The sequence below is a fragment of the Steroidobacter cummioxidans genome (assembly GCF_003104955.1).
On the sequence record NZ_LSRW01000017.1, the window covers coordinates 1 to 57671 of the forward strand.

Below are 57671 nucleotides of genomic sequence, written 5' to 3' on the forward strand. Positions count from 1 at the left end.
AGCATCTAAGCGCGAAGCCCCCCCCAAGATTAGGTTTCCCTGGGAACTTGATTCCCCTAAAGGGCCGTCGCAGACTACGACGTTGATAGGCTGGGTGTGTAAGTGCAGTAATGCATTGAGCTAACCAGTACTAATTGCCCGTGAGGCTTGACCATATAACACCCAATCAGCTTGGGTGCTTTATGAAGCAATCATGTTGATACTCAATGTGACATCGATTCATAAGAATCGGTCGCTGAGTCGAAATGTTGTCAAAACAACTTACCGAATTCACTGCAGGCGAGCGCTTGAAACACAGCAATCGACTGCGACGTGAGCCAGTTTGCCTGGCGGCAATAGCGAGCAGGAACCACCCGATCCCATATCGAACTCGGAAGTGAAAATGCTTTGCGCCGATGGTAGTGTGCCCTTCGGGCATGCAAGAGTAGGTCACTGCCAGGCTCTTAAATGAAGCGGAAGCCCCGCCGGAGTAATCCGGCGGGGCTTTTTGCTCATGAATTTTTGCTTTTGTAATCGCTACAACAACCGACCAATTGCTGCTCAGTAATCAGGGGTTGAACATGAACACAATCGCTCGCCGTCGGCTCGTCAAAGCTCAGGTCATCGATGTGAAGGTGGCCAAGACCGCCGTGAATGCATCCAAGCGCCAGCGTGCCGAAGCCGTCAAAGTCCTCCGCAAGGACATGGCCGCCGAGCATTTCAATCAGCTGCGCGCCGCCAGCTAAATTTCCTCGGTTAGCTTTTTCTTAGTGGAAGTCGCGCGACTTGCGCGGCAACGTTCTCACCCAGTGGGAATAGTCTTCCACTTCGGTCGCCACCACGTGCACGACCGATTCCGCGCTCTGCAGCTCCCCGGTCACGACCATGAAGTTCGACTGCAGGATGCGTTGTCGATACAGCTCGAAGATCGACGGCCAGATGATGATGTTGTTGATGCCGGTCTCGTCTTCCAGCGAGGCGAAGATCACACCATTCGCGGTTTGCGGATGTTGGAGATGAGTGACCAAGCCCCCCACGCGCACCGTTCGCCCGTTGCGCATCGAGTCGAGCTCGCGACGGGTCGCAATTCCTGACGCGCGCAGCTTCGGCCGCAGTACCGCCATCGGATGCCGTCCTGTGCTCAGCCCCATCTGTCGATAATCGCGCTGAATCTCTTCCCACTCCGTGGGGATCGGCAACTGCGGCGATGTTTCCGCAGCCGCATGTCCTGCCAACGCTCCCGGCAGATTCTCGATTCCCAATGCACTCCAGAACGCTTGATTGCGATGCTCGCTCAAACTTCGGAACGCGCCGCTCGTGGCGAGCGCCTTGGCAGCGCGCGATTTCAATTCAGCGCGATGAGCCACATCTTCTATTGAAGTGAAAGGCGCGACTGTGCGCGCGGCGACGATATTCATCGCGTCGTCCATGCGCAGGCCCTTGATCAGTCGCATGCCCAGGCGAATCGCAAACCAGGGACCGTTGCTGCCATCGGCAAGCACGCGCGTGCCATCGGGCTCGAGCGTGCAGTCGTAGTCGCTCTCGGTGACATCGACGGGCAGGACTTTCACTTGCTGCCGCTTGGCCTGTTCGAGCAGCTGCGCCGGCTGGTAGAAGCCCATCGGCTGACTATTGATCAGTCCGGCGATGAATGCCGCCGGTCGATGACACTTCAGCCAGCTCGAGAAGTACGTCAGCAGCGCGAAGGAGGCGGAGTGCGATTCGGGGAAGCCATATTCGCCGAAGCCTTCGATCTGCTTGTAGATCTGCTCGGCGAAGTCGGGCGTGTAGCCGTTCTTGAGCATGCCGCTCATCAGTTTCTCGCGGTACATGCTCATCTTGCCGCTGCGCTGCCAGGCCCCCATCGCACGCCGCAATTGATCGGCCTCGCCGGGCGTGAAGTTCGCGGCGACGATGGCGATCTGCATCACTTGCTCCTGGAAGATCGGCACGCCGCGCGTCTTGGCCAGCACCGGTCGCAATTTCTCGCTGGCGTATGGGATGTCCTCATCTTTCATGGAGCGCCGTTGCAGATACGGATGCACCATCCCTCCTTTGATCGGGCCGGGGCGCACGATGGCGATCTCGATCACCAGGTCGTAATAGGTCCTCGGCTTCAGCCGCGGCAACATGCTCATCTGCGCGCGCGATTCGATCTGGAATACACCGACCGTGTCGGCGCGGCAGATCATGTCGTAAGTCGGTTCATCGTCGCGCTCGATCTGATTCATCGAGACAGGTCCGGTTTTGGCCGTTGCGAGCAGCTCGAACGTCTTGCGCATAGCCGTCAGCATGCCGAGCGCCAGCACGTCGACTTTCAACAGCCCGAGTTCCTCCAGATCGTTCTTGTCCCATTGAATGATGGTGCGCTCGGGCATGGCGGCGTTCTCGATCGGCACCAGCTCGCTGATGGGCTCCTCGGCGATCACGAAACCGCCGACGTGCTGCGACAGGTGTCGCGGGAAACTCACCAGCTCCCTCACCAGGATGCATAGACGTCGCATGACCATTTCGTCGACGTGCATGCCCTGCGCTTTGATGTTCGCGTACAGGCGCTCCCAGTTGTCCCACCAGGCATGCGATTTGGCGAGTCGCCCGACCACATCTTCGCTCAGGCCCAATGCCTTGCCCACATCGCGAATGGCACTGCGGGATTGATAAGTGATGACGGTGGCGGCGATGGCGGCGCGCGCGCGGCCGTATTTTCTGAAAACGTGCTGGATGACCTCCTCGCGGCGCTCGTGCTCGAAGTCCACGTCGATATCGGGCGGCTCGTCGCGCTCATCGCTCAGGAAGCGCTCGAACAACACACTGATGTCTTCCGGGTTGACCTCGGTGATGCCTAGCGCATAACAAACGATGGAGTTCGCTGCCGAGCCGCGGCCCTGGCACAGGATGGGCTTCTTCTGCGTGCCGTCATCGGCCAGATCCGAGCGTGCCCACTCGGTGATCTCGTGTACGGTCAGGAAGAAATGCTCGTAGCGCTTGCGCTGGATCAGCGCCAGCTCTTTTTCGATGATCGCTCGAACCGACTTGGGCTCGCCGCGAGGCCAGCGTCGCTGGATGCCGAGCTCGGTCAGGTTGCGCAAATGTTGAGTGGCGGTGAGCTGCGGCGGAACGATTTCGTTCGGGTAGTTGTATTGCAGGCTGCGTAACGAGAACTCACACCGTTCCGCAATTCTCAACGTTTCCTGAAGCAGTTCGGCTGGATAGAGCTCCGTCAGCACGTCGCGTGACCGCAGGTGACGTTCGCCGTTGGGAAACAGTCGATGCCCGGCATCGGCTATAGTGCAGCCATGGCGGATCGCGGCCATCGTGTCCTGCAAGGCGCGTCGGGATGCCACATGCATATGCACGTCACCGCTGGCCACCAACGGCAAACCGAACGACTCGCCCAATCGACGCATGGCTGCCAGGTGGTGCGCATCGTCCGGCCGACGCAACATCTCGACCGCGATCCAGCTGCGCTCAGGAAAGTATTCACGCAGCCAGCGCGCTTCGGAAGGCCGTGCGCCACGGGGCGCAATCCACAAGGCCAGGCACTCGCTCAAATCCTTTTCAAAATCGCCGCGACTCAGATCGTAGGTGCCCTTGGTCGATTCGATCCGGCCACGGGTGATGAGTCCGCAGATTTGGGCATAGGCCCGCTGTGACGGTGCGAGCAGCACCAGATGCAGATCGTTGTGACAACGAAACTCGGCGCCGACGATCAGTTTCAAGCCGCAGTCCTCGGCTGCTTCGAGCGCGCGCACCACGCCGGCCACCGAGCATTCATCCGTCAGAGCGAGCGCTGAATAGCCGAGGTTATGAGCTTCATGAACCAGCTCGCCCGGATGCGACGCCCCGCGCAGGAACGAGAAGTTGCTGACGCAATGAAGCTCCGCGTACGAGCTCATGACCAGAACCCATGCAGATGCCAGCTGCCGTCACGCAGGTCTTTGAAGACCCACAGCGCGGCGCCTTGCTGAGTGCGTGCGATGAAGTAATCGCGCCGGATATCGCCGCCATCCCACCAGCCGCTTTCGATGCGCTCCGCGCCAGTCAGTGCTGGCATGCCACTGAGTTGCAGAGGCTTGGGCTCGGGCAGCAGCCACAACGGCCGGTCGGGGAAATCCAGAGGTTGACGCCGGTCTTCGGGGGCTGCTGTGGCCCAGCTGTCCTCCGGACGATGCTCGGCGACTGCTTTGACGCCGTGAACCTGATTTTCTCCCAGACGGGCGACGATGCGGTCGATGGTGTAACCGAGCTCCTCGCTTTGCTCGGTCGCGCCGCTGAGCATGTCGACATTGAGCCCGGTGGGCATGACGAACTCTTCGGCCGACAGCTCCAGGGCTACCGATCCCGAAGGTAGCGCCGTATGTTCGAGCCGCTCCCGCGCCAAGGTGAGAAAACGTTCGCTGCTGCGATCGGGCATCGATAGGCCGATATTGATGCCGGTCGCGACGGCATCGCGATGCACGAAGCGCAATGTGAACTTCTGAACTCCCGTGTCGCGCGCACGCAGAAAACCGACGAACTCACGCAGCATGCGTCGCAAAGGAAACAGCAGCGCTTCGGTGCTGTGAACTTCTGCGTCGAATTCGCAACGCGCATGATATTTCGCCGGCAGTCGATAAGTGGGGCGAGGATCGGGTGCGGCACCGGTGAGGCGGTCCAGAGAGTTGCACACCTCGGGTCCGAAGCGTTTTGCTACGCCATCGCGAGGCAACGCCACCAGCAGGCCGACGGTGCGGATGCCGACGGTCTGCAACTGCTGAGGAATCCAGGGATCCAGATTCAGCCAGTTCACAGAAATATTCTCGATGCGGGTGCGGAGGGCAGTCACTGTCGTGATGGCGACGCGTACTCCCGTGCGAGCCAGCAGTGCTGCGCCTTCCAGGGTCGGTGCGATACCCAGTTGATAGCTATAGGACAGCTTGCCCAGCTCGGTTTCCAATTGTTCGATGAGTTTGCGGAAGCCGCCGAACAAACGCAGGCTCGCGCCGATTTCCAGCCACAAGGCCGTGGTTCGCGCGCGCTGCAGGTCGGCGAATAGCTCGCCGAGAATCACCGTGCCGCTGAATTGATAAGCCCACGTCGCCAGACGCTCCAGCGCGGCCTGCTCGGCAGTGAGCCGGCGTTCCATGGCGATCACCTCGGGCAGGATCGCCAGCGCAGTCGTGAAATTCATCGCCGGCTTCAAGCCGACCCGCTCGGCGGCTGGATTGCAGCAAACGACCGAGCGCACGTTGCCTTCCAAGACGGTGACTACCGTGGGGCGCTCGCCTTGCTCACATTGCAAAGCCTCGAGAGGCAACTGGGGTAGGGTGATACAAAGCCAGAGCATGGGAAGTCACACTCAAGCATTGGCCAGCGCAGGAGCGATGCCCACGGACATGCCGGCACGCGCGCCCCGACATTTGACGACATCGATACTCAATTGTCCGGTGACATCGGCTTGCAAGCGCAGCCGGACCGCGGCGGGTGAGGATTCACGAGCCGCACTGGGGTGTCGGTAAACAAACCCGATGCTGCTGCCAGCTTCCGCCGCGAGCTGCAGCCGCCGCACTTCACGATCGCGAATCGCCGAGGGCCACGCCAGCACCGCGCCAAAAGATTTACAGCGCAAGGTTTGTTCGGCAGACCACAGAATATCGGCGGCGCTCTGGGCGCGAATGATCCAAAAATGCTCCAGCCGCAGCCCATGGCGAAGCAGGGCTGGAGCGAACGGAATATAAGGCGGCGCGATCATGGCCACGTGGCGCTCACTCTGCGTGATCTTCGCCAGTGCCGGCATCAGCAAGCGCAGCTCACCGATGCCATCGCTCATCGGCATCAACTCGACGATGGTGCCCGATTGCCAGCCGCCGCCGGGCAGCACCGCATCGAGACTGGCCGCGCCGCTGGGCTCGACGCGCGGCGGCGAGCCTTCGCGGCCATTACGGCACAGGCGAGCCAGCTGCTCTAAAGTTTCAGCACGAGACGCACTCATGACGGATGCGCCACTTTAATTTCTCTTGGTCCATGTTTCGCTCCTCCAGTTCATCGAACACGAGACAGCGAGGTGCGAATCACCCCGACCGCCAGTCCTTCAATGGACAATTCCTGTTCACGCAAATCGATCTCGATGGGCCGGTACGCCGCGTTCGCGGGTTCCAGCCGCACGATGTGACCTTGTCGCTGGTAGTACTTCACCGTCGCCTCGTCCTCATCGACCAGGCGCGCGACCACGATCTGGCCGCTGCGGACTTGCGATGTTTGATGAACCGCAAGCAGGTCGTGATCGAGGATGTCGGCGTCCTTCATGCTGTCGCCGCGGACTCTCAGTAAGAAATCGGCGTGCGGCTTGAACAGCGAAGCATCGACGGTGACATGCTCTTCTATATGAGAGGTCGCCAGAATCGGCGCGCCGGCGGCGATTCGCCCCAACAGCGGCAAGCTCGATGGCGATCTGGAGAGCGATGGCGCCAGGTCCGCAGGCGCGGCGGCGAATTCCTCACGCACGCGAATGCCCCGTGAAATCCCCGGGACCAATTCGATCGCGCCCTTGCTTTCGAGCGCGCGCAAATGCTGGTCGATGCCCTGGCGATTCTTCAGCCCCAGCCCCTCGGCGATTTCCCCACGCGTCGGCGGCAATCCGTCGCTTTCCATGAAGCGGCGGATAAAAGCCAATACTTCCAATTGCTTGCGGGTGAGGTCGGACATAGCGGTCAGTGCGGGGAGCCCTGGCCAGGGCGATACCAGACAAACGTCTGGTAAAGAGTCTAGGATCCTTTCGGCGGCACTACAAGCTCAAATGACATCGCCCCAGCAGTCCGTCGAAACTGAACCTGCGCGCAAAAATGTGATCGAGTTGGCGGACGCGACGACCAATGAATCCTATCCAGACCGTGTTCGCGAATAAGCCGTTGCGAGTATCCCCGAACCATCTATTCACCTTTATTCATGGGCTGGCGAACTGAAGTGACAGTCTCCGCTATACTTCCGGCTCCTTACTCTTCGCTAATCGCACTAACGAATGACGATGCGACGCGAACCACATCAGCTCAGAGCCGCCCGCGAATGACGGACTCAGTACTCGCTCGAGTCGCACAAGGAGATGCGCGTGCCGTGCACGAGTGCATCGATCAGTTCGGCAGTCTCATCTGGTCTATCGCCCGACGCCTGACGCGTACACGCGCCGATGCTGAGGACGCCGTGCAGGAGATTTTCACGGATGTCTGGCGCAGCGCTGGCCGGTTCGATCCCAACCAGGGTTCGGAGAAAGTCTTCGTTGCCACCATCGCGCGGCGCCGTTTGATCGATCGCATGCGCCGGGCCGCGCATCAGGCGCGCACCGAATCCACCGACGACATCGATTCGCTGGGTTTTGCCGATCCAGGCAACAGCGCCGAGGTGTGCGCCGAGGCCTCGGCGGCGGCGCGCGCGGTGATGCAATTACGGCCGGAACAAAGGCAGGTGCTGGAACTTGGGATCCTGCAAGGGTTGAGTCATTCGGAAATTGCCGATGTGCTGCAAATGCCGCTGGGTACAGTGAAAACCATGATGCGGCGAGGATTGATTCAAGTGCGTGAGTTGATGGGTATTCAGAACGCTGCCTCCGATGGGGTGCGCTCATGAGCAACTCAGTCATGCAGAACCCGAGGCTGGTGGAGCTGCTGGTGCAGCGGGCCGTGGACGGCCTGAATTCTTCCGAGCGCGCCGAGCTGAAGCAGTTGCTCTCCGAAGAGAAATATGTGGACGCCGGTCGATTCGAGTACACCGCCGCTTCATTGTTGCTCGCCGGTGATGTGGAGAATCACGAGCACGAAGAAATGCCGTACAGCTTGCGCGAGCGCTTGATGGCGCAGGCGGATACAGTGGCAGCTTCGATGCCGCCGTCGACTCGTCAGAGTGCTTCGCAGCCGCGAGTCATCAGCATCGCAGGTCGTTCTCGTTCGACCACCGCGGCACCGGCCGCCAGCGCACCGCCGGTACAGAAGGCGCCGGCCTCGCGTAAGTCGTCTTCATTGGGTGGCAGGGTCGGTTGGTTCGCAGCTGCCGCCAGCGTGTTGATCGCTCTGGCGGGCTGGTGGCCCCGATTGCAGACGGGCGAAGGGGTTGAACCTCCGATTGCCAGCACGTTGGAACAGGAGCGTCAGGATCTGCTCGCTCAGGCAGGCGTGATGCAGCGGACCTGGCAGACCACGCAAGATCCCGTGGCGAGTGGCGTCACTGGCGATGTGGTGTGGGATCAGCGCACCCAAAATGGCTATCTGCGTTTTCGTGGCCTGCAGGCCAACAATTCCGATGAGATGCAATATCAGCTGTGGATCTTCGACGGCACGCGCGATGAGCGCTATCCGGTCGATGGCGGCGTGTTCGATGTGCCGCCGGGACAGTCGGAGGTGATCATTCCCATCACCGCCAAGCTGCAGATCAACAAGCCTGCGATGTTCGCCGTCACCATCGAGAAGCCGGGCGGTTCCGTCGTCTCCAGCCGCGACCGCATCGTCGTGCTCGCACCTGCCGCCGCCGGCTGATTACAAACTTACTCGATCGCGCATAAAACATCGGCCCTCTGTCGAGAGGGCCGATGGCGGTCTGCCAGGTGAGGATCTGGCGCTGGTCTCAACTCGAAAAGATCAATTTGCCACCATGGGCACGCTGGCGGCCACGCCTGGCATGTGACGGCTCAGGCTGCTCTGCTCGCTTTCGGCGCGCTCCCGTGCGTAGCTGTTCAACTTGTTGTAAAGCGTCTTGAGGCTGCAGCCGAGCACAGCGGCGGCGCGACGCTTGTCGCCTTCGCAGTAATCCAAAGTGACTTCGATCAGCGAGCGCTCGGCTTCATCCAGGCGGGAGCCGAGCGGAACGTGCACGCCTGCGGGACGCGCCGCTTCCATCGGCTCCGGAGCATGGGCGGGCATGGTGACGGACAGATCAACATCCAACACCTCGTCGGCGAGAATGAAGCTGCGCTCCACGGCGTTCTTCAATTCACGCACGTTGCCGGCCCAGCGGCGCGAGGCGAGCGCGTCCAGGAACGACGGTGAGAAAGATTTGCTCACTTCGCTGCCGCGATTCAGCGTGCTCAGGAAGTGCTTTGCCAGCAGCGGCACGTCGCCCGGGCGCTCCCGCAATGGCGGGATGTGCAACGGGAACACTGCCAGTCGATACATCAGATCTTCGCGCAGCTGACGATTGGCGACCGCTTCGGTGACGTTGCGGTTGGTTGCCGCGACGACGCGAATGTCGGTCTTGATCTCCTGCGTGCCGCCGACGCGATAGAAACGTCCAGTCTCCAGCACGCGTAACAGGCGCGTCTGCATGTCCAGCGGCATCTCCGTGACCTCGTCGAGGAACAAGGTGCCGCCGGTGGCGCGTTCGAACACGCCGGCGTGCGAGCGAGAGGCACCGGTGAAGCTGCCTTTCTCGTAACCAAACAATTCGGCTTCGATCAACGATGCGGGAATGGAACCGCAGTTGATCGCCACCAGCGGGCCCTGTGCGCGATTGCTCAAGTTGTGAATGCACTCGGCGACCAACTCTTTGCCGACGCCGCTTTCACCCATGATCATGACGGTGGCTTCGGTCGGCGCCACGCGCTTGATCAGACCGAAGACTTGATGCATGGCAGGCGAGCGCCCGAGGAGGTTGCCGAGGCCGTTCTCGTGCAGCGTGATCGGTGCGTCCACTTTGTAAACTCTCCCCAATGAAGGTCGACAACAATAAAGGTCGACAGGAGTTGTGATCGATTAGTGAGATGCAAATTCTTCAAGCGCCACCCGAGTTCCTTTGTAATAAGGTTTTTTCCGCGCTGTAAAAGTAGGAAATTTTCGGTGTCGATGCAGTTGACGCCGCAGATGCCGTAAAACCCAGGCTTTTCCGCGTTCGGAGCGTCATCGGGAGAGTCGCTGAAAATTCTCACTGCGATGCAGGGAACGGCGGCATAGAACTTGCCATTCTTCTGGGAACCGACCGACTCCGCTGAGCGTCGGTCGGTACTTTCAACACGGAGACGAATGATGGCGTTGCAGATCGATAGCGTGAGCGCAGACGCGCGTGCTCGCCGTGGTTGGCTACGGGAGAACGCTCAGGAGGAAGACGTCGCACCGGGCTCGCCGCGTCGAATCAGTATCTTTGGCCTGGGCTACGTCGGTGCCGTGTCGCTGGCGTGCCTGGCGCGCGATGGTCATGAAATGTTTGGTGTCGACATCGATCCGGGCAAGCTCGAGCTGCTGCGTCGGGGTCAGGCTCCCATTGTCGAGACGGGCATCCAGGAACTGACGCGCGCAGTGATGCGTGGCGGCACGGTGAGCGTGACCGACTCGGTACGCGACGCCATTCTCGCGACAGATATTTCATTCGTGTGTGTAGGCACGCCGGCACGCCAGAATGGCAATCAGGATCTGGCTGCGATCACACGCATCGCCGAACAGATCGGCGCAGTGCTGCCGGAGAAGAGCACACGGCACATCATCGTGATTCGCTCGACCGTCAAGCCTGGCACGCTCGATGAAGTAATCAAGCCCGCGATCGAAGCAGCCTCGGGCCTGCAGGCAGGACGCGATTTCAGCCTGTGCTTCCAGCCGGAGTTCCTGCGCGAAGGCACATCGATCAACGACTACGACAATCCGCCGTTGACGGTCGTAGGTGCGGAGGATCCGTACGCCGTGACAGCATTACGCGGCGTTTTCGGGCACCTGCCGTGCGAGTTCGTGCACACCACGGTGCGTACGGCGGAAATGCTCAAGTACGCATGCAATGCCTTCCATGCCTTGAAAGTGACGTTCGCCAACGAGATTGGCCGCGTCTCACAGTCGGCCGGCGTCGATCCGCATGAGGTGATGAAGCTGCTGTGCATGGATCGGCAGCTCAACATCTCCTCGGCGTATCTGCGGCCCGGCTTCGCTTTTGGCGGCTCGTGCCTGCCCAAGGATCTGAAAGCCTTGCTGTACCTGGCCAAGAACAACGACGTCGATCTGCCCATGTTGAACAGCTTGCTGCCGAGCAACGCCGCGCACATCGACCATGCGGTGGAGCGCGTGCTGGCGAGCGGGCGCCGCTCGGTCGGCATGATCGGCCTGAGCTTCAAGTCCGGCACCGACGACCTGCGTGAGAGTCCCATGGTGGTCATGGCCGAGCGTTTCATCGGCAAGGGCCTGCCGCTGTGTATTTTCGATCCGCAGGTCAACGTAGCCCGGCTGATCGGCGCGAACCGGCGTTTCATCGAAGAAAGCATTCCGCACATCGCCTCGCTGATGACCACCGATCTGGATGCGCTGGTGCGCGACTCCGACGTGCTGATCGTGGCAATGAAAACTCCCGAAGTGCTGGCAGCGTTGCGCGCCCATAACCGGCCCGAGCAGATGTTGCTGGATATCGCCCTGCTGCCGGATCGCGACAGCTATCAGGCGACCTATCAAGGCGTGTGCTGGTAGCGGGTCATGTCGAATGCCGAAGAACAGACCCGGGTCATGAGCGCCGACGTCGCCGTTGCCAGACGCCGCCGTGTATTGATCATCGTCGAGAACCTGCCGCTGCCGTTCGATCGGCGCGTATGGCAGGAGGCTCGCACGTTGCAGGCGCACGGCTATCAGGTGTCGATCATTTGCCCCAAGGGCAAGGGCTACGAGCAGAGCTTCGAGGAGCTCGATGGCGTGGCGATCTATCGACACTCCATGCCGTTCGAGGCCGATGGCGCGCTCGGTTATGCGCTGGAATACAGCTGGGCGCTGGCGGCCGAATTCCTGCTGTCGCTGAAGATCTGTTTCGGCCGCGGCTTCGATGTGATCCACGGCTGCAATCCGCCCGACATGATTTTTTTGATCGGCGCTTTCTACAAGCTGTTTGGCAAGAAGTTCCTGTTCGATCATCACGACATCAATCCCGAGCTGTACGAGGCGAAGTTCCAGCGGCGGGATGTGTTCTACAAGCTGATGCTGGCGCTGGAGCGCTGGACCTTTCGCACCGCCGACGTGTGCGTGGCCACCAACGAGTCGTACAAGAAGATCGCGATCGAGCGGGGCGGCCAGCAGCCGGGCAAGGTGTTCGTGGTGCGCAGTGGCCCGGACCTGCGGCGCCTGAAGGTATTGCCGCCGCAGCCGGCGCTGAAACGAGGCCGCAAGTATCTGGTAGGTTATGTGGGCGTGATGGGCCGTCAGGAAGGCATCGATGGCCTGCTGACCGCGGTACAGCACATCGTGCATGAGATGGGACGCACCGATATTCATTTCGGCCTGGTGGGCGGCGGCACCGAGCTGGACGCGATGCGCAAGCTCGCCGAGCAGCTGCAGATCGCCGATTACGTGACTTTCACCGGTCGGGTACCCGATGCCGAACTGCTCGCCATGCTCAACACGGCGGACGTGTGCGTGAATCCCGATGTCGCCAACGAGATGAACGACAAGTCCACCATGAACAAGATCATGGAGTACATGGCACTGGGCAAACCCATCGTTCAGTACGACCTGACCGAAGGGCGCGTGTCGGCGCAGCAGGCCTCGTTGTACGCCAAGCGCAACGATCCCATCGACATGGCGCAGCAGATCGTGACGTTGCTGGACGATGAGCCCCGCCGCAAACAGATGGGTGAGTGGGGCCGCGAGCGGGTCAAGAATGCGCTCGCCTGGGAGCATGAGGTGCCGCGGCTGCTCGCGGCCTATGAAACGCTGTTCACCTGAGACCATGGCGCCAGGGAACGGACAGTTCCGGGCGCCCGACAAAGACGAGACGCGATGCGATACGTGGTGCTAGCCGCAGGCTTTGATGGAACGCTGGCGCGCGATGGGCGTTGCGACGAGCGTTGCATCGACGCGTTGCGCGAGTTGTCGGCGACCGGCCGCAAATTGATTCTGGTGACCGGCCGCGAGTTGCGGCGCTTGCTGGAGATCTTTCCCGAAGCCCGCCTGTTCGATTACATCGTTGCCGAGAACGGCGGGGTGCTGCATCGAACGGCGACCCGACAATCCGAAATTCTCGGCCAGGCGCCGCCGGAGATCCTGCTGCAGGAGTTGCGCCGCCGCCAGGTCACGCCGCTTGCGGTCGGCAGCTCGATCATCAGCACGGCCGCGAAGTATTTCGATGCGGCACGTGAGGCCTTGCGCAAGCTCAAGCTGCACATGGACTACGAGCTGGTGACCAACGATGACACGCTGCTGATTCTGCCGCCGGGCATCGACAAAGCGTCGGGCATGAACGAAGCGCTGCGGCAGCTGGGGGTTTCACGTCACAATCTGGTCGCCATCGGCAACGCTCAGAACGATCTGCCGTTGCTGGCCTCAGCCGAGCATGCGGTGGTCGTGAACAATGCGGCCGAGTCGATCAAGCAGGCGGCGGATCGCGTCACTGAAGGCGAATACTGCGACGGCTTTCTCGAGCTGTCGCGTGAGCTGATCGCGACGGATCTGGCGTCCTCCGTGCCCAGGCGCAGGCTCGTGCTGGGTAAAGGCGAAGATCAACGCGATGTCCTGCTGTCGCCCTGTCAGGACTCGGTGCTGGTCAGCGGGCCGGATGAAACGGCCCGCACCTTGATCTGCAATCGCCTGCTGGAGCAACTGATGCAGCAGGACTACCAATGCTGTGTGATCGGCGCGGATCGGAATGTCCCCGTCGCATCGCCGCGCGCCACGTATGTCGACATGAGCAGTTGGGGTGATGCCCACGACGCGCCCAGGCTGACCGATGTGCTGAGGGCGCTCGAGGCGCCGACTCACAGCATCGAGATCAATCTCGCGGCTCTGCCGCCCGAGACGCGTCCGGTGTTCGTCGACGCATTGCTGTTACAACTGCAGGCCTTGCACGATCGCGCCGGCCGGCCCCACTGCATATTGATTCATCATGCCCAGCATTTCCTGACCGGGACGCAAGCCGCCAACGCGATTCGCCGCTTGTCGGAAGTGACGATGATCTACTCGACGGCCGAGGCCAGTCAGTTGCCGCCTGCAGTGTTGAACGACGTGCAGCTCACCATCGCTACGGGACTGCCCGCGGTCGACGCGCCGGAGCTTCCCGGCGCGTCCTCGCAAGCTCAAGCTGTCATTGCGGGTGGCGCGGTATGCCGGATTTCGCTGTTGCGACCTTCGCCCGGCTCCACGTCGGTGACTTCCACGGATGAAGTCACAGTGCCGGGATTCTGATCCGGGTACTGAATCACTTCCTGCACCCGATAGTCCTTCATGCCGCGTGCATGAGTGAAGATGATCAGCTCGCCCAGCAGGCCGAGCGCGAACACCTGCATGCCCAGCACGACCAGCAGCGCGCCCAGTAGCAGCGCCGGTCGGTCCGCGAGTTTCTCGCCAAAGAACAGACGTTCTACGCTCAGAAACGCGATGATTACCGCACCGATGCCGAACGTTGCGGCCCCCAGCATGCCGAAGAACCGCAGCGGCCGCTTGGTGAAGCGCACCAGGAAGAAAATGCTGAACAGATCGAGCACATGGTGTGCGTACTCCTTCGGCCGATACACGCGCTGCAGCCGGTCTTTCGGCGACTGGCGCATGCCAACTTCGCTGACGCGGAAGCCGAGGCGCGTCGCGAGGATGGCCATGAAGCGATGCTGATCGCCGTACAAATCCATTTCTTCGAACACCTGACGGCGCATGGCGCGGGCACCGCAGCCGAGATCCTGCAGCCGGGCGCCAGTGACAAAATTCACCAGCCCATGGAAAGCGCTGCGACGCATGCGATCGAACATGTTGCCGTAGCGGGGTGAGCGATAGCCAATCGCCATGTCCGAGGAGCCCAGCGCTGCGACCAGCTTGGGAATATCCTGCGGCTCGATCTGATGATAGGCCGGCAAGGTGACGATCACGCTGCCTTGGGCGCGCTCGAAGCCCGCCATCAACGCCGCGGCTTCGCCGAAGCTGCGCGTCAGGCTGACGACCGTGAGGTCCTCGCCATCGCTCAGCAGTTCGTCCAGCGCACGGCTGGCATCGGTGCGATTGCCGTCGATGACGAAGATGAATTCGAACGGCAGGCCGACGGCTTCGATGCCGGCTTTGTATTGCGCATACAGAGGCCGCAGCTCCGCGCGTCGCCCGCATACGGGCACGATGACAGAGATCGACGGCAGTGAAGGTGTCAGAGGCTGAGTGCTCATGAGATGGTCGTCACTGGTTGCGTGGGTCGCGCCTTGGAAACATCGCCACGATGGCGCTGCACGGTTTGTGTCAGTCTGAAAAACTCGTTGTCGCGGATGTCGCCGCGCGAATAGATCAGCTCAGCTAACGCGCCACTGCACAAAAGGATCGTGCCTGACGCCAAAAAAATAATTCCGGTGCCCGCCAGCGGTAGCGACAGTTGCGCACGATTGGTGATTAGCGTCATGAACGTGTGCGCCAACATTGCAAACGAGCCCAGGAACAGCGGTATTGAAAGCAATGCGAACCAACGCAACGGACGCGACGCGAACGTGGTGACGGTCTTGATGACCATCAGATCCAGCAGCACCTTGTAAATGCGCGACAGGCCGTATTTGGATTGGCCGTAGCGGCGCGCGTGATGCCGTACACGGATCTGCGCGACACGCGGTCCGGCGATCGATGCCATGGCCGGAATGAACCGATGCATCTCCGAGTACAGCGGAATGCTTTTGATCAGCTCGGCGCGAAACGCTTTCAGCGAGCAGCCATTGTCACGGATCGGCACGCCAGTGACTTTACCGATCAAAACATTGGCAATGCGCGAAGGAATCTTGCGTGTGATCAAGTGGTCTTGCCGGTGGTGCCGCCAGCCCACCACGATGTCGAAGCCGGCCTCGATCTGCTCGAGTAGATGCTTGATGTCGGCCGGATCGTTCTGCAGATCGCCATCCATGGTGACCAGGATTTCGCCGCGCGCATGCTCGATGCCCGCCGCCATCGCTGGCGTCTGGCCGTAGTTGCGCCGGAATTTCACCAGCCGCACGCGGGAATCGAAGCGGGCGATCTGGCGGGCGATCTCGGCCGTTTCATCGCGGCTGCCGTCATCGACGAATACCATTTCGAACGTGCAGCCGATATCGCCCAGCGCCTGCACGATAGCCGCGTAGAGCGGGCGAATGCTCTCCTGCTCGTTGTACAGGGGCACGATGACAGAAAGCCGCGGACGCGGCGTCTGCTGCGCCTCAGCGGCTAGCAACTTCGGCTCTAGTTCAGTTGTAACTTTTGCACCAGTCATCCTGTATTTCCCGACGTTCTTACAACCTTTCCCCGCCTCGGCGTGCCGCTCATCGCAAGCCGTATGTGCAGGAACTCCTCTCACATGCTCGCCATTCCATGGTCGTAGTGACAACGCGGCGCCAAACCTTTGTATCCACGCCGCGGTGCCGCCATCCAACGACACGTTGCTTCGTTGGCACGTGACCTGCAAAGGACAGGCCAACGTAACAAGCACGTAACTTATGAGCTCGGCTTTCGGGTTCGATAGGAGCAGATTCGATGACGAGAATGCGAGGGGTATGGGCGATGCTGGTGATGTGCGTGCTGGGCCTGCAGGCCGCGCACGCGCAACAGGCGTCATATGTCGTCAAGCCCGGCGACACCTTGGAAATTTCGGTGTGGAAGGAGCCGGACCTGCAACGTCAGGTGCTGGTGCGGCCGGACGGCGCTTTTTCGTTTCCGCTGGTAGGTGAGGTCGATGCGCGCGGCAAGTCGATCGCGGACCTCAACAAGCTGGTGGCCGAGCGTCTCACCAAATACATCTCCGGTGCGGTGGTGACCGTGTCGGTGCAGGAGATCCGAGGCAACAAGATCTTCGTGCTCGGGCAGGTGAACAAGCCGGGCGAGTTCATCGTCAATCCCAGCGTCAACATCATGCAGGCGCTGAGTATGGCCGGTGGCATGACGCCGTTTGCCGCCAGCAACGACATCATCGTGCTGCGTGGCCAGGGCGAGAAACAAACCGCGATGGCGTTCCGTTATCCCGAAGTCGTGCGCGGCAAGCGTCTGGAAACAAACATCGATCTGATCGCGGGAGATGTCGTTGTTGTGCCGTAATCGTTCGCTCAGGCGCTACTGGGTCGGTCTGCCGATGGCGCTGGCCGCGTGCACTGTCAGCGCAGCCAACTGGGAAATTGCGCCACGGGTGGCGGGCGGGTATCGATTCAGCGATAACTATCGCCTTTCCTTGCCAGGCGCTGAGATCGAGGTGTCGGGCGCGGAGGCCGATGTCGCTGCGACATTTCGCACCGTCGATCCGCGCACCAACTTCGAGATCACGCCACGGATCAATGCAACCTACTTCCCGAACGAAAGGACCGAGGACGCGACCAATTATTTCCTCACCGCCGGCTTTTCCGATGTGACTCCGCGCCGGCGTATCGAGGTGCCGCTGCTGTTCTCCGAAGAGGACGTGGTGCGCAGCGAGTTGCCGAACGCGGCCGAAGGCGGTGGGCTGGGTGAGCCGAACCAGGGCGACTCGGGTCGTGTAGTAACTCGCAACCGCCGCGAGTTCCTCCGCATCGAGCCGTCGTTTGCTTATGACTTGTCGCAGCGCTATCGCATGGAGCTGAGTGCGCACTACATGCAAGCAAATTTCAATAATGATGTGCCGAACGCGCAAGAGGATTTCAGCGAATTCGGCGCGGGCGCGGCCCTCGGCTTCAACACCTCGGAGCGCTCGACGCTGTACGTTCGCGCCCTTGGGTTTCAGTACGAAACAAGCATCAAAACCGATGCGTATGGCGGCGAGTTTGAATGGAATACACAGTCCTCTGAGAACACACGCGCCTACATTCGCCTCGGCGCGCAGCAAACCAGCCCGGAGAACGGTCCGAGCGACAGCAACATCATCGCTGGTGCGGGCGGTCAGTGGTCGACGCAACGCAATGACTGGTTCCTGGACCTCACTCGCTCGGTGGGGCCAATCTCTGCGGGAACTGTGGTGGAGCGTTATCAGTTGCGTCTGAGGTTGAAACACGACGTTTCGCCACGCTTTGCCATACGCGCGGGTGCCCGCCTGTCCCGGGATGAGGAAACTCAGGAAGGCTCTTACCCCACGCGCAAATATGCGACCGGCGAGTTGGGGTTCGAGTGGCGTTGGATGCGGCAGTGGTCGCTGGTGGGCACCTACAACTACCGGTGGCAGGAATACGCAGACGAACCTACGGACGCCGACTCCAACACCCTTTTGTTCGGCATCGTGTACGAACCGAAACGCGCTCAGTAAAGCAACGGCCAGTCATTACCTCGAAGCAGCGCCATGTCAGTAACCCCGAGCCATCTACAGACGCCTCCCTCTTCTTATCCCGGTTATCCCGGCCCCGAGCCGGAGAGCGCCGGCTTCGGCGATTACCTGGGCATTCTGCGTCGTCGTCGCAAGCTGCTGCTGCTGGTGGGCTTGCCCATCATCGCCATCGGCGCGGCGCTGGCGCTGGCCTTGCCCGATGTGTATCGCTCGGAAGGCCAGATCGAGATCGAGGGCGCACAGGCGGTCAGACAAAATCCGAACGCGCTGGCGCAGGATCCGGAAGAGTCGCCGTATGCCGACCAGTACGTTCGCAGCCTGAGTACGGTGGTGTTGAGCGATCGCACCCTGGCCAAGCTACTGGCCGAGCATCAGCTCTACGACGATCAGGCCGATGATCCGGCCGGCGCAATCAAGACGCTGCGAGGTGACATCAAGGTCGACATCGTGACCGTGCCGATTCTCGATCCCAACACGGGTCGCGAGCGCGACGTCGTGACGGCATTCAGCGTCGCCTACGACAACAAAGAGCCGCAGCGCGCACAGCAGGGCGCGGAATGGTTGGTCAACGCGTTCCTCGAGCAGAATCGCAACGATCGGCAGCGCCAGGCCGGCGGCCGAGCGAAGTTCTTTGCGAGCGAAGCCGAGCGCGTGCGTACGCATGTGGCGGGGCTGGAAGCCAAGCTGTCCGATTTCAAACAAAAGAATGCCGGCAAGCTGCCCGAGCTCAACGAGATGAATCTGAACGTCATGGATCGGACCGAAAACGAGATCCAGAACGTCGAGTCGCAAATGCAGGCATTGCGACGTGAGCGCGTGTTTCTCGTCTCACAGTTGGCGCAGGCACGCGCGGCCAGCCCCGATGGCGCGAACCTGAGCGCGCTCGAAGCCGACTATGCCCGCAGAAGCGTTCAATACGACCAGAGCCATCCCGATCTGATCATGCTGCGGCGGCAGATCGAATCAAATTGAAGGCGGGCGGCTCGGGCGCCGGCCAGTCGTTGAAAGTCGCAGTTTGCAGAACCCAGCGTTTCCAATTTCTTGGCCGAAAAAAACCCGTCAGCGCTATAGCGAAAAGATCAATCCCGGAACGTGCAGCGGATCCCAGCGCACGATCCAGTCGCTGGAGGCCCGCATCGCTTCCGGCGAGACCGCTGATGCCCCGGCCGCCGATTCGCCGATGGCAATGCAGTTGCAGACGCAATTGAATGCTACCGATACGCAGCTGGCGGCATTGCAGGCGCGGGCGATGGACCTTCGTACCAAGTTGAGCGGCCTGGAAGGTCGTGTCGTCGCGGCGCCGGAAGTCGAGCGCGATTATCAAGCCGTGACGCGCGATCTCGCGAGCGCGCGCGCCAAGTACGACGAGTTGCTGAAGCGCCAGATGGATGCGGAAGTGAGCGAAGCTGCCATTGCCGGCGGCACCGCCGATAAGTTCCAGGTGAAGTCATCGCCGAAGATGCCCGAGGAGCCGGCCAAGCCGGCGCGCATCGCCATCGCCATCATCGCGTTGGTGCTGGCGACGATTGCCTCGCTCACGTCGGTGATTCTGGCGCAGTTGCTCGATGCAACAGTGCGGGGCGCACGGGATATTCAGGACATTCTCGGCGTTGCGCCATTGACCGCGGTGCCCCTCATCAAACATCCCCATACCAAGAGGCACAAGAGCGGAGCGCCAGCGTATGCTGCTACGGCTGCGGCGACTGTCGCCATCCTCGCATTCGCGGTCATCGTTAGATTTGTTGCCTGATCCGAAGCATGGTTGAACTGAAAGTCACGAGAGCACGCAAATGAGCATTATCGAAGAGGCAGTGCGCAAGACCGCGGAACGCTATCAACGTCCTGCGCCGCCTGAGCAGGGGGCCACCGGCCGTCCCCGGCTGCGACGCGTGCCGCCTCCCGCCACGGAGACGGCGAACGTACGGCGCTTTCAGCCTGTGACGCTGGATCGCGGCGTGCTGGACGACAACAACGTCATCTCTGGGATGACCGACCCGGCAGCGCTGCGCGCCTACAAGATCCTGCGCACACGTGTGCTGCGCCGGCTGGAGGCCAATCAGTGGCAGTCGTTCGCCGTGACCGGTGCGACGCCGGGCGAAGGCAAGACGCTGACAGCCATCAATCTGGCAGCGGCGCTGGCGTACGATTCGAACACCTGGGTGTTCGTGGTCGATCTGGATCTGCAGCGGCCGAAGGTGGCCAGTTACCTGGGACTCACCAACAGCCACGGCGAACGCGGCCTGGCGGATTATCTGCTCGGCGACGCGACCTTCGAGCAGATCGTGTATTCGCCCACCGGGATGGAGCGACTGGCCGTCGTGCCGAACTTCCAGTCGATCGCGAATGCGTCGGACATGCTCACCTCGCCTCGTATGGACGAACTGGTCCAGTCGCTGGAAGCAGAGATGCCGCGCCGGATCGTGATATTCGACATGCCGCCGGTGCTCGCCTCGGACGACGTGCTGGCGTTTGCGCCGCAGGTCGATGGCATGCTGCTCGTGGTCGGCGAAGGCTTCACCAATCGCGATGCCTTGCGCAGCGCGAAGGCATTGCTGCAGGAAATGAATTTGCTGGGGGTGGTGTTGAATCGATCCGAGGCGCAAGACCAAGGCGCGTACTACTCGTACGCGCGCTGACTTTCGAATCCAAAGCGCTCAGGGGGAATCGGCCCCAGGCTGACCGGATCGGCCTGGGGCCTGCTGCTTTTGGGGCCGGTCGTTTTCAACCTTCCGGCTGCGCCTCGGCGGGGCTTACCGGCTGGTTGCCGGCATAGGAGATGATCTTGAAACCGGGGTCGAGCACGGCAATGGCGTTGTCCGGCAGATCTCTGTAAATCACCGCGTTCGCGCCGATCTTCACGTTGTCGCCAATGCTGATCCTGCCGAACAGGCGCGCGCCCGGCGCGATATAAACATTGTCGCCGATGGTCGGCGCGCCCCGTTTCGGTCCGGCACCGGAAACGCCGATCGTGATGTTCTGCGACAGATTGCAATCACGTCCGATGATCGCAAGCGACGACACGGTGATGCCGCCGTGATGGCCGATGTACAGACCCGGCCCCACTTTCGCGCCGCGCGGAATTTCGATGCCCCACAACGCCTGCACGAAAAAATCCAGAATCATGTAGAGCGGATCGAACAGGATGCGCAGCAGCCTGGGTCGGCTCTGGCTCCATTGCCCGAAACGCAATACCACCACGGCATGCACCCCTGGCGCACGCGCGCATGCCAGCACACGTTTTAGTGTGCTTCCCGACGTCATCGCATAACGCCGCCGTAGATCGGCGCGTAACGGACTCTCCGCGCCAGGCGGACGCTTGGCGGTCAATGCTGAGCTGTGTGCATTCATGTCGATGTTCTAATGTTCGAGGTCTCAGTCGCTGGCGCCACCGGTTCGACCGGCGGACGCACCCCCGTGCGGGCCGCGAGCATCAACCACCATGGAAACCAGACCACGATTTGCAAGGCGCGGGCCGCCAGCGAGATAGCGAGCGCATCCGCGGGCTTGACGCCACCCAAAGCCATGACAGCGATGAAAATGCCTTCATAGACGCCGATGCCATCCAGGGAGATGGGCAGGCGCGATACCAAAATGGCCAGCGGCACAGCCGCGAAAATAAACACAGGACTGAACGGGACTTCCAGCGCCCGCGCGACCAGGCCGTAACAAACGATCACGGCGATGTGCTCGACCAGGGTGAGCGCCGAGAACGCGGCGATTCGCGGCCGATCCGACGCGAGCGACGCGTAGGCTTCGTGCAGGCGCTCGAGCAGGCGCACCGCCTTGCTGTCCCGGAAGCGCAAGGGAATGAGTCGCAGCACCGAGTTCAACGCATGGTCGGTAAACGAAAATACCAGAATGGTGAGCGCGCCCAGCAGGCCAGCGACACCGAACGCGAGCGCATAGTCATAAACCACGTCATGCGGCAGCATCGAGCGGAGCAGGATCAGGCTCGCCACCGCGGTCAGCAGCGCGACGATGAAGCCAATACCGCGTTCGACCAGAATCGTCGCGAGCGTGTCATCGACGCGCACGCCGAAACGGCGCACGAGCATGACTCGAATGCCGTCGGCGCCGACCGTGCTGGGCAGCGCCAGTCCCCACATCATGGCGCTGCAGTAGACCATCAGTTTGTGTGCGAGCGAGATGGTGTAGCCGCGAATCGCCAGCAGCAGGCCCCACTTGTAGCTCATCAGCACGCGATCGATGAGAAAGGCGAGCAGTGCGATGCCGGTCCACATCGGGTCGCAATTGCGCAGCGTGGTGAGCACCGCGCCCAGATCCACGACATAGATCAATAGCAACGCGCACAACAGCAGCGTGACGATGATCCGTAGCCACGTTTTCATCGTTGTGAGATTGGCTCAGCTGGCGCGACGCGCACCATGCTCGTCGGCCGCCAGCTCGCGACGCAGGTCTTCGCGGGATTGGCCAAGGATGGACATGCGATACCAGATTTCCGCGTTGATCAGCAGCCACAGTCGATTGCCGTGATCCGCGCGCTTGGCGAGATGCTCGTCGACGAGTTGCGTGATCGCCTGGCGATCGAGCACGCGATCCTGTACCAGCTGCGATTGCCTCAGGCAGGACTGGTACAGGCGCGTGTATTCGGTTTGCAGCAGATAGGGCAGGGCGGAGGAGAAACCCTGCTTGGGACGATCCAGAATTTCCGCTGGCAGATACCGGGCCGCGAGCTTGCGCTGGATGTAACGCAACGTGCCGCCGCGTACCTTCAGGGAGGACGGTAGTCGTGCCGCGAAGCTCGCGAGCTCGTGATCCATGAACGGGCTGCGGGCTTCCAGCCCGTGCGCCATGCAGATCCGGTCGGTGATCATCACTGGATGATTTGGCAGCCGCACCAGACTGTCGGCATAAAGCATACGATCCAGATCGCCGCCTTCGGATTCCTCGAAGGGCCGACGAATGGCTGCTTCTGCATCCAGAGTCGACCAGTGATGTTGTACGTCGCGCGCATATAGCGGGCGTCGGCGCGCGGGATCGAAATAGAAATAATTCAGGCTCGCCGCGTAGCGCGCACTGCCGGAATGGAACGACAGATGATGCAGCCAGCGCAACTGATGGCCCAGGCTCTTGTACCAACCGGACTCGGGAATCATCGCCATCGCCGGCGCGAGCAGCTTGCGACGTAAGGTTTCCGGCAGCCGGCCATATCGCGCGGCGTACAGATTGCCGTAGTAACGATCGTAGCCGCCGAACAGTTCATCGCCGCCGTCGCCGCCAATGACGACCTTCACATGCTGTCGGGTGAACTTTGCCAGCAACCAGGTGCACAGAGACAGCGGATCCGAGGGCTCATCGAGCGCCCACACCAGATCGGGCAGATGCGCGGCAATCTCTGGTTGCACGCGTTCTTCGTGATGCTCGGTGCCAAATAAAGTGGCCACGGCGCGAGCGGCGGGGGCTTCATCGAAGCGCTGATATTTCAGGCCCATGGTGAAGGTGGGCAGATTCTTCACCTTCAGGTCGCGCGACAGCATCGCGACCAGCAGGCTGGAATCCATGCCGCCGCTCAGGAACGCGCCGACCGGCACATCGCTTTCCATGTGCAGTCGAAGCGTCTGTTGCAGCTTGGCCTGCAGTTCGTCGAGCAACTGCTCCTCGGAACCTGCGAGCTTGGGATTTTGCTGGAGGCGCCAATAGCGACGGATCTGCGGAGCGCGGCCGGGTTGGAACGTTAGCAAATGTCCGGGCGGCAGCTTGTTGATGCCCTCGTACATGGTCAGCGGCGCATCGATCAACCGCAGCGCCAGATATTGATCCAGCGCGGCGAGATTCATCCGCTGACGGCGCCGATCCAGCGCGCGCAGCGCTTTGATCTCGGAGGCAAACGCGAAGCCTTGGTCGCTGACGCTATAGAACAGGGGCTTCTGTCCCAGATGATCGCGCGCCATCAGCAATCGCTTGCGCCCGGTATCCCACAAGGCGAACGCGAACATGCCGCGCAAATGATCGAGCAGCTGTTCGCCATGACGCTCGTACAGCCCGAGAATGACTTCGCAGTCGCTGTTCGTCGCAAAGCGATGGCCGTCCTGTTCGAGGCGCGTGCGCAGCTCGCGATAGTTGTAGATCTCGCCATTGGCAACGAGCACCAGCGAGCGGTCCTCGTTGTACAGCGGCTGGCGTCCGCCGGCCAGGTCGATGATGGACAGCCGGCGATGCCCGAGCGTCACATCCGCATCGTGATGCATGCCTTCGCCGTCCGGGCCGCGATGCTCGAGTGCACCCAGCATGCGCTGGAGCGCCTGCTCACGCCGCGGGTCGGAATTGATGATGCCGGCTATTCCACACATGTGATTAGCGGTGAATGGTTGGAGGTTGATCCGAGGCGGCGTCGAGCGTGCTCACCGAGCCGCGCTGTTTCTTGCCGGCAGCACGGCGCGAGCCGTCGATCGCCCGTTCGAAGACGGCTTCGTAGCGCGCCGCGCAGGTGTCGATGAAATAATTCTCGACCAGCTGCCGGTTGTGCCGGCCCTGGCGCTCCCGGGTTTCACGATCCCGGTGTAGATCGAGCAGCGCGCGTACGAATGCCTCCCGATCGTTGAGCTTGACGACGTGGCCGGTTTCGCCCGTCGCCAGAAAGTCTGTCTGCCCGCCGCGGTCGTAGCACAGCACCGGCAGACCAAACGCCATGGCTTCCAGGAACACCAGACCAAAGCCTTCGTGCTGGCTGGCCGTGACGAACGCATCGGCGACGGAGAGCGCCGCATACTTCTCTGCGTCCGAAACCTGGCCGAGCATGTGCACGCGATTGCGGATACCGAGTTGGCTGGCGCGTTGCTCCACAGCCGGCGCATCGGGTCCATCGCCGACGATGACCAGATGCGCATTGGCAATATTGCTCGCGGCGAAATTGTCGATGAGTTGTGTCGTTGCCTTGCGCGCCACCAGCCGACCGATGGTAATCATGACAAAGGCATCGTGCGGCAGACCCAGGTCCTGGCGCGACGCGGCGCTCACCGGCGGCGGTCGATCGATACCGAGTGGAATCAGCTCGACCGGGCGGCGTACACCGTAAAGCTCTTTGACGTGACGGACCGTATCGTGCGATTGACCGACGACATCATCTGCTGCGCGCAGCATCCAGCGCACAGCGGTCCGCAATGGCGCATGCAAATGCGGCGAGCTGCTCTTGCTGGGGTCGTACAAATCGCCGCCGTGTACCGACAAAACATTCGGCACGTTGCGCCAGCGCGCCAGCGCATGGCCGAGCGGGCCGGTAGGGACGACGAAGTGGGTATTGATCACGTCGAAGTCACTCTTGCCGAAGCGCAGGCCGCGAAAAAATCCTGTCGGCAGATACGCAGCCATGGATGGGAAGTTCGCCACCGCCAGCTCGCGGCGAAAGAACACCGGGACCCGCAACACGCGCACGCCGCCATCGCGATCTTCGGAGAGTAGATCGCCAGCGCGCGAAGTGAGCACTGTCACTTCATGGCGACGCGCCAGGTGCCGCGCGAGCGAGGCCATGACCACTCCGCCGCCGCCGCCCAGAGGTGGATATTCGTAGTTACAAAAAAGGATGCGCATGGTGCGGTGAAAGGAGCAAATTCCATGCCGCTGGCGCACGCGCCAATCGGGTAAATCCGACGGAACTCCGGGCGTTCGCGCGGTATTTACCCGAATGACCTCACGGTCGGAATTTTCTGGGGATATCGGCTCATGAGTGCTCAGCCCACAATCGTTACCGAACGCACGGCGCCGCAACGCCGGGTCATGGCCGCGCGTCTGGAGCCATTCGATTCGTACTGGCAGGCGCCTGCCAACATCGAGGCGGGCTACAGCTCGTTTGCAGCCTACTATCGCGCCAATTACCTGCCGCATCTGCCGGCCGACAAGTCCGCCAGGATTCTGGTGGTGAGCTGCGGGCCGGGCTATCTGGTCAATGTGTTAGCTCAGGCGGGCTACCAGTCCGTCATCGGCATCGATTCCGATCCCGCCAAGGTCGAGCATGCGCGGCGTCGCAATCTGCCGTGTGAAGCGGCTGAAGCTTTTCCGTACCTGGAAAAATGTCACGGTGAGTTCGATGTCATCATTCCGGAGCAGGAGCTGAACCATCTCACTCATCAGGAGACCATCGAGTTTCTGCAGTTGTGTCACGCCGCGCTGCGCCCCAACGGTCGCGTGATCGTCTATGCGATGAATGGCGCCAATCCGTTTGTCGGCGCTGAAAACCTTGCGCACAACATTGACCATTTTTACATCGTCACGGAATACAGCCTGGGCCAGCTGTTGCAGCTCGGCGGCTTCCGTGACATCAAGCCGTTTGCGTTGAAGTTGTATGTGTTCTGGAAGAATCCGCTCAACTACGTGGGCCTGGCCGTCACCAGCGTGCTGGAGCTGGGCATGCGGATTCTGTTCAGGATGTATGGCAAGAAGGTGAGCGTACTGAGCAAGAAAGTCGCTGCGGTGGCGATCCGCAGCTGATTGCTATTAATCGTCGTCGCGGATGATGGCTTGGGCGCGACCGACCTTGCCGATCCGCGCCGATTTGGGTGCGAATAATTCGACGTAGAACGTCTCGTCGTCTTCCTTCAACAGATCGTTGCGTAACGGCACATAGATCGCGCGTTGTGCCTGGCCGTCCGCGAACGTCACTGTGCCTCCCGCGTCGGAGGCGAAATCGATGCCGGCGTCTGCCGTGCCGCTCAAGGCTTTCCAGCTCACGCTCACGCGGCCGGACAAAGGCTGCGAGCGCTTGATCAGGAATACCGCCGCAACCGAGCTCTCGCTGGTGACGACGCTCGACGATTCGAACGAGATCTCACTCAGCGGCGCCGCTGCTGGCCTCGGCTTGCTGGCTGCGATGGGAGCCGCAGCAGCGGTAGCTGCATCCTCTGTCGTCGCATCCATCGTCGTTTCGGGAGCAGCAGGCGTGGACGGCGCTGGTTCAGCCTCGGGCTCGGCAGCAACTGGTGGCGTCGATGCCGCTGGCAACGACGCAGCTGCTGGCGCGAGCGACGGCGCGGGACCATCGTCGTTCTGGCGCTGAAACGCGAAATACGTGACCAGCAATGCACAGGCGATGAAGGCGAAGAAGCCCCAGCTGCGTTGCTTCGGCATCAGGTCTGCGGGTAGCTCGGCAGGCACGACTTCCTCTGGATCGACATGAATGGGCGCCGGCGTTGCGGCCACCGGCTGCTCCGGATTCAGGCGCGTCAGCAGATCCTCGACGCTGTCGGGGCGCTGCTCGCGCTTCCATGACAAGGCCGAGAGCAAAGAGAGCCATTGCGAGGTCGAGAGGTTCCATGCGCGCGGCGGAATCTTGCCTTCGTCGCGTGCCTGCAACGAAGACTGCCGGCCAAACGGGTGCTGGCCAGTAAGCAGCTCGTACGCCACGCAGGCAAAGCTGAACACGTCGTCACGTCGATCCGGCGTGTCGCCGCTGAGCACTTCAGGGCTCGCGTAAGTAGGCGTGCCCGCCGGAATGCGCGAATCGTTGGCGGTCGGGCCGGCGGCAGTGCCGAAGTCAACGATGCGCACGCCCTCATCGGGCGTGATGAAAACATTGCCGGGCTTGAAATCGCCATGCACGACGTTCTGGCTGTGGGCGTACCGCAGCGCCTCGGCGCACTGGCGCAGAATCTTGTAAGCCAGCGACACGGGCACCATGGTCCAGTCACGCAGCAGCTGCGAGAGCAATTTGCCCTGGATCAGTTCCATGGTGATGAAGCTGCGGCCTTCGTCTTCGTGCAGATCGAGCACGCGCACGATGCTGGGATGGGACAGCAACCTGGCATGCTCGAACTCGTGCTTGAGGCGCCTGGCGGCGCGCTCGGGATTGCCCAGCTCGGGGCGCGGAGTCTTGATCGCGACTTGCAGGTTCGGCGCGGCGCCCTTGGCGGACAGCATGTCGCGCGCACGGAAGACGATGGCGGTGCCGCCGCAGCCGATGACTTGCTCGAGCAAGTAGCGATCGCAGAGCACTTTGCCGGGCGCCAGCGCAGGCCGCCGCGACTCGGCAGCTTTCGGGACGGCTTTGCGAGGAACCGTGGTCGTGACCAGCGGCACGTGCTCGCTTGCTACGTCGTCCGTCAGCTCGGCACTGTTCGTCGCCGGCTTGCTCTCGACGACAGCAGCCGCAGGCGCGACCGGCACATCGGCGGTGATCGGGCCAGAAGCTGCAGGCGCTGACACGAACGGCTCGCGGCGACCGAACGGTAAGGGCATGCGAGCAGTCGCATCGGGCGTGGTCGCCGGCTCGCGAGCAAAGATGGGGCCGGTGGAGTCCTGCGGCGCTTCGGCAGGGCTTGCTGCTTCGGCCAGGGCGGAGTCGCGAAGCTCGGAGTCATGAGCAACGTTGTCAGCGCGTGGCTCTGCGGCGGGCACGCGTGGCTGCGTGGAGCTCGCCAACGCCGGATGCGGCACTTCGCTGGGCACGATGTCGACCGTGGCCGGCTCCAGATCCGCAGTAAATTCGTCGTGCACGTCCGCAGTCGTGTCGAGATCCAAGGTTGCGGGCCGCTGCAAAGGTCGCCGGTGGCGCAAATGACGTGAACGAAAGGAGCTGTGAAAGTTCGCTGACATAGTTTCTTAAGCCGATTGCCGATCGGCGACCTCCGTGACGGCGGGACGGGGCAACAGGCCACGTGCCCGGTACCAGCTGGCGGTATCGGCCGCTCCGGTACGGAAATCGATCGCCGGTTGGAATCCTAGCAACGACTGTGCCCGGGTCGTAGAAAATACGAAAGACTTGCGAAAAAAATCCAGGCGTCGGCTGTGCAAGGGTGGCGCGATGTGCAACGGCGGCAACGTGGTCTCCATGACGCCGGCCGCCGCGATGAACGGCCACAGCGGCAATTTCAGCCGCGGCGGCTTGCGCTCCAGCACGCCGGCGATCTGCCTCACCATCTCGTGCGTGGTCATGATCTCGCTGCCGGCGAACACGAACTTCTCGCCGATCGCCTTGGGGTGCTGCGAGGCCATCAGCAGGCCGCGCGCCAGATCGTCGACGTGAATGCACTGGCGACGGTTGGTGCCGCTGCCGATCATGACGAAGTGGCCGCGCGCGATGCTCCGGAACAGCTTGAGCAGCCGTTGATCGCCGGGCCCATACGTCTCGGCGATGCGCACGATGCACGTTTCGAAGTGCTGGGCGAAGGACTGCACGATACCTTCGGCCTCGACCTTGGTACGAGTGTAGACGTTCTGCGGACGCAGCGGACTGTCTTCGTCCAGCAACGATTCGCTTGCCTCACCATAAACGCCTATGGTGCTGCCATAGACGAAGCGGCGGACATTGTGGTCGCGGCATGCGCTCAGCAAGGTACGCACGGCGTCGACGTTGATGGCGCGAAAATAGCTCTCGGGCATCTCCGCCTCGTGTTGAGCGGCGGCGAGATGAATCACTGTATCGCGCCCTTGCAGCAGCCGATCTACCAGCGCGAGATCCTGCAGCACGCCCGCTTCGACGCGGACGCCGGCAGCACGCAAGTCCTGCAGCCGTTCGTTTTCGATAGTTGATTCGGCACGGCCTGTCGCCAGTACGTCCATGCCGAGGTGATAAGCGCGTAACGCGAGTCTCGAGCCAATGAATCCTGAGGCTCCTGTTACGAGCAGTTTCTGGGGAGATGAAGTCATGCAGTCGCTCTTACCGTGGTTTCTGCAAGCATCGCGCCATGATTCGGTGATGCCGTCGCACTGGCGTCGCCAGCAGTCGCATGAGGTGCCGTTCGACCTGATGCAGGCGTCGAGCTGGAGTCGTGCGCTAAATGCCGTTGCAGAGTGTGTTCCGTCGTGGCGATCTCCTGATGCAAACGCTCGGCTGACCACGACAACAGCCGGCCCATCTCAGCCGCGGTGGCGAGCAATGCTGCCCGGCCTGGGTGCGAGCCGGCGGCAAGATCCGTCCGGCGCATGACCGCGTCTTCCAGGTGCACCGCCATTTCCTGGCTTACCGCGTAACGAATTTCGGCGGTGAGTGTGCTGGTGCCAGGAATGCTGGCCACCGTGGCATTGCTGCCTTCATCGAGCACGGCGCGATAGCTGCTGCCGTGATTGCGCAGCAACGCCTGCATGCTCTCGGTCGTGACGCCCGCCGGCAATGCGCGACAGGCCGCGCTCTGGAAGCTGGCGAAATTCTCGACATCGCCGCCCGGCAGCGGGATGCGGTCGCTGGCGGGGGCGGGGGGCGCGCGCTCGGCTTGTTTCAACAGTAGATCCAGCGCCCGAGCGGCGTCGACGCGCGCCATCGTGAAACGGATGCCGACCAGGCTCACGAGCCCTTGCACGTTGTGCGCATGACGATGATCGATCAGCCGCGACTCCTTGCCGAAGCTCAGCTCGGTGGCAGTCGCGGTTTCGCCGAAGGGCACCAGCCCACAGTGCGCAAAGCTCACTTCCTGAGGCCTCAGTTGCAGCATCGGATAGACAGAGTTGATCTCGGCCAGCCACTCCTCGATCTCCTCCGGCAGCACCTGGGCGCGATCCGGAAATTCGGGGAATAGCTTGTGCCACACGCCGATCAGGGTCTTGTCGCGCCAGGGCGCGGCGAACAAATGTCGGGTCTGACGGCCGAGCAGCGCGTCCTTGTCGCGGCTCAAGCCTTGTATGGCGATCCCATGCGACGATGTGGGCGCGCGCTCCACAATGAAATAAGCATCGCGGGAAAACGGCAGCCGCCGAGGGCTGCCGAAATGCTCGGCATCGTTCTGCAGGTAGTCGGCCCAGGGGCCCGCGGCATTCAACGTCAGGCGGGCGCGTACATCGAATTCATCGCCAGTGAGCTGGTCGCGGACGCGAACTCCGCGCACCCTGTTGCCCGACCACAGGAAGCGCACCGCTTCAGCGTAGTTGCAAACATCTGCGCCGGCGGCGACCGCGCCTTTGACGAAAGCAAGTACCAGGCGCGCGGCGTTGTACATCTGGCCGTCTTCGAACACCACGGCTCCGCTCAGGTCCGGTGTTTGCAAATGAGGAAACATTTGCAGCACCTCACTGCGCGAAAGCAGCCGCGTATTGCCGATTTTACGGTCGGCATCTCGAATGCCGCGATTGCGGTCGAACGTGAGCAGATCGTATATCCGGGCGCCAGTGCCGAGAAACGCTTTGCCACTGCGACCCCGCCCGTAGGTGGGGATGGCAATGGGCAGGGGATTCACCAGATGCGGAGCGATTCGCAACAACGCCGATCTTTCGCGGCAGGAGCCTCGCAGACGAGGCAGGTCTGCATGCTGCAGATAACGAATCCCGCCGTGGACCATCTTGAAACATTCGGCCGAGGCGCCGCCGCCGAAGTCATTTCGCTCCAACAACACAGTTCGCAGGCCGCGCAAGGCCGCATCGCGCGCAGCGGCGGCACCGAAGGCGCCGCCTCCGATGATCAGCAAGTCATATTCGCGCTGTGCCAGGGGGGCTGTTGTACGTTGCATCCGACGACTGCTCGAGGTGTTCAGGCCCAACGCTTGCGATGCACTTTCAGTGCCCATCGCGCAGGGATTTTTTGGGCACGTCTGACTTCCCGTTGCGACGAGCGCGCAGGGCGGGTTTGCGAGACTGGCTACTGTCGTAGATCGGCCGCAGGCAATCGCCCTACGTCAACCCAGTACAGCTGCGCCGGGCTTCAGGGCTTAGCCGATGTAATCGTTGCAAGCGGGCTTGTAACTTTTCTCCCGAGTTGCAAAGCGGCTCACCCATTTTTCACCTGCAAGAAATGCTTGGTGGTAGGCCCGGGCTGGCTCCTCGCGTCGCCGCTGAAACTCTCCATGGAGTAACGACGTTGTCTACTGCGAAGAATCCTGTCATGAAGCCAAAGATTCCCCGACTCGCGGCCGCCGTGGCTCTCGCCTGCGGAATGGCGCCGCTCGCCAATGCTGTACCGGTGATACCAGGTGCCATCGGTCACGGCATCTCCACGCCTGCCGGACGCGGCGGCACAGTCATTCGTGTCACCAACACGAATTATTCCGGCGCCGGCTCGCTCAAGGCTTGTGTCGACGCCAGCGGTCCGCGCGTATGCGTGTTCGAAGTCTCCGGCACGATCACTCTGCCCGATGACCTCACCATCCGTAATCGCTACATCACGATTGCGGGTCAAACCGCGCCGTCGCCTGGCATCACGCTGCGTGGCTCGGGTCTGCTGATCAGGGCTTCCGATGTGCTGGTCCAGCACATTCGCGTGCGCCCGGGCGACGCCACCGGCGGCGAGCCGCCCGACAATCGCGATGCGTTGAAGATCGAAGCACCGCGCGAGGCGCCGATCAGCAATGTGATCGTCGATCACTGCACCTTCACCTGGTCGCTGGACGAGGTCGCCAGTGCCTGGCAGTACTGGGACAACATCAGCCTGCTGAACAACATCTTTGCCGAGCCGCTGCACGACTCCATCCATCCCGACGGCAAGCACGGCTTCGGCGTGTTGATCGGGCCGGTGGATGGCAGTGCCACGCTGGCGGGCAATCTGTTCGCCAACATGGAGTCGCGCAATCCGATGACTGCCGCATCGCGTACCGTCATCGTGAACAATCTCATCTATAACTGGGCCAATACGGCCGTCGATCTGCAGAGCCGGGGTCTGGTGACCCAGAATTCGGTGGTCGGTAACGTGTTCGTGCGCGGTCCGGACACCTGGAGCAGGACAGCGCCCATTGGCCTTCGTGGCGACGCATCGACGCTGCGCTCGGGCGCCAAAGTGTTCCTTTCCGATAATGTGCTGCATGGCGCGTCGAGCACGTCGGATGCGTGGGCCTCGTCGTTGGCGGGCTCGATCTACGGCTCGCTGAACCTGACGAATTTCAAGTCGACCTCACCGCTCGCCTGGCCGGCCAGCATGACGACGTTGCCGACGTCGGAGAACGTGGTGCGCGACCATGTGCTGAAGTTTGCGGGGGCCCGTCCGGCCGATCGCGACGCCGTCGACACGCGCATCATCAATCAGACGCGCAACGGCACCGGCCGAATGATCAACTGCGTCGCACCGAACGGCACGACTCGCTGTCAGCTCAATGGTGGCGGTTACCCGGCGCTCGCCGAGAATCGTCGCGCGCTGACCTTGCCGGCGAATCCCAACGAAGTGACTGCGAGCGGTTACACCAACCTCGAGCTTTGGTTGCATCGCATGGCAGCGCAGGTCGAAGGGCGCTCGTCGAGCTCTCCGGAAGCGCCGACGTTGGATCGGTAACTTCTACAACCCTGAATTTGTAATTTCGGTGAGCCCGCTCGACCGTAGCGGGCGCCGCGGATAGCTTGGATCAGGAATGACGCGGGGGTGGCGAGCCACTCCCGCGTCTTGCGTTCGTGGTACGCATCTTGCTCTGGGATCTTGATAGGTCGCTGCGGCGACTCGTCGAATGTTCTCAAGAGTTCGTGGATCCACTGAATGAGCGCAGTTCCCGACAGCGCGGTCCGGAGCACAGTAAAGCTGGCCCGCGCGCCGCAGCCGCGGCTGTCACAAGTAAAGCTTTCCGACACTTCCGTTCCTCAGCAGACTGCGGCCTACGACATCACGCCACCGCTGCTGTTCAAACGTCAGTCGGCGCTGGCGGCTGTCTATTTCTCGCTGCGTGCGACTGCGCCGGCGGCAGTTTCGATTCTCACTCTATATGCGCTGGCCGAGGTGACCGGCACCGCATCCGCTGACTCTTTCAATGCGGTGACGATCATCGTCACCATTCTGTCGATCGCCTTGTTGCAATCGCCGCGTACCCCGGCAGCGGAATTGATCGCACCGCGCGTGATGGTATCCCGCGGGCTGCTGATTCGCTGGGCACTGCTGCTGCTGGCACTGCTGACGATCGGCTACATCGCCGGCTATCCGCGCGCGTATTCGACGCCCGTGATACTGATATGGGCAGTCGCCACGCCCGCACTACTGATTCCCAGCATGCTGTTGCTGGATGAAATTGCCCGCCGCGTGCTGTGCCGGCCGAGTAACGGCCGCAAGGTCGTATTCGCGGGTTATAACAAGACCAGCGAGCAGCTGGCCGAACGTTTCTCCAGGCACGCCGAGCTGTGCATGCGCGTGCAAGGTTTCTTCGACGATCGCAGCGCCCAGCGGCTCGAAGCGGCAGCCAGCCAGAAGCTGCTCGGCCCGTTGGCGCAGCTGCCCGAGTACATCAAACAGAACGACATCGATGTGATTTTCATCGCGCTGCCGCTGCGTCACATCCGGCGCGTGCAGGACTTGCTGGACAAGCTGGGCGACACCACCGCCTCGCTCTATTACTTGCCCGATGTGTTGGTTTCCGATCAGTTCCAGGCGCGCACTGGCGAGATCCTGGGCGTGCCTGTGATTGCCATGCGCGAGAGCCCGTTCTATGGCTACTGGGGCGTGGCCAAGCGACTGATGGATCTGATCATCGCCTCGACCGTGCTGGTCGCCACCGCGCCGCTGTTACTGACCCTCGCTGCCGCGATCAAACTGACCAGCAAGGGGCCCGTGCTGTTCCGGCAACGTCGTTATGGGCTGGATGGTCGCGAGATCGTGATCTATAAGTTTCGCACCATGACGGTGGCCGAGGATGCTGGCTGGCTAGATCAAGCCAGTGCCAACGACGAGCGCGTCACCGCGCTGGGACGCATCCTGCGGCGTTGCTCGCTCGATGAGTTGCCGCAACTCATAAATGTTCTGCAAGGTCGCATGAGCCTGGTCGGTCCGCGCCCACACGCGGTCGGACACAACGAAGCCTACCGACGCCTGATCAAGGGCTACATGGTGCGACACAAAGTGCCGCCCGGCATCACCGGCCTGGCGCAGATCAGCGGCTTCCGCGGCCCGACGCCGCGCCTGCAGGACATGCAGCAGCGAGTGCATTACGACCTGGAGTACCTGCGCAATTGGTCGCTGTGGCTGGATCTGAAAATCCTGGTGCTCACCGTGCCGAAACTATTCAAGACCGACAAGGCTTATTAGCACAATCGTAAGTTTATGGGGTCGTCCATGTTTCCGGATGCGGCCAATCGTGGGTTGTTGCCAGTGAGTCCGACGCTGACGGACCACGTGGGCGGCTTCCTGCGCTCGCTGTCAGAATTGTTTCGTACCACCGCGCCGCTGGAGCGCGATCAGCTCGCGCATCGGGTCATGTTGCTGGCGATCCTCGGTGTCGGCACGTGGCTACGCTTCTGGGGCCTGGGCAATGTCGGCCTGCATGGCGATGAAGAGACCATGGGCATGGCCGCGATGGCCATCGTGCGTGAAGGCGCGCCCATCCTGCCGAGTGGAATGTTTTATCCGCGCGGCATGACCGAGCTCTACCTCATGGCAGGCTCGGTGAGATTGTTCGGCGAATCCGAATGGGCGTTCCGATTTCCATCCGCGCTGTGCGGCGTGCTGACCATCTATTGGTCATGGCTCGCGGGCCGGCGTTTCCTGCGTCCGTATTGGAATCTGGCATTCGCCACTGCCGTCGCGCTGCTGCCCGCCATGATCGTGTATTCCCAGACGGCGCGGATGTATATTTTTTTGCTGGCGTCAGTCGCCGCTTGCATGGTGTGCGTGTTCGCGTGGGAACGCAGCGGGCGCACCGTCTGGCTGCTGGGAGGAGTGGTTGCCCTGGTCATTGGCATCGAGCTCCAGGCGCTCGCGGTGACCACCGCGCTGTTGTTTCTAATGCCCGGCATCCTGCAAGGCGATCTTCGCAAGCTGCTCTACGGCGCCGTGTCCGCCGCCATCGTCATGGCGTCGTACCTGCTGATCAATGCGTGGGTGGATTCACACTATCCGGTGCCGCCGCCGGAATACGCAGCGGATCTTGGGCCGCCCCTGTGGGATCGCAGTCGTGCGCCGGAGGCTTTCGCGCTGACGTTCGAGATCGCACTGTGGATCGCGGGGCTGGCGATCGCGTTCTTTGCAATTCATCTGTCACGAGTCGTGCCGCAGCGACTCGCGGCCATCAGTGTGGCGACGCTGTTGCTGGCCGGATTGCTGCTGCAGTTGAAGCTGTACTATCACGTGGCTTTTCTGCTGTTCGTCGCGGCGATTGTGATCGCGCGGCGGTTCGGCGGGCCGCGCATCTGGCGCAGATTCCGTATCTTTGCCCTGGGCAGCGGTCTGTTGGCCTTGATCCATGTCAGCCTGCTGGCATCGACGCCCGGCTCGCTGCAGAAAATCATCGGTGCGCTGGTCGGCCAGCCGAGCATCTGGCCCTATGCTCGTATCCTGCAGTTTTCGGAAGTGGCTGGCGTGCTCGCGTTGGCCGCGATCGTCTGGGGATTGTGGCAATTGATGAAGGGCCGTCGGGTCACCGATTACGTGCTGCTGGCCGTGCTCGCTGTCTGGATTCCCATGTTCACCATCGGCTTCTTTGTCTGGAGCATGCCGCCGCGTTATACCGTGGCGTCACTGCTGCCGATGATGGTGTGCGCATTTGCTTTCGCGCAGCGGGCGCTCGACTGGCTGCAGGCATGGGCAGCGTCGCGGAAGATATCGATGCTGAGAGCCCGGTCGGCGCAGCTCGCTGCCATTGTCGTGACGACAGCCCTGGTGGTCGATCCGATCCAGGTGGCGGCGGCGGTGAATTCCGGATATGAGTCGCACCCGGATCACAAAGGTGCGGCGGAGTTCATCAAAGCTCAGAACATCGTCGACGCCGATGTGATCGTCGCCGAGGATGTGTTGCAGCAGACGTATTATCTGGGCCACGTCGATTACTGGCTGATGGGTCGCAATCACGCGCGCCGCTATGTGGAGTTGAAGAACGGCCGGATCCAGGATTTTTATACCGGCGCCGGCGTCATCAGCAGCGCCGCCATGCTGGAAGATCTGCTGCGCGCGCAGCGCGGCCATCGCATTTTCGTCATCGGCAGCGGCGAGAATCAAAGCGACAAGCGCAGGGGCATGCGAGGCGACATGGATCCGGTGCTGCACTCGAAACAGTTCGAAGTCGTTTACCAGGGCAGGGATGGCCTGACGCAGGTGTGGCGCGCCACCGGTGCGCCGCCGCTGCAAGACGCCGTTCCGTCGCAGGAGTAGGGTCATCGCCGGGTTAGTCAGTCGGACCGCGATCATTTCGATCACGCGGTTCATGAATCAGGGGCTGCTGGTCATCAGCCCCATCCTGCTGGTACGGCTGCTGTCGGTCGAAGAGTTCGGCCGGTATCGCGAGTTCCTGCTGTACGCGGGCCTGCTCACGAGCATCTGCGCCTTCGGCATCAACAACAGTCTGTTGTATTTCATTCCGTCGCGGCCGAACAGCGTGCGGCAGATGGTGCGGCAGGCGTTGGCCATGACCTTCGGTACCAGCGTGCTGGTGCTCGGCATCACCCTGCTCGCAGACTTTCTGTCCAACGGCGCCATCCTCGGCGGCCTGCAACTGCCAGTTGCCTTGTATGTGCTGCTGTTCGTAAATCTGGATTTCTGGGAGTTCTATTGGCTGTCGCTGAAACGGCCGGTGCCGGTGTTCGCTTATACGACCGGTCGTCTGGTGGCGCGCATCGTGGTGGTGGTAACGGCTGCGTCGATCTGGCGCGATGTGATGCCCATCATCTGGGCGCTCATCGGCCTCGAAGCCGTGCGCATCGCGGTCTCGTTGATCGCGTGGCACCGCGCGTCGCGCAGCATCGATCGCGCGGATCAGCAAGCTGAGGAATCGTGCTGGCGCGAGCAGTTCCAATACTGTCTGCCGGTGGGATTGGCGCTGATCCTGGTGACGCTCAACAAATCCCTGGGCAATCTGTTCGTTACCAAGACCCTCGGCGTGGTCGCGCTGGCGCATTACTCGATCGGTACTCACATTCAGCCGGTCATCGGCGTACTGCGCAATTCGATATCGGATGCGGTATTGCCCGAACTGGCGGCGCTGAAGAGCGCGAAGGGCGAGGGCGCGCTGGCGTTGTGGCGCCGCTCGACCGTGGTGTCCATGATTCTGCTGACGGTGGCCGGCGTCGTGCTGTTCGAGTTCGCGCATACGTTCGTCGTGACGCTGTTCTCCCCGAGCTACGAGCCGGCGGTGCTGATCTTCCAGATCTATCTGCTGGTGCTGGTGCGCGAAGTGTTCGATTTCGGCGTCGCGTTGCGCGCTGTGAACAAGACTGCGCCCATCGTCACCAGCAGCTTGTTCGCCATTCTCCTGAATCTGTTGCTGCTCGTGACAGTGATGCCGATCTGGGGCTTGCCTGCCGCAGCGCTGGCGTTCGTCATTTCACGCTGGACCGAGGGGCTGGTACTCAGTCGCAGCACCATGCGTGCATATAACATCGGCATCAAAGATCTGGCGCGCTGGGGCGACCTGGGCAAAGTTGCACTGGCCGCGGCGCTCGCGTCAGTGGTCTTCATCGGCTCGTTCTGGATCGATTATTTCGGCCTGGCCGGCGTGATGCTCGGCTCGGCCGTGTTCATGGCGCTGTTCCTGATCCTGTTGGTACTGTTTCGCGTGCCTGAAGTCGCCGCCATGCTGGGTCGACTGCGCAAGACCGAGGCAGCGCCCGCCAAACCCTGAATCGCGTCGCCGAATAGCGACCCTTTGTCCGCGAACTTTGGGTTCGGACGAGGCATTGTTTCCAGTGGTTACATCCTGGTTACGTCGCCGCAGCGAGGCAGTTACCAATGACGCTGGAGCAAGCTCGCGGCGGTGCCGCGTGGGACAGTCCTTTATTCATCGTGGGCATGCCACGATCGGGCACGAAACTATTACGCGGCTTGCTGAGCAGGCATCCCCGCATCAGCATGCTCGAGCCCGAGACCGATTTCCTGCCGTTCATCCACGAGTGGATCGAGCGGCACGGCGAGCCGACGACGGCTGCGGCATTCGAGCAGTTGGCCGCTGCACTGAGCAGTGCGAACTATTTCAACTTCCGTCCCGCCGAGCGCGGGCCATTCCACTGGCAGGACTGGCGCAACGCCTGCAATGACCGCTTCGATGTGAATGGCTTGTTCGAAGGTTTCGCGCGTTACGAGCTGGGTGCCGAGCGCGAGTCGGGCACGATCTGGGCCGACAAGTCGCCCGCTTATATTCGACAGATCCCGCTCATCCTCAGGCATTTTCCCACGGGGCGAATCCTGCACATCGTGCGTGACGTGCGCGATCATTGCGTTTCCATGCGCAATGCGTGGGGCAAAGACATTCGTCGCTCGGCGTGGCGCTGGAGCAATGACGTGCTGGCCGCTCACCGCCAGTGCTCGAGCATGCCCGAGCGTTGCCTGGAGGTGAGATTCGAAGCGCTGTTACGAGATCCGGACACACAGATGCGTCGGATCTGTCGCTTTCTCGGACTGAATTTCTACTCGAGCCTGACCGAGCTGTCGCAACCGGTGGAGGAGCGGGGCGACGCCGCGGGACGCACGCAGATCATGCGCAACAACTGCCGCAAGTTCGAAAGCCGCCTGAATCCGGACGAGATCGCATCGGTGGAATCCTTCGCCTGGGACGGCATGCAGGCGCTTGGTTACGAGCCGGTTCGCGCCACCAGGCCGCGCACCATGTCAGCGCTGATGCAGTCCGCGTTGCAGTTGAAAGACGGTGTCCATTTGGTTGCTAGCGGCATGTCGCGTCGGGGAGTTGCCTCGGCCGTGCGCTTTCATGCAACTCACCGTCGCATGGCCGGATGAGAGCTGGCGCGGTTGCAATGTAAGTACTGAAGCGGTGCTTGCAATAATTACAACCAAACGGGGATTTGAGCAGGATGAAATGGCGCAATCACGCGCTCGCATCAAGGATCGGCGCTGGTATGCAACTTGCTCTGCTCGGCATTGACAGCGGATTTCACCGAGGCGGACGTGTACGTGCATTTTGGCCGGCGCATTCATACTGATCGAAGAGCCCACGGCGGAGGGCAGCGCTGATGCGTTTCGTGCTGGCCATACTCACGCTGTTTCTGACCCTCAGCAGCGTATTCCAGTGGGATCCGGGCCCGGCGCCCGGCGTCAAGATCAAGAACTTCCTGCTCTACATGCTGGTCATGGGGCTGGTGTTCAGCTACGCCAACGGGCGCAAGTTCAAGATCCAGCTGCAGTCGATGAACGTGACGTTCATCGTGCTGATTGCCTATTCCATCTTCACGTATCTGGCCATCGTGCTGTTCATCGATTATCCGCGCTACGACGTGCTGATCAGCGCGTTCGACCTGAAGAATCGCGCGGTCGACTACATGCTGTTCTTCCTCGTGTTCTTTTATGGCACGCGCTCGGAGAAAGATGCGACGTTCGTTTTGAAGTGTCTGCTGCTGTCGTGGATCGTATCGCACGCAGTCGCAGTGCTGGATGCGTTTGGCTATGTGCAAATCGGCGACATCGAGCGTCGCAGCGACGGGCGCGTCCAAGGTGCGGTGGGTGAGTCGAATCAATACGGCGCGTTCGTTGCGCTGACCCTGCCTGGCGCAGTTGCGATGGCGTTGGCCTCGAAGGGCTGGCGTCGATGGATCTGGGTGGCGGCTTCCGCGCTCACCGCAGGTACGCTGCTGATGACAGTCTCGCGCGGTGCGTTCGTCGCAGTCTTCGTGGCCACGGTGTTCGGTGCCTATCTGTTCCGTCGTTATTTGTCGTTAGGGAAGATTTTCACCTGGGGCCTGATGGCTGGCGGCGCGCTGCTGGTCATCCTGGTCATCGTCAGCCTGAGCTTCGGCGATCTGCTGTACGAGCGAGTGGTTGCCGACTTCAGCAGCAAGGACATGAGCAGCACCTCCTCGGGCCGCACCGAGATCTGGTCCACTGCGATCGCGATGATGTTCCAGCACCCCCAGACGCTGCTCACCGGCTTCGGCTGGAATGCCTACTGGATCATGCCGTTCCGGTATTCGCCGCATAACTACTACCTGGCGCAGTGGTTCAACCTGGGGCTGCCCGGCCTGATCTGCAGTGTGCTGTTGCTGGTCATTCCGGTGCGGACCGCACTGCGCTCGTTCGCGGTGGCACCGGATCGCCTGCGCATGCCGCTGGCCGGCTTCGTGGTCGCGACCATCACCTACGCGACTGCAACGTTCTTTGTGGATCTTTATGTGCCCTGGATCTATTTCTGGGCATACGCCGGCGTGAGCATGCGCCTCGCAATGATCGCCCGGGAGGCCGTACCGGAACCTGTGACCGCAAACCAACCCGTGCTGGCACCGCAACGAGGGGATCCGTATGGCTGGATCGGCGCTGTCCGTCATTGATTCGATCTGGAACCACCGATGAAGATTTGCATTGTCGGCCTCGAAGATTTTCCGCAACTGGCGCAGCTGAAGAGCGCGAAGTACGTAGGGGGCGAATCCGTGCAGCACGTGCTGCTGGCGCGGGCCTGGCGCGACCTGGGTCATGAAGTATCGATGGTCGTGCACGATCACGGTCAGGGCCGGGAGACGTACGTCGACGGAATTCGCGCAATCGCGCCCTATACGCGCGATGAAGGTATTCCGGTATTTCGCTTCGCCCATCCGCGGCTGACCGGGATGATCGCCGCGCTACGTGACATCGATGCCGATGTTTATTATCAGTCGCCGGCGGGTGCGGCGACCGGCATCACCGCCTGGTTCTGCCGCCGCCATGGCAAGCGGTTCATCTCGCGTATCGCCTCGGATCTGGCCTGCATTCCCGGCAAGCAGCTGATTCGCTACTGGCGGGATCGCAAGATTTACGAGTACGGCTTGCGCAATGCCGACCTCATCGTCGCGCAGAGCGAACAGCAGCGCACCTTGCTACAGCGGAATTATGGGCTGAAGAGCGAAGTGCTCGACATGGCCGTGGAGATGCCCAGCGGTCCGCAGCCGGAGAAAGATATCGATGTGCTGTGGGTGTCGAATCTCAGGCCGGTGAAGCGTCCTGAGATCGTACTCGAGCTGGCGCAACGGCTGCCGGAGGTGCGCTTTACGCTGGCGGGTGGCGCGCTGCCCGGAACGGACGAATATTTGCGTACCGTGACCGAGGCGGCGAAGTCGATACCGAACCTGACCTGTCCGGGCGCGGTGCCGTACACCGACGTGGGGACGATGTTCAGTCGCGCGAAAATATTCCTGAACACGTCGCAGATCGAAGGTTTCCCGAACACGTTCCTGCAGGCCTGGGTGCGTGGCGTGCCGGTGGTGGCGTTCTTCGATCCGGATTCGCAGATCAGGCAACGCCAGCTCGGACACACGGCGACCGACCTGGAAGACATGGTGCGTGCCATCGTCAGGTTGCTGCAGGATCACGATGAGCGTGAGCGCATCGGTGAGCGGGCACGTGCCTATGCGATCGCCCAGTTCGGGCCGACGCACATTGCCGGCCGTTATCTGGAAATGTTGGGTGCGCAGGATGCGTCCCAGGTCCTGCGCTACGGCACCAGCGGCTGAACATGGCGAGCGTGGAAGCCAAGCTCCAGCCTGAAATCGGTTCGCTCCGGTCCGCCGGGGGCGAGATGATGGATGTCTTGTTCGTGCTGAACAACCTCGGGGTCGGCGGCTCGGAAAAGAAGGTCGTGCGCCTGGCCAACGTGCTGAGTACGCGCGGCATGCGCGTCGGCATTGCGTACTTGAACGAGCCGGCGGAACTGTTGCAGGAGATCGGTGAGAGTGTGGCGACGTTCTTTCTGTCGCGGCAGGGCCGGTTCTCGCTCAAGGCCAATGCGGTGCTGAGAGATCTCATCGACGCGCACCGTCCCCGCAACGTAGTGTCCGTGAATCTGTATCCCGCGTTGTATGTCGTCATGGCTACGCGCTGGGCGCAGCACCGCCCGCGAACCATCGGATTGATGAATACGACGGAAATGCGCGTCAGATGGAGGCGCGACTTTTATCTGCGCGTGCTGCGGTATCTGGACTGGACCGTGTATGGCTGCGAGCTGCAGAGAGATGTCTGGCTGTCCGCCGACAGCCCGATGCGGCCGCGTTCCAGCGTGATCTACAACGGCGTCGATTTGAGCCGATTCGCGGCAGCGCGCGTTGGCGCCGCCGGGCAACGAGCCCAGTACGGAATCAGTGAGAATGCCTTCGTTGTCGGCAGCGTCGGCCGGCTCGTGGCCGAAAAGAATCAGCTGCCATTGCTCGACACCGTTGCAGAACTGCGGGCTTCGGGCGCCGACGTGCACCTGATGCTCGTCGGCGACGGGCCCATGCGATCGACATTGGAGCGGCGAGCCGCCGAGCGCGGAATCGCGGGAGCAGTGACGTTCACGGGCTCGTTGCCCGACGTGCGCGCCGCGTTGAGAGCATTCGACGTGTTCGTGCTGCCGTCGCTATCCGAAACCTTCTCGAACGCAGCGCTCGAAGCGATGGCTATGCAGCTTCCCGTGGTACTGACGCGCACCGGTGGCGCGTCGGAAATGATCGAGCACGGCAAGGAAGGTTATATCGTCGATGTGGCGGATCTGCCGCGACAGTTGCCCGGTCTATTGAATCAATTGCGACTGGACACCGTGTTGCGCACTCGAATGGCTACGGCCGCCGCCATGCGCGCGCAGCGAGAATTCTCGTGGGAAGGAATGCTAGCGGCCTATCAAAGCATGTTCGGTAAGCGTGAGGCAGTCAGGCATGCGTGAGTCCTCCAGCGTCGTGATGCTAGGCCCCGGACTGAATGTCCGCGGCGGTGTATCGGGCGTGGAGCGACTGCTTCTGGATGCGTTGCCCGAGGACGTGCGTGCCACTCACATCGCCACTATGGTCGAAGGGGGTAAGTGGACCAAAGCCGTGACCTTCGCGCAGTCGCTGGCCAAGCTGACTCTGGAGCTGCGGCAGCATCCCGATGTGGTCCACATCCACTTCGCCAGCGGCGCCAGCAACATTCGCAAGATCATTCTGGCGCGCGTCGCCCTGGCGCGGGGCGCGAGCGTCATCATGCACGCGCATGGCGGCGGGTATCAGAAGCATTGGGCGAGCATGTCGCCGAGAGCGCGCTCGATCACGTTGAACACGCTGCAGAGCGTGCAGCGTCTGGTCGTGCTCGGTGAAGGATGGAGGACGTTCTTCGAGTCCATCGGTGTGCCCAAGCATCGCATCGTGGTGTTACCCAACCCGGTGCGATTACCGGAGGCCGTGCCGGAGCGAGCTCGGGACGGCAAAGTCCGTTTTGTTTATTTCGGATTGATCACCGAACGCAAGGGCGTGTTCGACCTGCTCGAGGCCGTGCCCCGGCTGTCGCCGGCGTGTCGCGCCAAAGTCGAGTTCACCCTCGCCGGCAATGGCGACGTTCCGCAGCTGCGCGAGCAAGCGAGCCGGCTGGGTGTACAGGATGTAGTCGAGATTCGCGAGTGGGTCGATGTGGCCGAGCGCGACAGACTGCTGGCCGCGGCGCATGCATTCGTATTGCCGTCGCACACCGAAGGCTTGCCGATGTCGTTGCTCGAGGCGATGGCTTGGGGATTGCCGCCCATCTGCACCCCCGTCGGCAGCATTCCGGAATATGTGGTGAACGGCGCGAACGGATTGCTGATTCCGCCCGGCGATATATCTCAGCTCGCCGCGGCCATCGAGAGACTGGTGTCAAAGGAAGAGGATCGCGTCCACATGGGGCGCCTGGCTCGCGCCACTGTGGAACCGTTGTGCGTCAAACAGTATTCGAATCGCATGTGCGCCGTGTATCGCTCCGTCGCCAACGGCCATGGGCGAGTGACGGCGCGCTGAGCGCGTCTCATTTGGATCAGGCATGCAAGCGCTGGTAAAAAAACTCAAGCTGCTTCAGGTCGGCGATACCGCCGTACGTCGCAACCCTCTGTTCTACTCCGATGCACAACGTGAGCTCGAGCGCCTCGAGCGCGCCGGCTTCAACGAGCGCCGCAAATGGACGCGTGATCGCCTGAGCGAGGTGCTGTGGCCGGCGAGCCGCAGCGGCTATGGCTTGATCGTACGAGGCGGTGGCGACATCGCGAGCTGGCCATTGCTGACCAAGGCCGAAGTGCGGGCCGCGCCGAAAGCGTTCGCCGTCGGCTCGCAGCTGTTCACGATCAAGGCGAATACGGGCGGCACATCGGGTGCGCCCCTGGACATCATGCGCTCGCTGCCTTCGGTGGTGTTCGAGCAGGTCTGCATCGATCGTCTGATGCAAAAGGTCGGCGTCGAGGCGCGCTCTGCGAAGTGCGTGGTCCTGCGCACCGAAACCATCAAGGATCCGAACGATTTCAAGCCGCCGTACTGGGTTCACGCCGGTGGCGGCAATAAGCTGGTGCTGTCGTCGACGCACTTGAATGCAGCGACGCTCGAGGAGTACGCCCGCGCCATCGATGAATTTGCTCCGGAGTGTTTGCTCGGCTACCCGACATCGCTCGAAGCGCTGTGCTTCCTGTTGAAGCGCGCGAAGCGACGACTGCACATTCCTGCGGTGCTGTGTTCGTCCGAAGTGCTGCACCCCAGGGTCTGGCACGCGGCCCGACATACGCTGGGCTGCAGGCTGCTGGATTACTACGGTCAGGCCGAGCGCGTTGCCCTGGCTTATGCGACGGCGCAAAGCGAGTATCGATTCCTGCCTGGCTATGCGCATGTGGAGTTTGAGCCGGCGGGTGTGGATGGCGATTCCAGGTTGTACGAGGTCATTGGTACGCCGCTGTGGAATCGCTCGATGGCGCTGATCCGCTATCGCACCGGTGACTTGATTCGTCTGCCGGCTGCGTGGGGAGAGCACGAGCTCGAAGAGTTGGCGCTGGGCTTACGGACCTTCTCCGGCGTGCTGGGGCGTGACAGCGACATCCTGGTCACACCGGATGGCGTGAAAGTCACCGGCATCAGTCACTTCCAGCGTGATGTGGCCAACATCGTGCGCATCCAGGTGATTCAGGAGAGTCCCAGCAAGGTCGCGATTCTGGTCCTGCCGATGGACGAGTACAGCGAGCGCGATCGCGATCGCCTGATGCACAACGCCCGCGAGAAGCTGCCAAGGAATATGCACGTCGAGATTCGCAGCGTGACCGCGCTGGAGCGCACGGCCCGCGGCAAGACGCCTTTCGTCATTCATCGGCCGTCGGTGAAGGAGCTGCTGAACAATACGCGTGCCCACGGAAACATTGCGTGAGGCGCAAGCCATGAGTCTGAAGTGGAAGCTGCATCGTCTGTCGGCGATGAGCGGGTGGGAAGTCGGTTACCGGGTCAAGCAACGTGTCCAGGCCAGCGTCGAACAGTTTGGCCTGCACTCAGCTGCGCCTCCGCCGCCTGCGCAGGAGAGAACTGGCGCGCCGTGGGTTGCGACGCTCCCGACGGGATTCGACGTCGATAAGTATCGCCACGCCGCCGATGCCATTCTCGACGGTCGTTTTCCTGTGTTCGCGATGTCGGCCGCTGCGCTGGGCTTTCCGCCGCAGTGGAACCGCGATCCGAAGACGGGCCGACAGGCGCCGCTACAGTTCGGCAAGACGCTCAACTATCGCGATGAGTCACTGGTCGGCGATATCAAATATTTGTGGGAGCCGAGCCGCCACGCGCAGCTCGTGACATTGGCGCAAGCCTGGCACCTGACGCGAGCAGATGAGTACGCGGCAGGCTGCCGCACGTTGCTCACATCCTGGTTCGATCAATGTCCGTATCCGTCGGGCGTGCACTGGACCAGCAGCCTCGAACATTCGATCCGACTGGTGAACTGGTCGTTCGCGTGGCATTTGCTGGGCGGCGACGGCTCGCCGCTGTTTCGAGGCGCGGCGGGTGAAGCATTCAAGCAGCGCTGGCTGACCAGCGTGTATCAGCATTGCCAGTTCATCGCCGGTCATTTCTCGCGTTACTCATCCGCGAACAATCATCTGCTCGGCGAGTTGATGGGGCTGTTCGTCGCCTCGCTCACCTGGCCGCTGTGGAAGCGCAGCCGGCGCTGGAAGAGCATGGCGCAGCGGGAGCTCGAGGAGCAGATGCTGCTGCAGACCGCCGAGGACGGGGTCAATCGCGAGCAGGCGAACTGGTATCATCATGAAGTCGCCGACATGATGATTGTCAGCGGCCTGATTGCGCGCGCCAACGGCTGTGACTTCAGCACCGCTTACTGGCATCGGCTGCGCGGGATGCTGCAATACATCGCGAGCATCATGGATGCTGGCGGTCACGTGCCGAACTTCGGCGACGCCGACGATGCGATCATCGCCCGGCTCGATCCGGCGGCCGCCGACGTTTATCACTCGCTGCTGGCGACCGGCGCTGTGCTGTTCGATTCCGCCGAGCTCAAGTTCAAGGCGGGCTCGGGACGTACGGTTGCGCAGATCGATGACAAGACCCGCTGGCTGCTCGGCGATGAAGCAGCGGCCAGATTCGAGGCTATCGACATGGCGCGCGTGTCCCTGCCTGTGCGCAGGGATTTTCCGCAAGCCGGCTATTACATCCTCGGCGATCGGTTCGAGACGAATCGCGAAGTGCGCCTGGTCGCCGATGCCGGTCCGCTGGGCTATCTGTCGATCGCCGCGCACGGCCATGCGGATGCTTTGTCGTTCACGCTCAGCGTCGGCGGCAAGGAAATACTGATCGATCCGGGCACCTACGCGTATCACACGCAACGAGTGTGGCGCGATTACTTCAAGGGCACGTCGGCGCACAACACCGTGCGGATCGACGGGGTCGATCAATCGGTCAGCGGCGGCAACTTTCTTTGGGTCAAGCACGCGCAGGCGCAAGTGATCGCGCTCGAGCGCACACCGCTGGTCGATCGCTGGGTAGCCAGTCACGACGGTTACTCGCGACTGAAGCATCCGGTGACGCATCGTCGTGAGATTCAGTTCGAGAAGCAGCAGTCGCGTCTGCAAGTCACCGACGAGTTGCTCGGCAGCGGCACCCATCGAGTCGAGATCTTCTGGCACTTCGCCGAGCAATGTGCGGTCGTGGCCAACGGTCGCGACGTTCGCGTGTCATGCGGCGACGTGTTGCTGTCGATGACCCTGCCGGAGGAGTTGCGCTGCGATGTCCATCGCGGCGTCGAGCGTCCGCAGCCCACCGGATGGATCTCGCGCAGCTTCGATGCCAAGGTGCCGACCACCACGCTGATCGCCAGCGGTCGCATCGATGGAGCGGCGCGCCTGGTGACCCGATTCAATATCGACTTCAAGAGCTGAGGCGCCATAATGCCGCCCTACCGCGTAGGGGGCACCATGAGCCTGGCCGATCGACAAATTTCCAGCGACGTCATGATGATCCGGCCGGTGGCCTTCGCCGGCAATCCACAGACCCGGTCGTCCAACGCCTTCCAGCAGGTCGATGCAGGCAGTGAGGATGCGGCCAATCAGGCCGCGGCGCTACGCGAGTTCGATGGCCTGGTGGCGGCGCTGGAACAGGCGGGCGTCAGCGTGCACGCGTTCCAGGACACGCCCGAGCCGCATACGCCGGACTCGATCTTCCCGAACAATTGGGTGAGCTTCCATGCCGACGGCACGGTCGTGCTGTATCCGATGCTGGCCGAGAATCGGCGGCTCGAGCGACGGCTGGATCTGATCGAAGCCTTGAGTGTGCAGCATGGCTTTCACGCCGCCCGGGTCATCGATCTGACCCGTCACGAGCACACTGGCCGTTACCTGGAGGGAACGGGCAGTCTGGTGCTCGATCGCATGCATCGCATTGCCTATGCCTGCGTCTCGCCACGCACCGACCTGGATGTGCTCGGCGACTTCGCGCAACAGCTCGACTACGACATCGTGGCGTTCGAAGCGCACGACGCCAACGGCCAGGCCATCTATCACACCAATGTGCTGATGTCGGTGGGCGAGCGATTCGCCGCCGTCTGTCTGAACGCGATTCGCGAGGACGAGCGCGAAGGCGTGCTGAATCAGTTGCGCGGTACAGGCCGCGCCGTCGTGGAGCTGTCGCTCGAACAGATGAGCGCGTTCGCCGGCAACATGCTGGAGCTGGGCTCGTCGCTCACCGGCAGTGTGGTCGCAATGTCCCAGCGCGCACACGATGCCTTGACTGCCGAGCAGCGAGCCACGCTGGCAGCGAGCGCCGGTCCGATTGTCGCCGCGCCCATCCCTACCATCGAGAAGCTGGGCGGTGGCAGCGTCCGCTGCATGCTGGCCGAGCTGCATCTGCCCAGGAAGAAACGACTATAATTTCGCCAAATGTTGGAACTTGGCGTTAAAACCCTGCTGGCCTACCTGTTGGGCTCGCTGATCGGCAGCCTGCTGGTCGGCCAGCTGCGCGGTGGTGTGGACATTCGTAAGCTCGGCAGCGGCAATGCCGGCGGCACCAATGCCTTGCGCACCCAAGGCTGGTCGTTCGCCCTGTGGGTCATGGTCATCGATATCGGCAAGGGCTGGCTCGCGGCCGGCTTGCTGGCGCCGATGAATCTGCCGGGCATCGGCATCGATCCGCAGGTCGAGCGCGACTGGCTGGCGGTGGCCTGCGCGGCGGCGGTCGTGCTGGGTCACGTTTATCCAGTGTGGTATGGATTCCGCGGCGGCAAGGGTGCGGCGACTCTGATTGGCGTGCTGGTGGGCCTGAAGCCGGTCGCCATCCTGCCGGTGTTCGCGGTGTGGCTGGTGGCCGTGATGCTGACCGGCTTCGTCGGCCTCGGCACCATGCTCGCGGTCGCTTCGTTTCCCGTTTATCTGGTGCTCACCGAGGCGCAGCCGTCGATGGCCATGCTGGTCTTCGGCTGCGCCATGACGCTGTTCGTTTGTTACACCCATCGCGGCAACATCGAGCGCATGCGTGCCGGTACCGAGAGCCGGGCCAAGCGGCTGTGGCTGCTGCGTCCCCGTTGATTCTCATGCCTGCCAGCAGCAAGTCCCAAACTCCGAAAACTCAGGCACAGGCGCGCCGTCAGCGGCTGCTTGCCATGCTGGCGGAAGGCTCGTTCTATTCCGGCGAGCAGCTGGCGAAGAAGCTGAAGATCTCGCGCGCCGGTGTGTGGAAGCTGATGAACTCGCTCAAGGCGTTGGGCGTCGACATCGAGTCGGTGCCGCGCCAGGGATATCGATTGCCACGCGCCGTCGATCTGCTCGACAAAGAGGCGATCGTCGACTCGCTGCCGGCCGCGACTCGCTCGCAGCTGGAGCGGGCGGACGTGCTGCTGACCGTCGATTCGACCAATCGCTTCGTCGCCGATTTGCCGCCGCCGCAATCCGGTCGATTTCAGCTGTGCACGGCTGAAGTGCAAAACGCAGGCCGTGGCCGGCGCGGACGCAGTTGGATTGCGCCCTTTGGCAGCGGCATCTGCATGTCGTTGGGCTGGCAGTTCACCGAGGCGCCGCCGACGTTTTCGGCGCTCAGCCTCGCGGTCGGCGTGGCGGTGGTGAAGGCGTTCAGGCGTCTGGGCATCGCGGGCGTTGGCTTGAAGTGGCCCAACGATCTGCAATGGCAAGGCCGCAAGCTCGGCGGCATCCTGATCGAAATGCGCGGAGAATCGGCCGGGCCGGCGCAAGTGATCATCGGCATAGGCATCAACGTGCACATGCCGGCTGCAACTCGCATGCAGCTCGCCGAGCGCGAGGCAGCGTTGATCGCCGACGTGCACGAAATCATGCACGGGCAGACTCCGACCCGGAACGCATTGATCGGCGCCGTCGCCACCGAGCTGCTGGACATGCTGCAGAAGTTCACCGTCCACGGCTTCGAGCCGTTCAAGGACGAGTGGCACGAGCTGGACACGCTGGCGAATGCGCCGGTCAAGGTCATCAGCGGCTCGCAAACGACCTTGGGTGTCGCGCGCGGCGTCGCAACGGACGGCACGCTGCTCGTCGATGTCGATGGCGAGCTGCGCAAGTTTGTTTCGGGCGAAGTCAGCTTGCGCGCGGTGAAGAGCTGATCGCGATGCTGTTGCTCATCGACATTGGCAACACGCGCATCAAGTGGGCGCGTTTCGATGCAGGCAGCATGGGCCCGCAAGCGGCTGCCGTGCATGCCAGCTGGACGCCGGATGATTTCGTTCAGCAGATTCTGAATTCAGGTCCGCGCACCGAGCGTGTGCTGATCGCCAATGTCGGTGGCCCGCGCATGGCCGAGCTGGCGCGAGCCGCAATCGCAGCGACGTGGCAGATCGAGCCTCGCTTCGTGCATTCGCCGGCGACGCAGGCCGGCATTCGTAACGCCTATCCGGAACCGGCCAAGCTCGGCGTGGATCGATGGTTGTGCCTGCTCGGTGGGCGGGCGCTCGAGCCGAGGCCGCTGTGCGTGGTCAGTGTCGGAACGGCCATGACCATCGATGGCCTGGACGCCGGCGGTCAGCACCTGGGCGGCGTGATCGTTCCGGGGCCGGACCTGATGGTGTCCAGTCTATTGAAGAACACCAGCGACATTGCTCATCGCGCCTTGGGTGGCCAGGCCCGGGACGCGTTATTTGCCGACAACACCCTGGGCGCGATTCAGCAGGGCGCAATCCAATCGCTGGCGGCGCTGGTCGAGCGCGCACTGGAAACACTCGAACAGCAGCTCGGTGAAGCACCTGTGCTGTTGTTCACTGGTGGTGCCGCAGCCCGCCTGCAGGGGGCAGTTCGGTGCGTGGGCAGAGAAATTCCCGACCTGGTGCTGCGGGGGTTGGCAGTGGTCGCGACCCAACCTGAATCATCCGCCGCCTGATCCCGCCGGGCGCGGTGATGCGGGAGCCTTCGTGTATCATCCGGCTCGTTCCGAGGCGGGGAGCAAACTGAGGATGCTGGGATGGCTAGCTCGAGATTCCGACCATTGACCGCAGCTGCGGCGCTGTTGGCGCTGAGCGGGTGGCCGCTGTCGGGTCTCGCGGCCGATGTGCAGGCCGGCAAGACCGTCTCCCAGGCCAAATGCAGCCAGTGCCACGAGGCCGACGATTGGGAAGGCGAGAGCACGGCCTCGCTGGAAGGTCTGATCCGCGACATCGTTGCCGGCAAGGTCAAGCATAAGCAGCCGCTGCAATTGACGCCGGCTGAGGTGGCGGACATCGCCGCGTACTGGGGCCAAAGCAGCCAGAAAGGTAAGAAGCGGCGCTAGTCGCTCAAATATAACAACTGCATGCGCGCCTTCTGTCTGCTGCTGGTGCTGGTCAACGCCCTGTATTTCATCTGGTCCCAGGTGATCGATGTGCAGGTCGGCAGCCTCGACCGCGTGCCGCTGCGCATGGCCACTCCACCGCCGCGCATCGTGCTGGCGAAAGAAGCACAGAGCGCGCCGGCAGATCAGCAACCTGAAGAGGACGATGACGAGGACGAGACTGTCGCCGAAGTGCGCGATGTGGTCCCACCGCAAGTCGCGCCGCTCGAATCGTCGGGCACGGTGCAGCCCGCTCAGCTACCTCCGACCGCGCGTCAAGATGCTCTGGCTTGCAGCAGCGTCGGCCCGTTCGCCGACCTGGGCCAGGCGTCACAAGCACAAGCCACGTTACGCAGCATGGGATTTCAGCCGCGCCAGCGTGTGGAGCAGGGCGAGCTGTGGACCGGTTATTGGGTCAGCGTTCGCGATCTCCCCTCGCGCGACGCTGCAGAGCAGGCGCTCAGAACGATCAATGCCAACGGCATCTCCGATGTTTACTTGATGCCGGGCTCCGACCCGCCGAACGTGCTGTCGTTGGGCGTGTTCTCCGACTATCAACGTGCGCAACGCCGGGCCGAGGAAGTGCGAGCTATCGGTCTGACGCCGCAGATCAGCGATCGCAAGCGCGCCGGTTCGGTGTTCTGGGTCGATGTAGATCTGAAAGAGCCGGGCCAGACCATCGACACCAGCGTGTTTCAGGTCGGTCAGAGCCGCATCCTGCGTCTGGAATTGCGCGGCTGTCCGCAGTCGGGTTAGGGCCTGTAAACACTCATTTGATGGACTGCGACGAGCTATTGCGGTTCAGGGCTAGGCGGGACGACCGCCGTGTACTCTCTGTACACAAGGGAGGAGCAACGACGTCCTGAACCGCAATAGCTCGTCCCATCCAAGGATATTTATTCATTAAATGGGTTGTGCCTCGAATCGCCTGCCGCTGCGTTACAAAGCTTGCCCTTATCGACATAAGGGCTGCGCTTTGCGCCTTGCTGCAGGCGATTGGAGGCACAACGCAGTCCATCAAATGAGTGTTTACAGGCCCTAATAGCCGCGCTGCTCGCAGCACTGCGCGAGCTCTTCGTCGTTGTTGGCCGAGCGGGCGCAAGCGATGCCGACCCGATCGGCCCGCCAGTCGGCCCATTCAGGATCGCCGCTGCCGAACAGATCTTTTAATTCTTTGCCGGCGCCTGCCATGTACGCCTCGGTGCCGCTGCAGTAGCGGGCGATCAAGCCGCCCGCGAGACAGTGCTGTCTCTTATCGGGCAGATTCGCAGGCACCCGTTCCTTCACGACTGTTTGCATACATCCGTAAGAAGACTTCGCGGCACGCGGCGGACGGTTGGGAACGGTCGCGCAGGCGGCGAGGGCGAGCAGCGTCAGCGCGACAATCGTCGCGCGCAATTGCGAGTGGAGCCTGCGGATACTCATGACGCGAGTATCCGTAATCATCAGCGGCCGAGAAAGGCTGCCAGAGTGCTTTTAAGTAGCGCGCGATCGATGGGTTTGGACAAATAGCCATCCATGCCCGCTGCCCGGCATTCCTCGTCCGCGCCTTTCATGGCGTGCGCCGTCAGCGCGATGATGGGAGTGCGCTTGCCGCCGTCCTCGGCCTTGCGAATCGCACGCGTGGCTTCATAGCCATCCAGATCGGGCATCTGACAATCCATCAGAATCAAATCGTACCGGCCCGACTGCCACGCATGGACTGCGGCTCTGCCCGTGTCGACTACATCGACGCGATAGCTGAGCTTTTCGAGCAGTCGTACTGCGACCTTTTGATTCACGATGTTGTCATCGGCGAGCAGGATGTGAGCTTGTTCGGCACCGAGCGTGGCCAGTTGCAGCCGCTCGCCGGTGACGATGGCCTGTGACTGCAGATGCCAGACCTCAGGGTGCTGAGCCAGCACGAGCTGCAAGGTTTTGACCAGATCGCGTTGTGTGACGGGCTTCAGCAAATACCCAGCGAAACCCAGGGACGCGAAGCTGCGGCTGTCTTCGCGCTGACCAGACGACGTCAGCAGGATCAGGCGCGTCAGCTTCAGCGCCGCATCCGCGATGATGCGGCGGCCCAGCTCGGCGCCGTCGCAGTCGGGCATTTGATAGTCGAGCAAAGCGGCGTCGAACGGCCGGCCGTTCCTGTGTGCCTCGCGCATCAATCTGATCGCATCGCTCGCGTTGCTGGCCGCGGCTGGCTCGATGCCACAGATCTGCAGCTGGCTCGTGAGTATCTCGCGATTGGTGGCGCTGTCATCGACGATCAGCACGCGCTTGCCACGGATCGCAGTCGCCAGCAGCGAGAATGCACCGGTCACCGGATGACCATGTTTGAAGCGCGCAGTGAACCAGAAGGTTGAGCCGGAGCCTTCGCGGCTGGTGACTCCGACGTCGCCGCCCATCAGCTCCACCAAGCGGCGCACGATCGACAATCCCAGGCCGGTGCCGCCGAACCTGCGCGTGGTCGACGAATCGACTTGAGTGAAGGGCGAGAACAGCGCCTTGATGCGATCGGGCGGAATGCCGATGCCCGTATCGCGCACCTCGCAGCGAACGAACACGCCTTGCGCATCGCTGGAGAGCACGCTGAGCGCGAGCGAGACTTCACCCTTGTCGGTGAACTTCACGGCGTTGCCGCCCAGATTCAGCAGGATTTGCCGCAGGCGTCCGGCGTCGCCCTGAATGGCGCCGGGCAGATCCGGATCGATCTGCAATGTAACTTCCAGGCCCTTGGCATGGGCTTGCACCGATAGCAGGCGCGCCACGTCTTCGAGCGTATCGCGCAGATCCATGTCCTCGGCTTCCAGCTCGAGCTTGCCGGCCTCGACCTTGGAGAAATCCAGAATGTCGTTGATTACGGTCAGCAGCGCGGCGCCGCTGTCCCTGATGGTTTGCGCGTAATCACGCTGAGTCGGGTTGAGTTGCGTATCGAGCAGCAGATCGGTCATGCCGAGCACGCCGTTCATGGGCGTGCGGATCTCATGACTCATGTTGGCGAGAAACTCGCTCTTCGCTTTGCTGGCTGCGCTGGCGCTGGCTGCAGATTCGGTGGCGCGTCGGGTGGCATCGGCGAGGCGGCTGTTGCTGGTGGCCAGCTCATGCGTGCGGGCCGCAACGCGCTGTTCCAATTCATCCCGCGCGCGCAGCAGTTCGCGGTCGCGAGCTTCGATCTGGCCGAGCATGTCGTTGAACGCGACGATCAACCGGCCGATTTCGTCGTTGTTGTGGACGTGAACCCGCAGGCTGTAGTCGCGCGAGCGAGTGACGCTCTCGGCCGCCCGCGACAGGGCAAGAATCGGCTTGGAGACGAAGCGTTGCATGCCAATCGCCGCGAGGCCGGCGAAGCCCAGTGCGCCGGCGATCACCAGCGTCAGCAGCATGATGCGCTGGTGGATGCCTTCGTTCAGCTCATCCCGCTTGGCCCACAGGTGCACCGAGCCGATGGTGCCGTCGAGCACGATGTCGGTCTGCACATGCACGAACCGATCGGGTTCGGCAGCCGTAGCGAGATCACCGCCATAACGAGCCAGCACGTCGCCGTTCGCATCACGAATTTCCGCCGCGACGATCGCCGAATCGGCGCTCAACGCGGATAGCGACCGAGCTGCTGCTTCATGATCCTCGAACGCCACCGCTGCAGCGCTGTCACGCGCAGTGATTTTCGCTTGCGTATGCAGGCGGCGCGACATCTCGAGCTGATCGGCACGATAGTCGGCGATGGTCAGCACCAGGCCGGCCAGCAGCAGCGCCATGCCGCTGACCAGGATCGCGAGCATGGTGAGCTTGCCGCCGATCGGCAGCCGTTCGAACCACTGCTTCATCGCGTTCATTTCGGCCCCCGCTGCACGTCGGCGGCCAGTTTCAACAGATCGGAGCTGATACGCAGTCCGGCTCGATGCGCGCTGCGCGCGTTGATGACGAAGCGTAGCCGGTGATTCTCGGTGAACAGCCCGATCATTCCGCCCCAGGCAGTGAAGTTCGCCGCGTCGCTGATGGTCAGCAGCGGCAACTCGGGAGCGAGCGGGTAACTGGCGGCCAGCGACGCCTCGATGTACAGCGCGTTGCAGCTATCGGTCGAGGCGGTCTCGGCGAGTTTCAATGCTGCCAGGGAGCGCGCACCGACGCGCTTGTTCGCGATGCGGCTATTCAGCGCGGCGTACACGCCATCGCCACCGACGAAGCAGATCGTCAGTGGAGTGTCGCTCCGGGCAGCCGGCCATTCGACGAATTTCACGAAGTTGAGCACGTAGGCGGCTTTGAATTGATCTTCCCGCCGCGTCACTGCCTCGGCATGCGCGCTCGTGGTCGCAACCGTGAGCGCTGCGAGGACTGGGCCGATGTGCGCAAGGCAATTCATGTCGATCGAAACTGTGGGCGTTGGTTCGTGCGTCGCTGGCGCACTCAATGCTGCGCATTGTGCGTGAGTCATCGGCGGCATGCGCGCAACGGAGTGCTACCGGGCTCTCAATTTTCGGCATTTGCGAGGAGCCAGCGGTGCCACTTAAGGAGAAGTCTTAGTCAGGTTTTGCGCCGAAGCTGTTCGCTGGCCGTGCGGAACGTGATCGAATAGCGCAGCTCTTTGGTCGGCGGCACGTGATGCTGCCAGCCCCAACGGGCTTGATCCCGCAGGATGTATGCCGAGCGAGGCGCGAGCTGCAGCGCGAACACCTGCTTTTTCTTTTCCGCAGACCACGGATACGGACGGAAGCGCAGCCGGGCAGTGCCGGCAAGCGAGCAGCCGACGACCACTTCGTAGTCCGGCACATCTCGATGCCAGCCCAACGGGGTGCCCGGCTGGTATTCCGCAATCAAGGCTTGCACGAAATCTTCCGGTCGCACCCCGACCCACTCGGCAGCGCGCGTGCGTAAAGGGGTCAGGAATTCAGGAATGGCGGGCGCCGGCTGCGACCGCAGATGAGTGAAGTCATAAGAGAACCCGAAGTTCACAGTCCGTCGTCGCGCGGTGTATTGCCGATACTGCGATTCCTGCAACGACAGCCGTTGAATCTCCGACAACAGCCGCTGCTCTTCCTCGGGGGTGATGAAGTCTTCCCGATAGATCAGCCCTGGCGGCAACGCTGGTGGGAAGATCTCGGCTTGCTTCATCCCTGCATAGTGGGGATGGCGGCGAGAAAATAAACCACAGCAGCAGGACGCCTGTGCCGTGCGCCGCCCGGAACTCTCACTTTGCGCTTCGCCTTAGTGGGTGTGTCGTTACGTAGCCTGATCCTCGGACGTCGATTGGCGAATCGCGAGATGCGCGAACGCAGGATCGGTGCGTTCGAGGGCGTGCCGTCGATGGGACTCGACGGGCTCGGCTCATCGTCCTATGGGCCGGAAGCTGCGCTCTCAGTGTTGATTCCGCTCGGTGCGGCGAGCCTGAGTTACATCGGCTGGGTCATGGCGCCGATCGTCGGCTTGCTGGCGATTCTGTTCGCATCCTACTGGCAGACCATCCGCGCCTATCCACACAACGGCGGCGCCTACATCGTCGCCAAAGCAAATCTTGGTGCGAACGCGAGCCTGCTCGCGGCCGCCGCGCTGATGATCGACTACGTGCTCAACGTCGCGGTGGGAATTTCAGCGGGCGTCGGCGCGCTGATATCGGCAGTTCCAGCGCTACACGAATACATGCTGCCGCTGTGTCTGCTGATCCTTGCGTTCATCACCGTCATGAATCTGCGAGGCACGATCGATGCCGGACGGGTTTTCGCCGTGCCGACTTATACTTTCGTCATCAGCTTCGTCATCATCATTGGCGTCGGTGTCTGGAAAGTGTTGATTGGCGGCAGTCCTGCTGCCGTGGTGACGCCACCGCCGTTGCCGAAAACGGTCGAAGCAGTCAG

At 62.1% G+C, this 57671-nt stretch carries 48 protein-coding genes and 2 rRNA genes (1 of these 50 running past the window's edge); 32 read left to right on the forward strand and 18 right to left on the reverse strand.

Translation table 11 applies throughout. The features are described from left to right. From D0550_RS10295 to D0550_RS34865, 3 genes are all read left to right on the forward strand, one after another. A 23S ribosomal RNA gene (locus D0550_RS10295) occupies positions 1-155 on the forward strand; the annotation flags it as partial. Positions 156-325: 170 nt separating this feature from the next. Continuing rightward, positions 326-441, forward strand: a 5S ribosomal RNA gene (gene rrf, locus D0550_RS10300). A 119-nt stretch (positions 442-560) separates the two neighbouring features. Continuing rightward, entirely contained in the window at positions 561-725 is a 165-nt protein-coding gene (locus tag D0550_RS34865; RefSeq protein ID WP_161965750.1) for a hypothetical protein, read from the forward strand. 21 nt (positions 726-746) lie between these two features. Here the strand turns inward: D0550_RS34865 and D0550_RS10310 are convergent, their stop codons facing one another. From D0550_RS10310 to lexA, 4 genes are read right to left on the reverse strand one after another with little or no spacing between them, the layout of a single operon-like run. Next, complete coding sequence (locus D0550_RS10310) at positions 747-3875, reverse strand: error-prone DNA polymerase (protein WP_116809106.1); 3129 nt, start codon at positions 3873-3875, stop codon at positions 747-749. Next, positions 3872-5305, reverse strand: a complete 1434-nt coding sequence (locus tag D0550_RS10315) for a Y-family DNA polymerase (RefSeq protein WP_116809107.1) — start codon at positions 5303-5305, stop codon at positions 3872-3874. Before D0550_RS10315 ends, D0550_RS10310 begins: the two co-directional genes overlap by 4 nt. Before the next feature lie 12 nt (positions 5306-5317). Next, positions 5318-5950, reverse strand: coding sequence for a translesion DNA synthesis-associated protein ImuA (imuA, locus tag D0550_RS10320; protein WP_116809108.1), 633 nt, complete (start codon positions 5948-5950; stop codon positions 5318-5320). Between the two features lie 50 nt (positions 5951-6000). Further along, positions 6001-6663 carry a transcriptional repressor LexA gene (gene lexA / locus D0550_RS10325; protein ID WP_116809109.1) on the reverse strand — a complete coding sequence of 221 codons (663 nt, stop codon included), beginning with the start codon at positions 6661-6663 and terminating at the stop codon, positions 6001-6003. Between the two features lie 357 nt (positions 6664-7020). On the opposite strand from lexA, the gene D0550_RS10330 reads away from it, so the two are divergent. Together D0550_RS10330 and D0550_RS10335 are read left to right on the forward strand one after the other, a co-directional pair. Beyond that, on the forward strand, positions 7021-7578 hold the full coding sequence (locus tag D0550_RS10330; RefSeq protein WP_116809110.1) for an RNA polymerase sigma factor: 558 nt from the start codon (positions 7021-7023) through the stop codon (positions 7576-7578). Continuing rightward, positions 7575-8480 carry an anti-sigma factor gene (locus D0550_RS10335; protein ID WP_116809111.1) on the forward strand — a complete coding sequence of 302 codons (906 nt, stop codon included), beginning with the start codon at positions 7575-7577 and terminating at the stop codon, positions 8478-8480. Before D0550_RS10330 ends, D0550_RS10335 begins: the two co-directional genes overlap by 4 nt. A 102-nt stretch (positions 8481-8582) precedes the next feature. On the opposite strand, the gene D0550_RS10340 is transcribed toward D0550_RS10335, so the two are convergent. Beyond that, entirely contained in the window at positions 8583-9632 is a 1050-nt protein-coding gene (locus D0550_RS10340) for a sigma-54 interaction domain-containing protein (protein ID WP_116809112.1), read from the reverse strand. A 327-nt stretch (positions 9633-9959) separates the two neighbouring features. Between D0550_RS10340 and D0550_RS10345 the strand changes: the two genes are divergently transcribed. From D0550_RS10345 to D0550_RS10355, 3 genes are read left to right on the forward strand one after another with little or no spacing between them, the layout of a single operon-like run. Further along, a complete protein-coding gene (locus D0550_RS10345) occupies positions 9960-11378 on the forward strand; it encodes a nucleotide sugar dehydrogenase (protein WP_206606191.1) in 1419 nt (472 codons plus the stop codon). A gap of 6 nt (positions 11379-11384) precedes the next feature. Continuing rightward, positions 11385-12620, forward strand: coding sequence for a glycosyltransferase family 4 protein (locus D0550_RS10350; protein ID WP_206606192.1), 1236 nt, complete (start codon positions 11385-11387; stop codon positions 12618-12620). 54 nt (positions 12621-12674) lie between these two features. Beyond that, entirely contained in the window at positions 12675-14075 is a 1401-nt protein-coding gene (locus tag D0550_RS10355) for an HAD family hydrolase (protein ID WP_116809113.1), read from the forward strand. On the opposite strand, the gene D0550_RS10360 is transcribed toward D0550_RS10355, so the two are convergent. Both D0550_RS10360 and D0550_RS10365 read right to left on the reverse strand, forming a co-directional pair. Beyond that, the gene (locus D0550_RS10360) at positions 13967-15037 is read right to left on the reverse strand and encodes a glycosyltransferase (RefSeq protein ID WP_116809114.1); all 1071 of its coding nucleotides are present in this window, start codon (positions 15035-15037) and stop codon (positions 13967-13969) included. The two genes, D0550_RS10355 and D0550_RS10360, sit on opposite strands and share 109 nt — an antisense overlap. After that, positions 15034-16095 (reverse strand): glycosyltransferase family 2 protein, encoded by a 1062-nt coding sequence (locus tag D0550_RS10365; protein WP_116809115.1) that lies wholly within the window; start codon positions 16093-16095, stop codon positions 15034-15036. The genes D0550_RS10360 and D0550_RS10365 overlap by 4 nt, the downstream gene beginning before the upstream one ends. 260 nt (positions 16096-16355) lie before the next feature. Between D0550_RS10365 and D0550_RS10370 the strand changes: the two genes are divergently transcribed. From D0550_RS10370 to D0550_RS10390, 5 genes are all read left to right on the forward strand, one after another. After that, on the forward strand, positions 16356-16913 hold the full coding sequence (locus D0550_RS10370; protein WP_206606193.1) for a polysaccharide biosynthesis/export family protein: 558 nt from the start codon (positions 16356-16358) through the stop codon (positions 16911-16913). Next, on the forward strand, positions 16903-18084 hold the full coding sequence (locus D0550_RS10375) for a hypothetical protein (RefSeq protein ID WP_153067105.1): 1182 nt from the start codon (positions 16903-16905) through the stop codon (positions 18082-18084). The genes D0550_RS10370 and D0550_RS10375 overlap by 11 nt, the downstream gene beginning before the upstream one ends. Before the next feature lie 33 nt (positions 18085-18117). Beyond that, positions 18118-19074, forward strand: a complete 957-nt coding sequence (locus D0550_RS10380) for a Wzz/FepE/Etk N-terminal domain-containing protein (protein ID WP_116809118.1) — start codon at positions 18118-18120, stop codon at positions 19072-19074. A gap of 208 nt (positions 19075-19282) precedes the next feature. Then, on the forward strand, positions 19283-19852 hold the full coding sequence (locus D0550_RS10385; protein ID WP_153067106.1) for a hypothetical protein: 570 nt from the start codon (positions 19283-19285) through the stop codon (positions 19850-19852). A gap of 40 nt (positions 19853-19892) precedes the next feature. After that, on the forward strand, positions 19893-20738 hold the full coding sequence (locus D0550_RS10390; protein ID WP_116809120.1) for a CpsD/CapB family tyrosine-protein kinase: 846 nt from the start codon (positions 19893-19895) through the stop codon (positions 20736-20738). An 85-nt stretch (positions 20739-20823) separates the two neighbouring features. Here the strand turns inward: D0550_RS10390 and D0550_RS10395 are convergent, their stop codons facing one another. Genes D0550_RS10395 through D0550_RS10410 form a run of 4 tightly spaced genes read right to left on the reverse strand, consistent with a single transcriptional unit; the run spans position 20824 to position 25650 of the window. Further along, complete coding sequence (locus tag D0550_RS10395) at positions 20824-21450, reverse strand: serine O-acetyltransferase (RefSeq protein WP_116809121.1); 627 nt, start codon at positions 21448-21450, stop codon at positions 20824-20826. Then, positions 21447-22451, reverse strand: coding sequence for a lysylphosphatidylglycerol synthase transmembrane domain-containing protein (locus D0550_RS10400; RefSeq protein WP_116809122.1), 1005 nt, complete (start codon positions 22449-22451; stop codon positions 21447-21449). Before D0550_RS10400 ends, D0550_RS10395 begins: the two co-directional genes overlap by 4 nt. 15 nt (positions 22452-22466) lie before the next feature. Next, positions 22467-24413, reverse strand: coding sequence for an asparagine synthase (glutamine-hydrolyzing) (gene asnB / locus D0550_RS10405; protein ID WP_116809123.1), 1947 nt, complete (start codon positions 24411-24413; stop codon positions 22467-22469). A 4-nt stretch (positions 24414-24417) separates the two neighbouring features. Continuing rightward, the gene (locus D0550_RS10410) at positions 24418-25650 is read right to left on the reverse strand and encodes a glycosyltransferase family 4 protein (RefSeq protein WP_275129232.1); all 1233 of its coding nucleotides are present in this window, start codon (positions 25648-25650) and stop codon (positions 24418-24420) included. Between the two features lie 132 nt (positions 25651-25782). On the opposite strand from D0550_RS10410, the gene D0550_RS10415 reads away from it, so the two are divergent. After that, the gene (locus tag D0550_RS10415; protein ID WP_116809125.1) at positions 25783-26547 is read left to right on the forward strand and encodes a class I SAM-dependent methyltransferase; all 765 of its coding nucleotides are present in this window, start codon (positions 25783-25785) and stop codon (positions 26545-26547) included. A gap of 6 nt (positions 26548-26553) precedes the next feature. Here D0550_RS10415 and D0550_RS10420 read toward each other — a convergent pair whose 3' ends face one another. The 3 genes from D0550_RS10420 to D0550_RS10430 all read right to left on the reverse strand — a co-directional run bounded on the left by D0550_RS10420 (position 26554) and on the right by D0550_RS10430 (position 31490). Further along, on the reverse strand, positions 26554-28548 hold the full coding sequence (locus tag D0550_RS10420; RefSeq protein WP_206606194.1) for a protein kinase domain-containing protein: 1995 nt from the start codon (positions 28546-28548) through the stop codon (positions 26554-26556). A gap of 105 nt (positions 28549-28653) precedes the next feature. Further along, positions 28654-29700 (reverse strand): NAD-dependent epimerase/dehydratase family protein, encoded by a 1047-nt coding sequence (locus tag D0550_RS10425; RefSeq protein ID WP_116809127.1) that lies wholly within the window; start codon positions 29698-29700, stop codon positions 28654-28656. Then, on the reverse strand, positions 29697-31490 hold the full coding sequence (locus D0550_RS10430; protein ID WP_161965753.1) for a glycerol-3-phosphate dehydrogenase/oxidase: 1794 nt from the start codon (positions 31488-31490) through the stop codon (positions 29697-29699). The genes D0550_RS10425 and D0550_RS10430 overlap by 4 nt, the downstream gene beginning before the upstream one ends. Positions 31491-31861: 371 nt before the next feature. On the opposite strand from D0550_RS10430, the gene D0550_RS10435 reads away from it, so the two are divergent. The 17 genes from D0550_RS10435 (at position 31862) to D0550_RS10515 (ending at position 52590) form a co-directional block, all read left to right on the forward strand. Next, entirely contained in the window at positions 31862-33238 is a 1377-nt protein-coding gene (locus D0550_RS10435; protein WP_153067107.1) for a pectate lyase family protein, read from the forward strand. A 198-nt stretch (positions 33239-33436) separates the two neighbouring features. Beyond that, positions 33437-34969 (forward strand): undecaprenyl-phosphate glucose phosphotransferase, encoded by a 1533-nt coding sequence (locus tag D0550_RS10440; protein WP_116809130.1) that lies wholly within the window; start codon positions 33437-33439, stop codon positions 34967-34969. A gap of 27 nt (positions 34970-34996) precedes the next feature. Then, positions 34997-37027 carry a glycosyltransferase family 39 protein gene (locus D0550_RS10445; protein WP_161965754.1) on the forward strand — a complete coding sequence of 677 codons (2031 nt, stop codon included), beginning with the start codon at positions 34997-34999 and terminating at the stop codon, positions 37025-37027. Next, entirely contained in the window at positions 36987-38492 is a 1506-nt protein-coding gene (locus tag D0550_RS10450; RefSeq protein ID WP_275129233.1) for a lipopolysaccharide biosynthesis protein, read from the forward strand. The genes D0550_RS10445 and D0550_RS10450 overlap by 41 nt, the downstream gene beginning before the upstream one ends. Positions 38493-38599: 107 nt before the next feature. Continuing rightward, entirely contained in the window at positions 38600-39601 is a 1002-nt protein-coding gene (locus D0550_RS10455) for a sulfotransferase family protein (RefSeq protein ID WP_116809133.1), read from the forward strand. A 233-nt stretch (positions 39602-39834) separates the two neighbouring features. Further along, positions 39835-41142 (forward strand): O-antigen ligase family protein, encoded by a 1308-nt coding sequence (locus D0550_RS10460; RefSeq protein WP_116809134.1) that lies wholly within the window; start codon positions 39835-39837, stop codon positions 41140-41142. Positions 41143-41160: 18 nt separating this feature from the next. Next, on the forward strand, positions 41161-42297 hold the full coding sequence (locus tag D0550_RS10465) for a glycosyltransferase family 4 protein (RefSeq protein ID WP_116809135.1): 1137 nt from the start codon (positions 41161-41163) through the stop codon (positions 42295-42297). A gap of 2 nt (positions 42298-42299) precedes the next feature. Continuing rightward, on the forward strand, positions 42300-43481 hold the full coding sequence (locus tag D0550_RS10470; RefSeq protein WP_116809136.1) for a glycosyltransferase: 1182 nt from the start codon (positions 42300-42302) through the stop codon (positions 43479-43481). Next, positions 43474-44562, forward strand: coding sequence for a glycosyltransferase family 4 protein (locus tag D0550_RS10475; protein WP_116809137.1), 1089 nt, complete (start codon positions 43474-43476; stop codon positions 44560-44562). The genes D0550_RS10470 and D0550_RS10475 overlap by 8 nt, the downstream gene beginning before the upstream one ends. Before the next feature lie 22 nt (positions 44563-44584). Next, positions 44585-45943 carry an AMP-binding protein gene (locus tag D0550_RS10480; protein WP_116809138.1) on the forward strand — a complete coding sequence of 453 codons (1359 nt, stop codon included), beginning with the start codon at positions 44585-44587 and terminating at the stop codon, positions 45941-45943. Between the two features lie 10 nt (positions 45944-45953). Further along, positions 45954-47954, forward strand: a complete 2001-nt coding sequence (locus tag D0550_RS10485) for a heparinase II/III family protein (RefSeq protein WP_116809139.1) — start codon at positions 45954-45956, stop codon at positions 47952-47954. Positions 47955-47990: 36 nt separating this feature from the next. Continuing rightward, a complete protein-coding gene (gene ctlX, locus D0550_RS10490; protein ID WP_206606195.1) occupies positions 47991-48941 on the forward strand; it encodes a citrulline utilization hydrolase CtlX in 951 nt (316 codons plus the stop codon). Between the two features lie 9 nt (positions 48942-48950). Further along, positions 48951-49595: a glycerol-3-phosphate 1-O-acyltransferase PlsY gene (gene plsY / locus D0550_RS10495; RefSeq protein ID WP_116809140.1), complete on the forward strand. Its 645-nt coding sequence runs from the start codon at positions 48951-48953 to the stop codon at positions 49593-49595. A gap of 5 nt (positions 49596-49600) precedes the next feature. Then, the gene (locus tag D0550_RS10500; RefSeq protein ID WP_116809141.1) at positions 49601-50638 is read left to right on the forward strand and encodes a biotin--[acetyl-CoA-carboxylase] ligase; all 1038 of its coding nucleotides are present in this window, start codon (positions 49601-49603) and stop codon (positions 50636-50638) included. Between the two features lie 5 nt (positions 50639-50643). Next, positions 50644-51408 carry a type III pantothenate kinase gene (locus D0550_RS10505; protein ID WP_116809142.1) on the forward strand — a complete coding sequence of 255 codons (765 nt, stop codon included), beginning with the start codon at positions 50644-50646 and terminating at the stop codon, positions 51406-51408. Positions 51409-51489: 81 nt separating this feature from the next. Continuing rightward, positions 51490-51795 (forward strand): hypothetical protein, encoded by a 306-nt coding sequence (locus D0550_RS10510; RefSeq protein ID WP_153067109.1) that lies wholly within the window; start codon positions 51490-51492, stop codon positions 51793-51795. Between the two features lie 21 nt (positions 51796-51816). Further along, positions 51817-52590, forward strand: a complete 774-nt coding sequence (locus tag D0550_RS10515) for an SPOR domain-containing protein (protein ID WP_116809144.1) — start codon at positions 51817-51819, stop codon at positions 52588-52590. 282 nt (positions 52591-52872) lie between these two features. On the opposite strand, the gene D0550_RS10520 is transcribed toward D0550_RS10515, so the two are convergent. From D0550_RS10520 to D0550_RS10535, 4 genes are all read right to left on the reverse strand, one after another. Continuing rightward, positions 52873-53259: a hypothetical protein gene (locus tag D0550_RS10520; RefSeq protein ID WP_153067110.1), complete on the reverse strand. Its 387-nt coding sequence runs from the start codon at positions 53257-53259 to the stop codon at positions 52873-52875. A gap of 20 nt (positions 53260-53279) precedes the next feature. Beyond that, positions 53280-55655 carry a hybrid sensor histidine kinase/response regulator gene (locus D0550_RS10525; protein ID WP_116809146.1) on the reverse strand — a complete coding sequence of 792 codons (2376 nt, stop codon included), beginning with the start codon at positions 55653-55655 and terminating at the stop codon, positions 53280-53282. Further along, entirely contained in the window at positions 55652-56182 is a 531-nt protein-coding gene (locus D0550_RS10530; protein ID WP_161965755.1) for a YfiR family protein, read from the reverse strand. The genes D0550_RS10525 and D0550_RS10530 overlap by 4 nt, the downstream gene beginning before the upstream one ends. A 161-nt stretch (positions 56183-56343) precedes the next feature. After that, the gene (locus D0550_RS10535) at positions 56344-56931 is read right to left on the reverse strand and encodes an alpha-ketoglutarate-dependent dioxygenase AlkB (protein WP_116809148.1); all 588 of its coding nucleotides are present in this window, start codon (positions 56929-56931) and stop codon (positions 56344-56346) included. A 150-nt stretch (positions 56932-57081) separates the two neighbouring features. On the opposite strand from D0550_RS10535, the gene D0550_RS10540 reads away from it, so the two are divergent. Then, positions 57082-57671, forward strand: the 5' end (the start) of a protein-coding gene (locus tag D0550_RS10540; protein WP_206606196.1) for an APC family permease. 1336 nt of this gene lie beyond the right edge of the window; only the first 590 of its 1926 coding nucleotides appear in the window; its start codon is at positions 57082-57084; the stop codon falls past the right edge of the window.

Coding starts and splice junctions, on each gene's coding strand:
- D0550_RS34865 (WP_161965750.1), top strand. CDS start 561: ATGAACACAATCGCTCGCCGTCGGCTCGTCAAAGCTCAGGTCATCGAT.
- D0550_RS10310 (WP_116809106.1), bottom strand. CDS start 3,875: ATGAGCTCGTACGCGGAGCTTCATTGCGTCAGCAACTTCTCGTTCCTG.
- D0550_RS10315 (WP_116809107.1), bottom strand. CDS start 5,305: ATGCTCTGGCTTTGTATCACCCTACCCCAGTTGCCTCTCGAGGCTTTG.
- imuA (WP_116809108.1), bottom strand. CDS start 5,950: ATGAGTGCGTCTCGTGCTGAAACTTTAGAGCAGCTGGCTCGCCTGTGC.
- lexA (WP_116809109.1), bottom strand. CDS start 6,663: ATGTCCGACCTCACCCGCAAGCAATTGGAAGTATTGGCTTTTATCCGC.
- D0550_RS10330 (WP_116809110.1), top strand. CDS start 7,021: ATGACGGACTCAGTACTCGCTCGAGTCGCACAAGGAGATGCGCGTGCC.
- D0550_RS10335 (WP_116809111.1), top strand. CDS start 7,575: ATGAGCAACTCAGTCATGCAGAACCCGAGGCTGGTGGAGCTGCTGGTG.
- D0550_RS10345 (WP_206606191.1), top strand. CDS start 9,960: ATGATGGCGTTGCAGATCGATAGCGTGAGCGCAGACGCGCGTGCTCGC.
- D0550_RS10350 (WP_206606192.1), top strand. CDS start 11,385: ATGTCGAATGCCGAAGAACAGACCCGGGTCATGAGCGCCGACGTCGCC.
- D0550_RS10355 (WP_116809113.1), top strand. CDS start 12,675: ATGCGATACGTGGTGCTAGCCGCAGGCTTTGATGGAACGCTGGCGCGC.
- D0550_RS10360 (WP_116809114.1), bottom strand. CDS start 15,037: ATGAGCACTCAGCCTCTGACACCTTCACTGCCGTCGATCTCTGTCATC.
- D0550_RS10365 (WP_116809115.1), bottom strand. CDS start 16,095: ATGACTGGTGCAAAAGTTACAACTGAACTAGAGCCGAAGTTGCTAGCC.
- D0550_RS10370 (WP_206606193.1), top strand. CDS start 16,356: ATGACGAGAATGCGAGGGGTATGGGCGATGCTGGTGATGTGCGTGCTG.
- D0550_RS10380 (WP_116809118.1), top strand. CDS start 18,118: ATGTCAGTAACCCCGAGCCATCTACAGACGCCTCCCTCTTCTTATCCC.
- D0550_RS10385 (WP_153067106.1), top strand. CDS start 19,283: ATGGCAATGCAGTTGCAGACGCAATTGAATGCTACCGATACGCAGCTG.
- D0550_RS10390 (WP_116809120.1), top strand. CDS start 19,893: ATGAGCATTATCGAAGAGGCAGTGCGCAAGACCGCGGAACGCTATCAA.
- D0550_RS10395 (WP_116809121.1), bottom strand. CDS start 21,450: ATGAATGCACACAGCTCAGCATTGACCGCCAAGCGTCCGCCTGGCGCG.
- D0550_RS10400 (WP_116809122.1), bottom strand. CDS start 22,451: ATGAAAACGTGGCTACGGATCATCGTCACGCTGCTGTTGTGCGCGTTG.
- asnB (WP_116809123.1), bottom strand. CDS start 24,413: ATGTGTGGAATAGCCGGCATCATCAATTCCGACCCGCGGCGTGAGCAG.
- D0550_RS10410 (WP_275129232.1), bottom strand. CDS start 25,650: ATGCGCATCCTTTTTTGTAACTACGAATATCCACCTCTGGGCGGCGGC.
- D0550_RS10415 (WP_116809125.1), top strand. CDS start 25,783: ATGAGTGCTCAGCCCACAATCGTTACCGAACGCACGGCGCCGCAACGC.
- D0550_RS10425 (WP_116809127.1), bottom strand. CDS start 29,700: ATGACTTCATCTCCCCAGAAACTGCTCGTAACAGGAGCCTCAGGATTC.
- D0550_RS10430 (WP_161965753.1), bottom strand. CDS start 31,490: ATGCAACGTACAACAGCCCCCCTGGCACAGCGCGAATATGACTTGCTG.
- D0550_RS10435 (WP_153067107.1), top strand. CDS start 31,862: ATGAAGCCAAAGATTCCCCGACTCGCGGCCGCCGTGGCTCTCGCCTGC.
- D0550_RS10440 (WP_116809130.1), top strand. CDS start 33,437: ATGAGCGCAGTTCCCGACAGCGCGGTCCGGAGCACAGTAAAGCTGGCC.
- D0550_RS10445 (WP_161965754.1), top strand. CDS start 34,997: ATGTTTCCGGATGCGGCCAATCGTGGGTTGTTGCCAGTGAGTCCGACG.
- D0550_RS10455 (WP_116809133.1), top strand. CDS start 38,600: ATGACGCTGGAGCAAGCTCGCGGCGGTGCCGCGTGGGACAGTCCTTTA.
- D0550_RS10460 (WP_116809134.1), top strand. CDS start 39,835: ATGCGTTTCGTGCTGGCCATACTCACGCTGTTTCTGACCCTCAGCAGC.
- D0550_RS10465 (WP_116809135.1), top strand. CDS start 41,161: ATGAAGATTTGCATTGTCGGCCTCGAAGATTTTCCGCAACTGGCGCAG.
- D0550_RS10470 (WP_116809136.1), top strand. CDS start 42,300: ATGGCGAGCGTGGAAGCCAAGCTCCAGCCTGAAATCGGTTCGCTCCGG.
- D0550_RS10475 (WP_116809137.1), top strand. CDS start 43,474: ATGCGTGAGTCCTCCAGCGTCGTGATGCTAGGCCCCGGACTGAATGTC.
- D0550_RS10480 (WP_116809138.1), top strand. CDS start 44,585: ATGCAAGCGCTGGTAAAAAAACTCAAGCTGCTTCAGGTCGGCGATACC.
- D0550_RS10485 (WP_116809139.1), top strand. CDS start 45,954: ATGAGTCTGAAGTGGAAGCTGCATCGTCTGTCGGCGATGAGCGGGTGG.
- ctlX (WP_206606195.1), top strand. CDS start 47,991: ATGAGCCTGGCCGATCGACAAATTTCCAGCGACGTCATGATGATCCGG.
- plsY (WP_116809140.1), top strand. CDS start 48,951: ATGTTGGAACTTGGCGTTAAAACCCTGCTGGCCTACCTGTTGGGCTCG.
- D0550_RS10500 (WP_116809141.1), top strand. CDS start 49,601: ATGCCTGCCAGCAGCAAGTCCCAAACTCCGAAAACTCAGGCACAGGCG.
- D0550_RS10505 (WP_116809142.1), top strand. CDS start 50,644: ATGCTGTTGCTCATCGACATTGGCAACACGCGCATCAAGTGGGCGCGT.
- D0550_RS10510 (WP_153067109.1), top strand. CDS start 51,490: ATGGCTAGCTCGAGATTCCGACCATTGACCGCAGCTGCGGCGCTGTTG.
- D0550_RS10515 (WP_116809144.1), top strand. CDS start 51,817: ATGCGCGCCTTCTGTCTGCTGCTGGTGCTGGTCAACGCCCTGTATTTC.
- D0550_RS10520 (WP_153067110.1), bottom strand. CDS start 53,259: ATGAGTATCCGCAGGCTCCACTCGCAATTGCGCGCGACGATTGTCGCG.
- D0550_RS10525 (WP_116809146.1), bottom strand. CDS start 55,655: ATGAACGCGATGAAGCAGTGGTTCGAACGGCTGCCGATCGGCGGCAAG.
- D0550_RS10530 (WP_161965755.1), bottom strand. CDS start 56,182: ATGAATTGCCTTGCGCACATCGGCCCAGTCCTCGCAGCGCTCACGGTT.
- D0550_RS10535 (WP_116809148.1), bottom strand. CDS start 56,931: ATGAAGCAAGCCGAGATCTTCCCACCAGCGTTGCCGCCAGGGCTGATC.